Source organism: Burkholderia sp. Z1, from assembly GCF_014893795.1.
GTDB classification, from domain to species: domain Bacteria; phylum Pseudomonadota; class Gammaproteobacteria; order Burkholderiales; family Burkholderiaceae; genus Burkholderia; species Burkholderia theae.
This window is the reverse complement of sequence record NZ_JACFYL010000003.1, coordinates 1-56263: the sequence shown is the minus strand read 5'-3', so window position 1 is coordinate 56263 and position 56263 is coordinate 1. Positions and strand designations below refer to the sequence as shown.

Here is a 56263-nt window from a genome sequence, read left to right as displayed (position 1 = left end):
ACACTTCGCCCATGTTGAAGAAGATCGCGTCGGCGGCCGCCTGCGCGGCACGATCGAGATCGGGACAATCGGGCAGCACGATGTTCGGCGACTTGCCGCCGAGTTCGAGCCACACGCGTTTCAGGTTCGACTGCGCGGCACACGCCATGATCTGCTGTCCGGTGCGCGTCGACCCCGTGAACGCGAGGCAGTCGACATCGCGATGCAGCGCCAGCGCCCTGCCCGGCTCCGCGCCGCCCGGCACGACGTTGAACACGCCGGGCGGCATGCCGGCGTCGCACGCGAGCTGCGCGACGCGGATCGCGGTGAGCGGCGATTTCTCCGACGGCTTCAGCACCACACTGTTGCCGGCCGCGAGCGCTGGCGCGAACTTCCACGCGGCCATCAGCAGCGGAAAATTCCACGGCACGACCGCCGCGACGACGCCGATCGGCTCGCGCGTGACGAGCCCGACGAGATGATGGTCGGCCGGCACGACCTCGCCGCCGACCTTGTCGATCGCTTCCGCATACCAGTCGACGCAATGCGCGGCGGCCGGCACGTCGATCGCCGTCGTGTCGCCGATCGGCTTGCCGGTGTCGAGCGTCTCGAGCAGCGCGAGTTCGTCGAGATGCTCGCGCATCAGCGCGGCCCAGCGCTGCAGCACGGCCTTGCGGGCGCGCGAATTCATGCCGGCCCAGACCTGCGCGTCGAACGCGCGGCGCGCGGCCGCGACCGCCGCGTCGACATCGTCGTCGCCGCAATCGGCCACGTGCGCGAGCACGCAACCGTCGATCGGGCTCACGCACGCGAAGGTCGCGCCGGTGTGCGCGTGACGCGCTTCGCCGTCGATGAACACGCGCCCTTCGATCCGCAGTCCGGCCGCGCCGGCCTGCCAGTCTTCGAATGTCCGTTGATTCATTTGGAATCCTGTAAAAATCGGAGAATCACGATCCGGTGACCGGATCGATCGGCGTGAAGATGCCCGCGCGCGCCTCGATCGCCTCGCCCGCGGCGAGACACAGCGCTTCCTGGAAGCGTCCGGCGACGAGCTGCACGCCGGTCGGCACGCCGTCGCGGATGCCGGTCGGCACCGACAGCCCCGGCAGCCCGAGCAGCGCGGTCGCGAGCAGCGGCCCCTGCAGGTCGACGATCCGGCGCATCGCGTCGTCGCCGCGCAGGTCGACGTCGATCGGGAACGGCCGCGCGCACGACACAGGCATCAGCAGCAGCGGATAGCGTGCGAAGAACTGCTGCCAGTCGCGCAGCAGCGCGGTGCGCCGCGCGAGGCCGTTCATGTAGCCGGCAAGATCCAGCGGCGCCGCGAGATTGCGCTGGCTCGCGAACGCGGTGCGGATCGCCGCGTCGCCGTGCTCCATGATCACGTCGCCGAGCCCGCTGCGCGCTTCGTTGGTCACGAGGTCGACCCACAGCGCGCAGGCTTCGGCGATCCGCGGCGGTTCCGCTTCCTCGACGACACAGCCGGCGTCCTCGAGCCAGCGCGCGGCCTGCCGGATCGCGTCGGCCACCACCGGATCGGACGGCACGCCCGGCAGCGCCGGGCACACGGCGACGCGTGCGGGGAACGCGGCATCGCGCGCGGCCGGGGCGACCGGCATCCACCACGCGTCGCGCACGTCGCCGGCCGCCATCGCGTCGAGCGCGAGCCGCAAATCGCCGACCGTGCGCGCGAGCGGCCCCTGCACGGACGCGAGCTGCACCGCGAGCGTGCGGTCCTTCGACTGCGTCGGGTTGTATGCGGGGACGCGCCCGGTGCTCGGCCGCAGCCCGGCGACGCCGCACGCGTAGGCCGGGTAGCGGATCGAGCCGCCCAGGTCGTTGCCGTGCGCGATCGCACCGATGCCGGCAGCCACGGCCGCGGCAGCGCCGCCGCTGGAGCCGCCCGGCGTCAGCGACGCATCCCACGGATTCGACGTGCGGCCATGCAGTTCGTTGTCGGTGAACCAGCGATACGAAAACGCCGGCGCATTGCTGCGCCCGATCACGATCGCGCCGGCCTTGCGCAGGTTCGCGGTCACCGGGCTGTCCTCCTGCGCGATCAGGTCCGAAAACGCGCGCACGCCATTGGTCGTCGCGTGCCCGGCCGTGTCGACGTTGATCTTCACGGTCACCGGCACGCCGTGCAGCGGGCCGACCGGCGCGCCGCGCGCGATCGCCGCGTCGGCATCGGACGCCGCCTGCAACGCACTGTCCGCCATCACGTCGACGATCGCGTTGATGACGGGGTTCACCTGTTCAAGCCGCTGCAGGCAGCTGCGCGTGAGTTCCGTCGCCGACACGTCGCGACGCGCGACGCGTGCGGCCATCTCGGCCGCGCTCAGACGCCACAATTCCTGGGTCATGGTTTGCTCCTCGTTGATCTCGATGATTGGATTGACTCGGCCACGCACTACGTGCGCAACGGTCCGGCCTGCGGTGCGTGCGACGCATAGATCTTGCGGCACGTTTCAACGACTTCCCACGTGCCGCGAAACCCCGGCGGGATCACGAACCGGTCGCCGGCGCGCAGCACGCGCTCGCGGCCGTCCGCATCGCGCACGATCGCGACGCCGCTCAGCATCTCGCAATACTCCGACTCGTCGTACTCGATCGTCCAGCGGCCGGGCGTGCATTCCCAGATCCCGCAGCTGAACTGCCCGCAGGGGCTGATGTAGTGATGCGACAGCGTCTGCATCGGATTGCCGTCGAGCAGCAGCCCGCTCGGCACGCGACTTTGCGTGAGCTTCGCCGGCGCTCGCATCAGGTCGACGAGATGCGTGATGTTGGTCATGGTTGCCTCCAGGACATCAGTGGTTCGAAACGTTTCGGTGCCGCGCGGCCGGTGCGACCCGGCCCACGCGGATCAAAGCAGGTCCATCATCCGGTGCCACGTCATCGCGAGCGCCAGCATCGGCGTGCGCAGCGCGCGCCCGCCGGGGAAGTCGCGATGGCGAATCCGGCCGAACAGGTCGAAGCGCGCGGCCTGCGCATCGATCGCTTCCGCGATCAGCCGCCCCGCGAGGCCCGTCACGTTGACGCCGTGCCCCGAAAAACCCTGCGCGAAATACACGGTCGGGTCGAGCCGGCCGAAATGCGGCGCACGATTCATCGTCGCGTCGATCAGGCCGCCCCACGCGTAGTCGATCCGCACATCGTCAAGCTGCGGGAACGTCTTCAGCATGTCGCGCCGCATCGCGGCCGCGAGATCGCGCGGCGTGTGCGTCGAGCTGCTCGCCTTGCCGCCCCACAGCAGCCGGCGGTCGGCCGTCAACCGGAAATAATCGAGCGCCGACTTGCTGTCGCAGATCGCCGCATTGGCCGGCATCGTCTCGGCCGCGCGCGCGTCGCCGAGCGGTTCCGTCGCGATCAGGTACGTGGCCACCGGAATGATCTTGCGCGCGAGCGCCGGCGCCAGCCGCCCCAGGTACGCATTGCAGGCCAGCACGACGTAACGCGCGTCGACGTGCCCGCCCGCGCAGGTGACGCGGTGATGCTGCGCCGTTCGATCGAGCGCAAGCGCGGGCGTGTCCTCGTGGATCGTCACGCCGGCGTCGCGCGCCGCCCGCGCGAGACCGAGCGTGTAGTTCAGCGGATGCAGGTGGCCGCTGCCTTCGTAACGAAGGCCGCCGATGTACCGGTCCGATGCGACGAAGCGCGGCATGTCGGCGCGCTCGACGCATTCGTAGCCGCGATAGCCGAAGCGCTTCGCCGCGGTATCGCGCCACGCGCGCAGCGCATCGAGATGGCGCGGCTTGTTCGCGGCGGTCACGTAACCGAAGGTCAGGTCGCAATCGATGCCGTAGCGCTCGACCCGCTGCCTGACGATGTCGACCGATTCCAGCCCCATCGCCCACACGCGCCGCACGTCGTCTTCCGGCAGGTAGGCCGCGAACGTATCGACATCGCATGCGTACCCGGCGATCAGCTGGCCGCCGTTGCGGCCGCTCGCGCCCCAGCCGATCCGCGATGCCTCGACGAGCACGACCGAATGGCCGCGCTCGGCGAGATCGAGCGCCGCGGACAGGCCGGTGAGCCCGCCGCCGATCACGCAGACATCGGCGGTCACGGCCCCGTCGAGCGGCGGATGGCGCACCCGGTTGTTTACCGACGCTGCGTAGTACGACTGAACATGCTGCTGATTTTCGAACTTGAGCATAAGTAAGACTCGCGAACGGCGTCGCGTCAGAACGCGTAGATGAGTTGGGTCGCGAGCAGGTCGTTCGATTTCGTATACGACCCGTCGTGACGCAGGAAGACCTTGTTGCTCGCCCAGTCGTGCCGGTATTCGACCTTCACCGTCACTTGCTGGGTCGGGTAGAACAGCAGGTCGAACGCGGCGGCCTGCCGTGTCGCGCCCTTGCACTCGAAGCCGACGCCGCCGTTCGCCTTCGACATGGCGAGGCAGTCCGCGTCGATGCCGAAGCCGTTGTTCGGGTCCATCCCGTTGCCGTTCAGGCCGATCGACGACCCGCCGCCGCCGTTCTTGCGGTTCACGAGCAGGTCGTAGCGCAACGTCGCGCCCATGCGGCCGACCACCGGCGCGTTGAACTTGCGGTGCGCGAGCAGCGACAGCCCGAACCACTGCGCGAGCCCGCCGTTGAACGCGCCGTGCTGCTGCTGACCGTAGTCGAGTTCGGCGTTGTACTGCGCATCGGCGAGCGTGTAGGTTGCGTCGGCTTCGCCGAAGAAGAACGCGCCGTACGCGCTCGGCGCGTTGCCGCCCACGCCGTAGCGCACGTTGCCGGTGGCCGGGTCGATCGCGCTGACCAGCGTCTGGCGGCCGATGTTGATCGAGCCGCCGACGTCGAGCGCGCTGCCGCGCATGTAATCGACGCGCGCGGTGAAGGTCGGCACCTTGTTGCTCGTCGTGATCGGGTCGCCGAACGCGTTGACGCCGGTCTGCGTGACCGCGCCCGCGCTGCGGAACTGCTCGTTGCCGACGAAGAACTTCCACGCCCAGTGGCCGTCCGCGCTCTGGTAGTTGATCCCCGCGCCGATCGACGAGCCGGGATCGGAGAAGTCGTACAGCAGGTTGTGCGTGAGCGTGAGCATCTGGCTCGACTGCTGGTACTCGTAGCCGCCGAAGCCGAGCACGAGCCCGCCGACGAACGAGGTCGTGCCCGACAGCGGCACCGTGACGACCGCCGTATTCACGATGTCGAGCCCGCTCGCGCCGCTGCCCGTCATCATCGACAGGCCCGCGCCGCGGTTCGGCATCAGCGTGATTTCCGCGGACGGCGCGGTCGGGCCGACGCCGAACGTCTTCTTGATATCGAGGAACACGTCGCCGAACGTGCTGTTGTAATAGGTGTACGCGTTCTCATGGTTCGCGAACTGGAACGACGACGTGCCGGCGCCGCGGTTGACCACGTAGGTCGGGTCGAGGTAACCGGTCACCGACAGCCCCGCGATCGGGCCGGTGCGCGCGGCGTCGGTCAGCGAATCGACCTTCAGTTGCTGGTTCGCGACCTGCTGCCGGATCTCCGACACGTCGTCGTTGGACAGCACGGCCGGCGCCTGCCCGTAGCCGGGCGCGGACGGGTCGGCCGCCGTCGCGCCGGCCGCCACGTTCGACGACGCCGGTGCGGCCGGCGATTTCGCGGCGAGTTGCGCTTGCATCACGCTCATCTGCCTCTGCAGCACGGCAAGTTGCTGCTGCAGCGCCCTGATCTGGTCGGCGCTCGAATTGGCGGCGGCCAACCCCGGCAGCACACCGGCAATCAGCGCGCAGAGCATCTTCTTTTTCATGAAACGTCTCCTTGTCGTTCGTCACTTCGTGGGATGCGGTACGCGGTCGTGCAGCGGCGGCACGGCCGGTGGGCGCGCGGGCGGCATGGCGGGCGGTGAAGCGGGCGTGTCCGGCGCGGATGCCGCATGCCACGCACGCGCGTCGCGCGCCTGCCGCCGCTCGCGGGCCAGCATCGCGCGGTTCACGACGACGACGCCGATCGTCACGACCGTGATGAACACCGTTGCGAGCGCATTCATCTCCGGGTTCAGCCCGAGCCGCACGCGCGAGAACACGACGAGCGGCAGCGTCGTCGAACCGGGGCCCGACAGGAACGCGGACAGGATCACGTCGTCGATCGACACGGTGAACGCGAGCAGCCAGCCGGACACCAGCGCCTGCGCGATCAGCGGCAGCGTGATGACGAAGAACACCTTCCATGGCCGTGCGCCGAGGTCGAGCGCGGCTTCCTCGATCGAGCGATCGAGCTCCTTCACGCGTGACTGCACGATCACCGCGACGAACGACAGGCACAGCATCACGTGGCCGATCCAGATCGTCAGCCAGCCGCGGCCGGCCGGCCAGCCGAAGGTCTGCTGCATCGCGACGAACAGCAGCAGCAGCGAAATGCCCTGGATCACTTCGGGAATCACGAGCGGCGCGTTGATCATCGCCGCATAGAGTGTGAAGCCGCGAAAGCGTCCCATGCGGGCCAGCACGAAGCCGGCCCAGGTGCCGATCGCGACCGACGCGGTCGCCGTCAGCAGCGCGATCTTCAGCGACAGCCACGCGGCCGTAAGCAGTTCGTCGTCGTGCAGCAGCGCGCCGTACCACCTCAGCGAGAAACCCGACCACACCGTCACGAGCTTCGACGCGTTGAACGAATAGACGACCAGGCTCGCGATCGGCACGTACAGGAACAGGAAACCCGCGCCCAGCACGCACGCGGACAGGATGCGATTCGCGCGGGTCATGGCTGCGCCTCCTCTTCGGCCTGGCTGTAATGGAGCAGCGCCATCGGCACGAGCAGCAGCAGCACCATCGTCACCGTCACGGCGGACGCCATTGGCCAGTCCATGTTGTTGAAGAACTCGTCCCACATCACGCGGCCGAGCATCAGCGTGTTCGCGCCGCCGAGCAGTTCGGGGATCACGTATTCGCCGACCGCCGGGATGAACACGAGCAGGCTGCCCGCGACGATGCCGTTGCGCGACAGCGGCAGCGTGATGCGCCAGAACGCGGACCACGGCGTCGCGCCGAGATCGTTCGCGGCCTCGAGCAGCGTGAGGTCCATCTTCACGAGATGCGCGTACAGCGGCATCACCATGAACGGCAGGTACGAATAGACCATCCCGATGTAGACGCCCGCGTCGGTGTGATACAGCCGCAGCGGCGTCGCGATCACGCCGAGCGCCGCCAGCGCGTGATTCAGCAGCCCGTCGTCCTTCATGATCCCGACCCACGCATAGACGCGGATCAGGAACGACGTCCAGAACGGCAGCATCACGGCCATCATCAGCAGGTTGCGGCGGGCCGGCGCCGCCCGCGCGATGCAATACGCGATCGGGTAACCGGCCAGCAGGCACATCAGCGTCGACGCGGCGGCCATCTTCAGCGAGCTGACGTAGGTGTTCAGGTACAGGTCGTCCTGCAGCAGCAGCGCGTAATGCTTCAGCGACAGCACGACCTGCACCGTGCCGGCCTCCAGCCGTGCGAGCGCGGTGTACGGCGGAATGCCGAGCATCTGGTCGGCGAAGCTGATCTTCAGTACCAGCACGAACGGCAGCGCGAAGAAGATCACGAGCCACAGGAACGGCACGCCGATCGTCACGCTGCGGCCCGACGGCAGCCAGCGCGACAGCGACGACGGAGCGGAAACGGAAGGTCTCGTCATGGCGTCCTCACTGCGTCAGCACGACGCCGCTGGCCGGCGACCACGACACGAACACGTCGTCGTTCCAGGCCGGGGCCGTGTCGCTCATCAGGTGCGAGCTCGACAGGTTCGACACGACCGTCTTCCCGCTCGGCAGGCGCACGTGATACAGCGAATAGCTGCCCATGTACGCGATGTCGGTCACGACGCCGCGCGCCCAGTTGTGCTTCGAGCCCGGCTTCTCGCGCGACACGTGCACGCGTTCCGGGCGCACCGAGATGCCGACCGGCATCCCGAGCGGGCCCGTCACACCGTGGCTCACGTGCATGCGTGCTTCGAGGTCGTCGCTTTCGACGAAGATGTGATCGGGCTCGTCCTCGACGACGCGGCCCTCGAACAGGTTGGTCGAGCCGATGAATTCGGCCGAGAAGCGGCTGTTCGGAAACTCGTACACTTCGCCCGGCGCGCCGATCTGCACGATCTTGCCTTCGCTCATCACCGCGAGGCGGCTCGCCATCGTCATCGCCTCTTCCTGGTCGTGCGTGACCATCACGCAGGTCACGTCGACCTTGTCGATGATGTTCACGAGTTCGAGCTGGGTCTTCTGGCGGATCTTCTTGTCGAGCGCGGACATCGGCTCGTCGAGCAGCAGCAGCTTCGGGCGCTTGACCAGCGAGCGCGCCAGCGCGACGCGCTGCTGCTGGCCGCCGGACAGTTGATGCGGCTTGCGTTGCGCGTACTTGCTCATCTGCACGAGCGCAAGCGCGTCGGCCACGCGCTCCTTGATCTCGTTCCTCGGCGTGCCTTCCTGCTTCAGGCCGAACGCGACGTTCGATTCGACCGTCATGTGCGGGAACAGCGCATACGACTGGAACATCATGTTCACGGGCCGCTTGTACGGCGGCATCTGCACGAGGTCCTCGCCGTCGATCAGGATCTTGCCCGACGTAACCGTTTCGAGGCCTGCGAGCATGCGCAGCAACGTCGACTTGCCGCAACCCGAACTGCCGAGCAGCGCGAACAGTTCGTTCTTCGCGATCGTCAGGTTCACGTTGTCGACGGCCGTGCTGTCGCCGAATTTCTTCACGACGTTCTCGATGCGCACGAATGCGTCGTGGCGTGCGCCGGCCGCGGCCGGCGCGGCGGGGAGCGTATGGATCATCGTCGTCGCCCTCAACCGCCCGACTTCAGTTGCAGCCACAGACGGTTCTGCATCCGTGCGATATCGGCGCTTCTCGGCATCGCGAGCGACGCCTTCGCAATCGTGCTGTCGGACAGGTAGACGCTCGGGTCCTGCACGATCGCCGGCGTCACGAATGCGCGTGCGGCCTTGTTGGCGGTCGGATAGAAGATCTCGTTCGTGATCGCCGCGTTGGTCTTCGGCTCCTCGATGTAGTTGATCCACTTCAGCGCGGCTTCCGGGTGCGGCGCATCCTTCGGAATCGCCATCACGTCGAACCACAGCAGGCCGCCTTCCTTCGGATTCACGTAGCGGATCTCGTACGAACGTTTCGCGTCCAGCGTGCGCCGCCGCGCGATGCTGACGTCGCCCGACCAGCCGAGCACGACGCAGACATCGTTGTTCGCGAGATCGTCCGCATAACCGGCCGAGCTGAACTGCGTCACGTACGGGCGGATCTTCTTCAGCACGTCGTAGGCCGCCTGGTAGTCGGCCGGGTTCTTGCTCTCGGGATCCTTGCCCATGTACTGCAGCGCCGCCGCGAACGCGGCGTCCGGCGCATCGAGCAGCGAGATCCCGCAGCCCTTCAGCTTCGCCGCGTTCGCCGGGTCGAACAGCAACGCCCAGCTGTCGGTCGGCGCGTTGTCGCCGAGCCGCTTCCTGACCGCCTCGACGTTGTAGCCGATGCCCGTCGTGCCCCACGCCCACGGCACGCCGTACTGGTTGCCCGGGTCGGCCTTCGCGATCATCTTCATCAGCACCGGGTCGAGGTTCGCGAGATTCGGCAGCTTCGACTTGTCGAGCTTCTGGTACACGCCGGCCTGGATCTGCTGCGCGAGATAGTTCGACGTCGGCACGACGATGTCGTAACCCGAGCTGCCGGCGAGCAGCTTGGTCTGCAGCGTATCGTCGCTGTCGTAACTGTCGTAGCGGACCTTGATGCCCGACTGCTTCTCGAAGTTCGGCACCGTGTCCTTGGCGACGTACTCCGACCAGTTGTACACGTTCAGGTTGGTGTCGCCCGCCCGCGCGGACAGGCTGGCCGCGAGGGCAAGCCCGGCCGACGTGACGAGCGCGGCACGCAAGGCCGGGTGGCGACGGATACGGATACGCATGGGGAGTCTCCTTGTGATGGGGATCGGCCGTTGCGCCCGGTCCGGGTCCGGACTCGCGTCAACGCCGTCGAGCGGTGTTCAGCACAAGGGTCAATGTAGAGATCGCGGCGCGCACCGTCAGTCCCGAAAACCGGGACAAACGGCAACGCCGATCGGGGCCGGTTGGGTAGATTCCCGCGTAGGCAGTCGAAAATATTCGTGATACCTGTAGCGCCACCTGAAATCTTCGAAACACGACGCCATGAGCGCTGCGCTTCCCGCCCCCGATCTCTCGCTGAGCCACGTCGCGTTCGTGACCGAAACGCTGGGCGACATCGCGCAAACCGTCGGGACGCCGCAGTTCATGCGCGCCGTCTACGACACCCTCGTGCGCTACGTCGACTTCGACGCCGTGCATCTCGACTACGACCGCGGCCCGTCGTCGGGCCGGCGCAGCGTCGGCTGGATCGGCAGCTTCGGCCGCGAGCCCGAGCTGGTCGCGCAAGTGATGCGTCACTACTACCGCAGCTACGCGAGCGACGACGCGACGTACGCGGCGATCGAAACCGAAAGCGACGTGCAGTTGCTGCAGGTATCCGCGCAGCGCGTCGCGAGCGAGCTCCGGCATCTGTTCTTCGACGCCGGCGACATTCACGACGAATGCGTGATCGCGGGCGTGACGGGCGGCACGCGCTACTCGATCTCGATCGCGCGCTCGCGGCGGCTGCCGCCGTTTTCGCTGAAGGAACTGAGCCTGCTGAAGCAGCTGTCGCAGGTCGTGCTGCCGATGGCGTCCGCGCACAAGCGCCTGCTCGGCGCGATCTGCGCGGACGACGTGCCGCGCGACGAGCTCGATCTCGATCTCGTCGCGCAATGGCTGCCGGAATGGCAGGAACGGCTGACCGCGCGCGAAATGCACGTATGCGCGTCGTTCATCCAGGGCATGACGTCGGCCGCGATCGCGCAAGCGATGGGGCTCAAGACGTCCACCATCGACACGTACGCGAAGCGCGCATTCGCGAAGCTCGGCGTCGATTCGCGCCGTCAACTGATGACGCTCGTGCTGAAAAACGCGTCGCGGCGGCACGACGCATAGATTCCCCGCGCAGCGGCCGCCGACCGCCTGCTCGTTGCGTGCGCATCCATCTCCGCGCCGCCTCATAACGATCCGACAATTTATTGGTTCCCTCGACGATGCGCTGTCCGTATCGTTCACCGATTCGTCAGACCTATCGACCAACGGGGGAATCCAACAATGAAACGAATTCGGTCATTCGCACTGCTCGCGCTGCCGGCCGCGCTCTACGCCACCGGTGCGCATGCGCAGAGCAGCGTCACGCTGTACGGCATCGCCGACGCGGGCATCGCGTACGTGCACAACGCGCAGAACGCGAGCGGCGGCAACGCGTCGAGCCTCGTCAAGTTCAGCAGCGGCAACCTGTCGGGCAGCCGCTGGGGGCTGCGCGGCATCGAGGATCTCGGCAGCGGCCTGTCCGCGCTGTTCCAGCTCGAGAACGGCTTCAACATCGGCACCGGCGCGCTCGGTCAGGGCCAGCGCGAATTCGGCCGCAAGGCCGTCGTCGGCCTCGCGAGCAGCACGTACGGCACCGTGACGCTCGGCCGCCAGTACGATCCGGTCGTCGATCTCGTGCAGGGCCTCACGCAGGACAACTACTTCGGCGGCGTGTTCGCGACGCCCGGCGATCTCGACAACTACGACAACAGCCTGCGCGTCAGCAACTCGGTGAAATACACGAGCCCACTGATCTCGGGCTTCCAGTTCGCCGCGCTGTACGGCTTCGGCGGTGTCGCGGGCGCCACCGGCAACGGCCGCACCTACAGCGTCGGCGCGAGCTATGCGAACGGCCCGCTGTCGCTCGGCGCCGGCTTCTTCTACGCGAACGGCGGTTCGACAGTCGCGAATGGCGTGCGCACGTGGTCGAGCAGTTCGGACACGCTGTTCAACACCGTGATCAACCAGGGCTTCTCGAGCGCGAAGTCGATCCAGATCGTGCGCGTCGCCGGCCAGTACGTGGCCGGGCCGGCGACGTTCGGCCTCGCGTATTCGAACACGCAGTACGGCGCGGACACGCTGTCGGCGTTCAGCCAGAACGCGAAGTTCAACAACGGCTCGGCGTTCTTCAACTGGCAGTTCTCGCCGGCGCTGCGTGCGGGCGTCGGCTACAACTACACGTCGCTGACGGGCCCGGCTTCCGCGCACTACAACCAGGTCAACCTCGGCGCGGATTACGCACTGTCGAAGCGCACCGACCTGTACGCGCTGTTCGGCTATCAGAAGGCGAGCGGCAACACGCTCAACGCGAGCGGCGCGACCGTCAAGGCCGCCGCGTCGGTCGGCTCGTACGGCGTGAACTCCGGCACCGATACGCAGGAACTCGCGATCGTCGGGATTCGCCACAAGTTCTGATCGCGTCGTTGCGCGACGCAAGCCCGGCAGGCGCGCACCGCGGTGCGCGCCTGCGGCGTTTACACTGTCCGCATTCCCGTTCCACCCGACGCAAGGAGGCCGGCATGCTGACCGTATGGGGGCGCCGCAATTCGTTCAACGTCCAGAAGGTGATGTGGCTCGTCGACGAGCTCGCGCTCGAGCATCGTCATGTGCCGGCCGGCGGGCAGTTCGGCGAGCTCGACACGCCCGCCTTTCTCGCGATGAACCCGCACGGGCGGGTGCCCGTGATCGACGACAACGGCACGGTCGTCTGGGAATCGCACAGCATCCTGCGCTACCTCGCCGCGCGTGACGGACGCCCCGGCTTCTGGCGCGACGATCCCGCCGAACAGTCGCGCGCCGACCGCTGGATGGACTGGTCGCAAACCACGCTGCAGCCGGCGTTCCTGACCGGCGTGTTCTGGGGCTTCTACCGGACGCCGCCCGAGCGGCGCGACACGGCGCGCGTCGAGCAGAGCATCGCGCAGTGCGCGCGGCATTTCCAGACGCTCGATGCGGTGCTGGCCGGGCAGCCGTTTCTCGCAGGCGACGCGATCACGCTCGCCGACATCGCGGTCGGCACGCATCTGTATCGCTATTTCGAACTCGATATCGCGCGGCCGCACGTGCCGCATGTGGAAGCGTGGTACGAACGGCTGAAGGCGCGGCCCGCGTTCCGCACGCACGTGATGATTCCGTTCGACGACCTGCGCGGCCGGCTCGATTACTAGGTGCGTGCCGGCGGCCCCGTTCCCGAAGTTCGCCGTGACCGGCTGCGCCGCATGTGTCGCGCGTTATCTGATTGCCGGCCTTAATGCCGTCGCATTCCGCCGCCCCCGCTCATTCCACCGAACGGATGCGTGCCGCCGAACCCGTGACTCGCGCCAACCGGGAACGGACCATGATGAAAGCCTGCGCCCACCGGCGTGCCGAAGCGGCGATGCCCCATCGTATTGAAGTGATCGACGTGATCGAAGTGGTGGAAATGACGGAAACGATCGACGAACACGAAGCTCACGCCCGCGCCGATGAAAAGCGGCGGCCCCCAGTACCACGGGTCGGCATACGGATAGGCAGCAGCCGGATACCACAGCACGCTGCCGTCATCGCTTTGCACGATCTGCCACGTGCCATCGCTTTGCAGGCATGCACGCCCCACGATTTGCTGATCCGTGCCGTCGATGTTCGCCTGCGCGACCACCGCACGGCAGGTGGTGCCGTAGTCCGGCTGATCGTCATACATTTGCGCAAGGACGGACGCGGAAAAACCGAGACAGACGATCCCTATCCCGGCTCGAAACACGTTGCACATGATCGGCTCCTGCATGGTTGCCCCCGACCACTTGCTCCATGGCGTCGCTCGCGGCGCCTGGCGCATCGGATTGCTTGCGCAAGATTCATCGCGCGGCGTGAACGGCTCGCCGCTTCGTATCGGGTCTCCTGATGCTTAGACGATGCAGCACACCCGGTTATTCCCGGGGTCGGGGTGAGAATGACAACGGCTGGAACGCGCGGCAATCGCGGCCGAATCAGGCGTCCGATTCAGCGTCTGACGACGCGGTAGATGCCCGCCGCCGTGATCCCGAAGACCAGATGAGCCACCAGCGTGATCGCGCCGCGAACCGGCACGAACCAGGGGAAGATCGCGGTGAAGGCGTACAGGTTGACGCCGTACAGGACGAGCCCGAACACAGCGCCCGCGAGCAGCGCGGGCGCGAGCGACAGGCTGCGGATCACCTTCGCCAGCACGGCCGCATAGGCCAGCGACAGCGCAGCATGCACGAGTGTCGCGACACCCATCACCAGCGGGTCGAAACCGGTGGACGCGCCGAGCACGCGCCGCCCCATCACGATGGCTGCCGTGAGGCGCGCGTCGCGAAACAGGTTCCGAATCGCGTCATCGCCGACGATCGACCAGAGCAGCAATTCGATGACGGTCGATCCGACCGCCGCGCCAAACGCTGCCCACAGAATCGGGACCGGACTGTTTTGTTTCAATTGTCGTCCACCCTGGCGAGCAGCGGATGCATCGAAGCGGAGACCGTGCGCGACCGAGCGTTACGACGCCCGTTCGCAGTCCGACCAGTACGCGAAAGGATCGCGATGGTTGGGATAGTGCTCGTCGAGCCATTTCAGCAACGTCGCGCGCGCATTGTCCATGTCGGCTTTCAGCGATGACGTCGTCAGTTCGTGCACTTCGATCGATTTTTCGCGATCGATCACGAAGCAGTTCCAGTCGGGGCCGTCCAGATCCGGATCATCGGATGCCTTCGACGACTTGCCCCAGCCGAACCCCTTGCGTGCGTCGATGTAGTAACGCGGATGCACTTTCAGGTACGACATCTCGCCGCCCTGCAGGCTGCTCTCCGCGCGCAGCACGTCGTGTCCGTCGACGATCTGCGTGACTTCCGGAAGCCGGCGCGAGCGCCATCCGACAGGCAGCGTCGCCACGGCTCGAACGCTGTCGTACGTTCCCCACTCCAGGCCCCACGCTTCGGCCATGCGTTTCATGAACGCGTCCGCACCCGGATAGCCGCGCAACTGGATTCTCGTCGACAGCGTGCATTCAACGCGGCCGCGACCGCCGGGACCAACGGGCCCCTCGTCTTCCGACGCTTCGAACGGATTGCCCGGACGCGACGCGCTCTTTGCGTCCGCGGGCGCAATGCCCGAAAACAGTTGGTCCAGCGCCGCACGCGCTTTCGACGACTTGTTGTCTGGTCGGTTCATCGTTGACCTCCCTTGCATCCGAACGGCTGCATAAATTCTCGATTCTCGTTCATCTCTCCAACCTCACCGATTTCGGCGGCCGCATTGTCAGCGACCTTATAAAGACGTACACAAACTCCAGACGGCCCTTCGTGACAGGTCGCCACGACCGCGCCATCTAGCCCTCTTCCCGTAATGCCGCGCGCATGCGCTCCATCAACGCGAGCACCTCCGGCCGATTCTCCCCCTTCGCATGCACGAAGTGATACCGGAGCAACGAATCGACCTCATGACGGCTCACCCGGACGAGCGCGCTGCGCTTCAGATACGCATCCGCGAGCGGCGTCCGCGCCAGCGCCACGCCGAGCCCTGCTTCGGCTGCCGCCAGCACCAGGTTGTAATCCTCGAACCGGCGATCCTGCGCACGCGACTTGAACGGAATGCCCAGCGCCTCGAACCAGGTGCGCCATCCGGTCACGTCGGAATCGTGCAGGAGCGGCATATCGAGCAGCGCGGCATCGCCGTGCCGCCGCCGCTCCCTGGCCAGTTGCGCGGCGAGCCGCGGATGCGCGACCGGATAAAGCCGCTCCGGCATGAACGTGCTGGTTTCGAGCTGACGCCAGTTGCCGCGCCCGTACCGAACCGACAGATCCGCTTCGCCGCCGGCGATATCCACGTTGCGAAGATCGATATGGAGATCGATGCGCAACGCGGGCGCTTCGCTCTCGAGCGCGCCCTGCCGCTCGAACAGCCAGAGCTGCGCGAATGCCGGCACCACGCTCATCCGGACCAGTCGCGGCGTACGCGGCGAGCGCCACTGATCGGCCGCACTGTCGATGATCGCGAACGCCTGCTCGATCCGGCCGACGAAGCGCTGCCCGTCCGGCGTCAGGCGCACGCCGCGTGCATGACGTTCGAACAGCGCCATGCCCAGCCAGTTTTCGACCGCGGCCACCCGTCGGCTGATCGCACCGTGCGTCACGCCGGAAACATCGGCGGCCGCGAGAAACGACCCCTGACGCGCCACCGTGCAGACCGTCTCCAGGCTCGCCAGCGGCGGCCGCGGGCCCGACGTCGGCAAACCTGCGGGCAGCGCCTCCGCTACCCGACGCTCAAGCACCGGACCGTCAGCCCGCCGCGGAAACGAGCTGTGAGCCATATTCATATCCGGGTGTTGATCTGTGCGCTAGCTTAGCATCTTGCCACGTCGCACCATTGCCGCATGAATACTCTTTCCTCGGCTTCGTCGCGCGGCGTGCGTCAACCGCTGGTCGCGGCAGGCGCGGTGGCTTTCACGATCGTCTCGTGGGCTTCCGCATTCCCGTTCATCCGGATCGGCCTGCATGGGCTGGCCCCACTGCAACTCGCGGCGGCGCGCTTCGCGACCGCGGCCGTGCTCGTGATCGCATGGCTCGCGTGGCGGCGGCCTCCCGTGCCGGCGAAGCGCGACGCGTTGCGCTTCATCGCGTGCGGCTTTCTCGGCATCGCACTCTACAACGCGCTGCTCAATACCGGTGAGCAAACCGTGTCGCCCGGTGCAGCGAGTTTCATCGTGAACACGCTGCCGATCTTCACGGTGCTGCTGGCCGCCGTGTTTCTGCGCGAGCGCTTCAACCGGTGGGGATGGTTCGGTTCGCTGGTCAGCCTTGCCGGCATCGCGGTGATCGCGCACGGACAGCCGGGCGGCCTGGTGCTCGGCTCCGGGAGCACGCTGATACTCTGCGCGGCCCTGTGTTCGGCCAGCTATTTCGTGTTGCAGCGGCGGCTGATTCCCGTGTACGGCGCGCTGCCCTGCGCCGCCTACACGCTGCTGGCCGGCGCGCTGCTGCTCACACCGTGGTTGCCCGGCGCACTCGTGTCGCTCGGCGGCGCGTCGCGCGACACGACGCTGGCGGTCCTGGTGCTCGGCGTGTTTCCCGCCGCGCTCGGTTACGCGACCTGGACCTTCGCGCTCGGTTACTTCGGGGCGGCACGCGCCGCCAACTTCCTCTATCTGACGCCAGCGGTCGCGACGCTCTTGTCGATGGTGCTGACGGGCGAGCGCCCGGGCATCGAGACGGCGTGCGGCGGCCTGCTGGCGATTGCAGGCGTGATATTCGTCGCATTGCGCGGGCGTTCTTAGGATCGCGGTTGTTTCGGGCGGCCATGACGGCCCGACGATCCGGAAGCGGATTGGTCCATAAGCGCCCCGGTCTCTGCGAAACCGAACGAATTATGAGGGCTTTCGATCCACGCCAATTCGCAGGCGCTGCCGGACTTGACCGTTAGTTGCATCTAAGGGAGATCGCGCTCGATGAAGCTTTTCGATGAATCCGGGTGCGCAACCGCGAACGTCCAAACTGTGCAGACAAATCGACCGAACAGTTCCCGATTGACCGCACGTCAGTGTGCATGGATTCGCCCCGGCGACCGGCCGAATAATGGATGCGGACGTAAGGCCATCGACAGCGAACTGCAGCCTTCGGCTCGCTGCGGCGCACGATTTCGGGCCTCGGGAATCGTCGGAATTCGGGCGCTGACCCGCGCCGCGCCGGCCCCACTACGCAATTCGCCGCAGCGCGCAAAATCAGCTTCGGATATATTCATACGAATTGCGTGGCGTCAGGCGTGGGTCCGCCCACCCGCTCGCGCGGGCGGCCTGTCACACCGCCGGATGCCATGCAAGCGAAGCCCATGATGGGTATGGAGACTCGTCCGATCGCCCCGACCTCGCCGTCGGCCGGTCGAGACGTCAATAGAAAGATCATTCAAATCGGAGATGGCAGATGGAACGAAGCACTGTCGGCATGCGCTGCAAACCCCTGATCACCGTCGCACTGGCTGCCGCCGCGTTTGCGGCCGCATCGACCGCGATGGCCGACCAGGTCGTGAAGATCGGCAGCGTCGAACCGACGACGGGCGGCATCTCGCACCTCGGCAAGGACAACGAGAACGGCGCGCGCCTCGCGGTCGAGGAAATCAATGCGAAGGGGCTCACGATCGGCGGCAAGAAGATCACGCTGCAACTCGACGCGCAGGATGACGCGGCCGACCCGCGCCAGGCCACGCAGGTCGCGCAGAAACTCGTCGACGACAAGGTCGTCGCCGTCATCGGCCACCTGAACTCGGGCACGTCGATCCCGGCCTCGAAGATCTACAGCGATGCGGGCATCGTGCAGATTTCGCCGTCGGCCACGAACCCGACCTACACGCAGCAAGGCTTCAAGACGACCTACCGCGTGGTGGCAACCGACGCGCAGCAAGGCCCGGCGCTCGCGAGTTATGCGCAGGCGAAGGGCGTGAAGAGCGTGGCGGTGGTCGACGATTCGACCGCTTACGGCCAGGGCCTCGCGAACGAGTTCGAGAAGAAGGCGAAAGCACTCGGCCTGAAGGTGCTGTCGCACGACGCGACCAACGACAAGGCGGTCGACTTCCGCGCGATTCTGACGAAGATCAAGGGCGAGAACCCCGACGCGATCATGTACGGCGGCATGGACGCCACCGGCGGCCCGCTCGCGAAGCAGGCGAAGCAGCTCGGCCTGCGCGCGAAGATCCTGTCCGGCGACGGCGTGTGCACCGACTCGCTGGCCGAACTGGCCGGCCCGGCGGCCGACAACGTGCTGTGCTCGCAAGCCGGCGCGGCGCTCGAGAAGATGCCGGGCGGCGCGGCGTTCGTCGCGAAGTACGAGAAGCGCTTCAACCAGGGCATCAAGTTCGATGCGCCGTTCGCGTACGACGCGGTCTACATCGCGGTCGATGCGATGAAGCGCGCGAACTCGACCGATCCGGCCAAGATCCTCGCGGCGATGCCGGGGACGAAGTACGACGGCGTGATCGGCACGACGACCTTCGACTCGAAGGGCGACCTGACGCACGGGATCATCTCGATCTACGGCTACAAGAGCGGCAAGAAGACCTTCCTCGACCAGGTCAAGATGTAACCCGCCCTGGCGCCGGCACGACGGGAACGCCACCCGTCGGCGCCGGCGCCGCGCGGGCCGATTTCTGAATCACGGAGACGAAGCAACATGTGTGCAATGGCGTATACCGAATTTCAGCAGGAGTTGAGAAAGGCGCAGCTGACCGCACGAGAGTTCGCCCGGCTGATCCGGATGAACGAAAGCTCCATCACGAACTATTCCAGCAAGGGCACCGTCCCGTCCCACCTCGCGGTCATCGCGAAACTGATCGGCACGCTGGCCGCGCACGAGATCGACTTCCGGCGCGTGATCAAGCAGATGCGGATCGAGCCGAAACGGCCGCGCGGCGTCGGCGTGTTTCCCGCGGCCGACAAACCGCGCGCAAGGAAAACCGCGAAAGCCGACGCGTGAGCCGCGGCATGCGTCGAGTGCGGCACGGCTAGCCGCTCGACATTCGACGTCACCTCACGGGCACCGCGACACGCGCCGCCCGATCGTCACCCCGCCGCCCGCACGTGATCGAGCAGCGCCTGCAACGGATGGCGCAACTGCCGCGCGGACATGCGCTTCACCTGGCTGCGACATGAATACCCGGTCGCCAGCGCCTCGCCTTCCGCGTCCGGCGCAGCGACGTGCGCAGCCCACGATTGCGCATAGATCGTCTTCGACGTGTCCAGGTTGCGCGCCTCGTGCCCATAGGTGCCCGACATCCCGCAGCACCCGGTCGCCTGAACCTGCAAACGCAACCCGCGACGTGCGAACACCTGCGCCCATTGCTTGCCGCTGTCCGGCGCATTGGTCTTCTCGGTGCAGTGCGGCAGCAGCCGGTACGCACCGGACACGCTGGGCACGCCGTCCGCGCCCGCTTCCGGCAGCGCGTGCAGCAGCCATTCCTGCGGCAGCGCAACCGTCGGCACATCGCTGAGCCCCGTCACCTTCAGGTATTCCTGCCGATACGTGAGCGTCATCGCCGGATCGAGGCCGACCAGCGCGACGCCCGACCGCGCCAGCGCGGCCAGCTGCGTCGCGTTGCGAATCGCCGCCTTCTCGAATGCCTGAAGAAAGCCTTGCACATGCAGCGCCTTGCCGTTCGGCGCGAGCGGCGCGAGCCACACCTGAAAGCCCATGCGCGCCGCCAGCTCGATCAGCGTCGCCAGTTGCTCGGTATCGAAATAGCGCGTGAACGTGTCCTGCACGATGACGACGCTGCGCGCGCGCTGCGCCTCGTTCAGCGCCGCGAGCGCGTGCGGGTCGGCCGGCTTCACGCGCCATTGGCGCATCACGGCCGCGAGATCCAAGCGGCTCAGCAGCGGGCTGTCGACCATGCCGACCTGCCGCTCCAGCAGCGTGCGCACCCATCCCGCACGCATCAGCCCGTTGTACAGCGCGGGCACCCGCGCCATCCACGGCATCGTGAATTCGAGCGAGCCGATCAGGTAGTCGCGCAGCGGCCGCAGGTAGCGCTGGTGATACAGCTCGAGAAAACGCGACCGGAACTCGGGCACGTTGACCTTGACCGGGCACTGCCCGGCGCACGACTTGCACGCGAGGCACCCGGCCATCGCGTCATACACCTCGTGCGAGAAATCGGCGTCGCCGTTGCGCGCGGCGCGGCTGTTGCGCCAGCGGGCGGCAAGGCCGCTCAGGAATGGCTGCCGCGCACGCGCCGCCGCAACGACGTCGACGCCGGCCTGCCCTTGCAGGCGCAACCATTCGCGCATCAGCGACGCGCGCCCCTTCGGCGAATGCACGCGCTCGCGCGTCGCCTTCCACGACGGGCACATCGCGTCGTCCGGATCGAAGTTGTAGCACGCGCCGTTGCCGTTGCAGTGCATCGCGGTGCCGTAGCTCTGCCACACACGCTCGTCGATCTGCCGGTCGTGATCGCCGCGCGTCGGCACTTCGTCGATCTTCAGCAGCCGCATCGCGGGTTCCGGCGGCGTCGCGATCTTGCCCGGGTTGAACTGGTTATGCGGATCGAACGCGGCCTTCAGTTGCTGCAGCGACGGATACAGCTCGCCGAAAAAAGCCGGCGCATATTCGGAGCGCACGCCCTTGCCGTGCTCGCCCCACAGCAAACCGCCGTGACGCTGCGTGAGTTCGGCCACCGCATCCGACACGGGCCGCACCAGCGCGGCCTGCCGCGGATCCTTCATGTCGAGCGCCGGGCGCACATGCAGCACGCCCGCGTCAACGTGGCCGAACATCCCGTACTGCAGCCCGTGGCCGTCGAGCAGCGCGCGGAATTCCGCGATGTACGCGGCGAGGTTCTCGGGCGGCACCGCGGTATCCTCGACGAACGGCTGCGGACGCGCCTCGCCCTGCCCGTTGCCGAGCAGGCCGACCGCGCGCTTGCGCATCGCATACACGCGCTTCACCGCATCGTCGCCGGCCGCGAGCGTATGGCCCAGGCGCTCCACGCTCGTATCGGTGCGCAGATGGTCGACGAACGCACGCACGCGCGCATCGACGTCTTCCGCATCGTCGCCGCTGAACTCGATCAGGTTGATGCCGAGCGTCGGCCGCCGGTCGTCCTGAGGAAAATACTCGGCCACGCTGCTCCACACGAAGTCCTTCATCGCCAGCATCAGCACCTTCGAGTCGACCGTCTCGATCGACAGCGGCTTGTGCTCGATCAGCGCGCGCGCGTCGCGCAGCGCGTCCATGAAGCCGGCGTAGCGCACGTTGACCAGCACCGAAACCTTCGGGATCAGCAGCACGTTGAGCTTCGCCTCGACGACGAAACCGAGCGAGCCTTCGGCGCCGCACAGCACGCTGTTCAGGTTGAAGCGGCCGTCGGGTTCGCGCAGGTGCGCGAGGTCATAACCGGTCAGGCAGCGGTTGAGCTTCGGAAACTTCGCTTCGATCAGCGCAGCCTTGTCGTCGCTGATGCGCCGCGCGGTGCGGTAGACCTTGCCGATGCGGTCCTGCCGCGCACACCGGCGCTCCAGCTCGTCGTTCGCGAGCGCGTCGCTGTGCAACTGCTCGCCGCCCATCAGCACGAAATCCAGCTCGAGCACGTGGTCGCGCGTCTTGCCGTACGTGCAGCTGCCCTGCCCGCTCGCGTCGGTGTTGATCATCCCGCCGACGGTCGCGCGGTTCGACGTCGACAGCTCCGGCGCGAAAAACAGCCCGTACGGCTTCAGCGCGGCATTGAGCTGATCCTTGACGACGCCCGCCTGCACGCGCACCCAGCGCCGCTCGACGTCGATTTCGAGAATCCGGTTCATGTTGCGCGACAGGTCGACCACCACGCCGTCGGTCAGCGACTGCCCGTTGGTGCCCGTGCCGCCGCCACGCGCGGCGACTTTGACGTCGCGATGCGCGGGCTCGGCGAGCAGCGTGGCCAGCAGCCGGACGTCGTCCGCATGCGCGGGACAGATCACCGCTTGCGGCAGACGCTGATAGATCGAGTTGTCGGTGGACTGGACCGTCCGGTTCGCATGGTCCGCGTGGATTTCCCCGGCGAATCCGGCGGCCTGCAGCGCGGCGAGAAAGTCACGGTACGCGTTCGCGGGCGGGCTGGCGGGACGGGGCAACGGGGCGATCGACATGGGGTAAAAGCGGGGCAAAGGCGCAACGTGGGTGGAACCGGTGTGCTTGCCTGCGCCAAAACATGAGTTTTGAGCAAGTTTCCACGCGACCGGGAATTCCAGTATCTTTGGAATCTCCGCGAGAAACAAACGAATTCTCGCCCGGCGAATATTGCATAAAACTCATGAATTACCGTCGCCTCACACCGTCCATGTCGCTGCTGCTCGTGTTCGAGGCAGCCGCGCGACACGAAAGCTACACGCGCGCGGCCGAGGAGCTGTCGCTGAGCCAGAGCGCGATCAGCCGGCAGGTCCAGACGCTCGAGGATCAGCTCGGCGTGCCGCTGTTCCGGCGCGAAGGGCGCTCCGTGAAGCTGACGGAAGTCGGGCGCCGCTATTTCGCCGAGCTGAGCGGCGCGCTCGGGCGCATCCGCGGCGCGACCTTGCAGGCGATGTCCCATCAGGCGGGCGCCGGCACGCTGCGGCTCGCGACGTTGCCGACGTTCGGCTCGAAATGGCTGCTGCCGCACCTGCACGACTTCTACGCCGCGCATCCGGGCGTGACCGTGCACCTTCATTCGCGGATCGGCGGCATCGATTTCCTCAACGACGACCTCGACGCGGCCATTACCGTCGGCGCGGGCGACTGGCCCGGCCTGCATGCGCATCGGCTGTACAACGAGTTCCTGATCGCGATCGCGAGCCCCGAGGCGGGCAGCCGCAAGGCCGGCACACGCACGCCGGCGTGGGCTGCGAAGCAGACGCTGCTCGGCGTGACGAGCAACCAGCAGGCGTGGGCCGAATGGTTCTCGCACTATCGGCTCGACCATCGCCAGATGCGCATCGGCCCGAGCTTCGAGCTGACGTCGCACCTGATTCAGGCGGTGCGCGCCGGAATGGGAATCGGGCTGGTGCCGAAGGTGCTGGTGGAGGACGAACTGAGCCGCCACGAGCTCGTGTCGATCGGCGACGCGATTACCAGCCAGCGCAGCTATTACCTCGTCTACCCGCCGGGGAACGAAACGCTGCCGTCGCTCGTCGCGTTCCGCGAATGGCTGCTGAAGTCGTGCTGAAGCGCCGCCGGCAGCGTGCCGGTCAGGTCCGCCATTCGCCGAGAATCTGCTCGGCGAGGTAGTCGCACGGCGGCCGCGCGGACTGCGCGCTGCGCGCAAGCACGACCTCGAGCTCGCCCAGCGGCGGCAGCCCATGGCTCTCCGAAAGCTGGACGAGGTGTTCCGGAACGCAGCAGCGCGCCAGCGGCGCGACCGCGAGCCCGGCCTCGACCATGCTGAGCAGCCCGAGGTAGCTCGGGCTTTCGTACGACATCCGGAACGGAATGTGCTGCCGGTTCAGCGCCTTGATCGCGTGATCGCGCGCCATGCTGCCGCCGTGCGTGAAGAACGCCACCGGCAGCGGCCGCTCCTCCCACACGTTCCGTTTCGGCGACCCGGTCCAGACGATCGGCTCCATCCGGATCAGCTCGCCGGTCACGCCCTTGATCCGCGTGAGACACGCGAGGTCGACCGTGTTGTCCTTCAGCATCGGCACGAGCGCGCTGCTCGGCTGGCCGATCACGCGCACTTCCACGCGCGGATGCATCGCGGCGAATTTGCCGAGCACCTGCGGCAGCAGCGACGAAATGTAGTCGTCGGGCACGCCGATCGTCACGCGGCCGCGGATCTCCGGGCGCACGACCGATGCCCACGCCTCGTCGCGCATCGCCAGCATCCGGCGGCCGTATTCGGCGAGCATCCTGCCGTCGTCGGTGGCCGTCACGTTGCGCGTGTCGCGGATGAAGAGCGGCTTGCCGAGCGCGTCTTCCAGCGCCTTGATCTGCATGCTCACCGCCGACGGCGACCGGTGCACGGCCTGCGCGCCCTGCGCGAACGATCCGGATTCCGCCACGGCCACCACCATCGCCAGCACATCGAGGTCGAGCTTCTTCATCGCATTCAGAAAATCTGATCAATCGATTCAGTTTATCCCGTTTTACTGTTCTCCTCCACGGTCGGACAATCCATCCCGTCAGCACTCGTTGCAGGAAGCGGAAAACATGCATACGTCCGGATCGATCTACGGATTTCTCGTCATTGGCGGCATGCTCGCGGTCACGCCGGGGCCGAACATGGTCTACGTGATGTCGCGCTCGATCGCGCAAGGACGCACGGCCGGGCTGATCTCGCTGGCCGGCGTGATGCTCGGTTACCTGTTCTACATGTTCGGCGCGGCGTTCGGCATCACGACGCTGTTCATGAGCGTGCCCTATGCGGGCAGCATACTGGGCGCGGTAGGAGCGGTTTATCTGCTGTATCTGGCATGGCAGGCGGTCAGGCCCGGCGGCCGCTCGCCGTTCGAGGTGCAGGCACTGCCGAACGAACAGCCGCTGCGCCTGCTCGCGATGGGTGCGACGACCAGCGTGCTGAACCCGAAGCTCGCGATGCTGTTCGTGTCGCTGCTGCCGCAGTTCATCGACTACCGGAGCGGCAGCGTGTTCGGCCAGTCGCTGTTTCTCGGTTCGCTGCTGATCGCCGCGTTCATGTCCGCAAACGGGCTGGTGGCGATCTGTTCGAGCAGCATCGCGAAGTTCCTGCACGGGCGCCCGACGCTGCTGCTCGCGCAGCGCTGGGCGATGGGTCTCATCCTCGGCAGCCTCGGCGTGCAGATGGTGGTCGATGCATCGAAACTGGCGGGCGTGGCGTGAGTATCGCGCGGGCGCGGCGCGGGCCGACGAAATCGCGCGCCGCGCATCGGCCCGCATCCATCACGCCGCCACCGCCTGCCGTTGCGCCTCGAGTTCGCGCACGAGCGGCAACACACGCTGGCCGAAGTACTCGACCTCCTCGATGAAATGCAGGAACCCCGCGAGCACGAGATCGACGCCGATCGCCTTCAGCGCGACGATCCGTTCGGCAATCTGCTGCGGCGTGCCGATCAGGTTCGTGCGGAAGCCGTCGTTGTATTGCACGAGATCCTCGAACGTCGATTTCGCCCAGTTGCCCTCGCGCTCCGGCGACGCGCTGCCGGCCTGTTTCACCGCATCGCCGAACGCATGCACGGCCTCGACGTGCGCGTGCCGGATGATGTCGTCGAGCACGGCACGCGCCTCTTCCTCGGTGTCGCGTGCAATCACGAACGCGTTGACGCCGATCCGCACGCGGTGGTTGTTCGTGGCGGCCTTCGCGCGGATGTCGTCGATCTGCGCCTTCAGGTTCTCCGGCGTATTGCCGTTCGTGAAATACCAGTCCGACACGCTCGCCGCGTTGTCGCGCGCCGCGCGCGAACTGCCACCCTGGAAGATCTCCGGATGCGGTTTCTGCACCGGCTTCGGGCTCAGCGTGTAGTCGTTGAAGCGGTAGAAGTCGCCCTTGAACGTGAAGTTGTCCTGCGTCCAGATGCCCTTCAGCGCCTGGATGAATTCCTTCGAGCGCCGATAGCGCTCGTCGTGCTCGAGCCACGGCTCGCCGATCGCGGTGAACTCGCCCTTGAACCAGCCGCTCACGACGTTGATCGCGATGCGCCCGTTCGAAATATGGTCGATCGTCGCGAGCTGCTTCGCGACCACGGCCGGATGCCACGGCCCCGGCAGGATCGCGGCCAGCACCTTGAGCTTCGTCGTCGCGTGCAGCAGCGCCTGGCTGAACGACACCGACTCGTGCTGGTATTCGGCGCCGTAGCCGGCCGTGAAGCGGATCTGGCTCAGCGCGTAGTCGAAGCCGGCCGCTTCGGCCGTGCGCGCGAGCTGCTGGTTGTATTCGAGGCTCCAGTCGGTGCGCTGCTCGATCGTGCTGACGACGAGGCCGCCGCTGACGTTCGGCACCCAGTAGGCGAATTTGACGCCGTCGGCGGAAGGGTCGGTAAGGCTCATGAAGGTGTCCTGGTCGGGAGGGGAAACGGAAGCGACCTACGCGGCCGCGGCGGAAAGCGCATGCGGGCGCAGTTGCGGCACCGCGCGCTCGACGGCAAGCGCGATGCGCGCGCGCAGCGCCGGGTTCGTGATCTCATATCGATCGAAATCGCTTTCGGACGCGTACACGCCGATCGGCAGCGTGCGTGCCTGGAAGAAGCTGAACAGCGGCCGCAGCTGATGGTCGATCACGAGCGCATGACGCTCGCTGCCGCCGGTGGCGGCAAGCAGCACGGGCACGTCGACGAGTGCGTCGTGACGCACGAGGTCGAACAGGTGCTTGAACAGGCCCGTGTACGACGCGCGATACACCGGGCTCGCGACGACCAGCGCATCGGCCGTCTCGATCGCGCGGATCAGCGCTTCGAGATCGGCCGGGACCTGCGCGCGCGTCAGCGCGCCGGCCAGCCGGCCGCCGATCTCGCCGAGTTCGATCAGTCGTGTATCGATCGGCAGCGCGGCGCCGAGCGCCGCGACGATCGCGCCAGTCAGCGCCAGCGTGCGTGACGGCCGTTGCAGGCCGCCCGATATTGCGACCACGTTGAGGGTGTTGCTCATCCGATGCGTTTCCGTTGTCGAGCCGTGTATCGATGCGGCGATACCGCTTCGGGTGAGCAAGGAGCGTGCCATTCACACGCGTGTGTGTCGGGACAATCATCTGCATCACGAAATTTCACGCGATCGCCCAACCGACAACGCATTCGCCCAAATGCGCGATCGTGGTTAGCGTTCCGACGCACGTGTCACATCGATATTTCATGGCGTGATGAACCAGGCGAAGCAGTCTCGCTTGCGCGCTGCTGCTCAGGCAGCAGCGTGCCGTGCGTCATCACGTCGAATACGCTGCATAGACGGCATGACCCTCTCGCTCTCCCGCACCGTTGCACGCTGCGCGGCAATCGCACTTTGGTTATCAGAAATCGATACTTTCAGCGCGCAGCGAAACGGTGAACACTCTGCTGACCACGCAGCAGCCGGACCACGGCACCCGTCGACACGGGATCGCTTCCCTCGGCCATCCAACGGTTCACCGCCATGACATCCCATTCCGCATCGCCGCGCCCGCTCAACCTTCGCGTCGTCACCGCGCCCCGTGGCGCACACGTGTTGACGTTGCCCGCGCGTCAGGCACCGATCCGCGCCCGTGCGCAGGTATTCGTCGATCCGCGTTCGGTCGCGCTGCTCGAACGGATTCGCCTCGTCGCGCCGAGCGACGCGAACGTGCTGATCGTCGGCGAGACGGGCACCGGCAAGGAGCTGATCGCACGCCACGTGCACAGCCTCAGCCACCGCGACAGCGAGCCGTTCGTCGCCGTGAACTGCGGCGCGTTCTCCGAAACGCTGGTCGAGAGCGAGCTGTTCGGCCACGAGAAAGGCGCGTTTACAGGCGCGTTCAGCGCGAAGCCGGGCTGGTTCGAAGCCGCCAACGGCGGCACGCTGTTTCTCGACGAGATCGGCGACCTGCCGCTGTCGATGCAGGTCAAGCTGCTGCGCGTGCTGCAGGAGCGCGAGGTCGTGCGGCTCGGTTCGCGCACGGGCATACCGATCGACGTGCGCGTCGTCGCCGCTACCAACGTCGACCTGCAGCAGGCGGTCGCGACCGGGCATTTCCGCGGCGACCTGTTCTACCGGCTCAACGTCGTGCAGCTCGCGGTGCCGACGCTGCGCGAGCGGCCGGGCGACATCCTGCCGCTCGCGCGCCACTTCTTCGACGACTATCGCAGCCGCCTCGGCTACGGGCCGCGCAACATCGATCCGCGCGCCGAGCGACGGCTCGAGGCGCACAGCTGGCCCGGCAATATCCGCGAACTGGAGAACGTGATCCATCATGCGTTGCTCGTGAGCCGCCACGAGTCGCTGCAGGACACCGACCTGCACATTTCGTCGCCGTGCGTGCCGGCGGCCGGGCCACGTGCGCCGGATTTGTCCGACGGTGCGCAGGACGCGCTCGAACGCGCGCTGCGCGACCTGTTCGACGACGGGCACGGCAACCTGTTCGAACGCATCGAGGACACCGTGATGCGCGTCGCGTTCGAGTTCAGCCACCGCAACCAGATCCAGGCCGCACGGCTGCTCGGCATCAGCCGCAATGTGCTGCGCGCGCGGCTGATCCGCGCGAAGGAGATCGCGGCGACGAAGTAGCCGCATCCGGCGCGGGCCGCCGCGCCGGCACCGCACGATCGCGCCCGCGATCCGTGCAACGACGACCCGACCTGATGTATCGTGGCGCGAAGTGCAGGCCCGACCGCGCCCCGTTCACCCGTCAGGAATCGTCGCCATGAAAAAGCTTGTGAACCGCCCGTCCGATGTCGTGCGAGAAATGCTGGAAGGCATCGCACGACAATCGCCGCATCTTGCGATCCTCGGCGACGAGCACGTGCTCGTCCGCCAGCCGCTGCCCGAGCCCGCGCAGCGGCCCGTCGCGATCCTCTCCGGCGGCGGCAGCGGCCACGAGCCCGCGCACGGCGGTTACGTCGGCGAAGGGATGCTGAGCGCGGCCGTCTGCGGCGAAGTGTTCACGTCGCCGTCCACCGACGCCGTGCTCGCCGCGATCCGCGCGAGCGCCGGCCCGAACGGCGCGCTGCTGATCGTGAAGAACTACACGGGCGACCGGCTCAATTTCGGGCTCGCCGCCGAACTCGCGCGGGCGGAAGGTATTCCGGTCGAGACCGTGATCGTCGCCGACGACGTATCGCTGCGCGGCCGCGTCGAGCGCGGCCAGCGGCGCGGGATCGCCGGCACCGTGCTGATCCACAAGCTCGCCGGCGCGGCCGCCGCGCGCGGGTTGCCGCTCTCCCGCGTCGCTGCGATCGCACGCGACGCGGCGGCCGAGCTCGGCACGATGGGCGTCGCGCTCGACGGCTGCACGATCCCGGGCGCCGACAAATCAGGCTTCACCCTCGCCGACGACGAGATCGAACTCGGCCTCGGCATCCATGGCGAAAAAGGCGTCGAACGCCGCACGCCGCTGCCCGCCGACGCGCTGGTCGACACGCTGCTGTCGAGCATCGCCGCCGATCTCGTGCTCGACAGCGGCGAACGCGTCGCGCTGTTCGTCAACGGCCTCGGCGCGACGCCGGACATGGAACTCGCGATCGTGCTGCGTACCGCGTACGACAACCTGAGCCGGCGCGGCATCGTCGTCGCGCGCGCGTGGGCCGGCACGTTCCTGTCGGCGCTGAACATGCCCGGCTGCTCGATTTCGGTGCTGCGGCTGAACGACGAACGTGCGGCGCTACTCGACGCGCCGACGCAGGCGCGCGCATGGCCGGGCGGCGGCGCCGTGAATACGCGGATCCGCGTGGCCGCGGCCGATTCGCACGACGCGCCGCTGCCGCCGCTCGATGCGACCGGCCGCGCCTGGGCCGCGCGACTGCAGCCTGCGCTGCACGCGGTCGCGCAGACCTTGATCGACCACGAACAGACGCTGACCGACCTCGATGCGGCGGCCGGCGACGGCGACCTCGGCGCGAGCATGCTGCGCGCCGCGCAGGCGATCCTCGAATTGCCGGAAACCGCGTACGGCACGCCGGCCGGTGCGCTCGCGGCACTCGGCGCCGCGTTGCGCCGTGCGATTGCAGGCAGTTCGGGGCCGTTCTATGCGACCGCGCTGCTGCGCGCATCACGCCGGCTGGCCGATATCGCCGAGCCGTCGGCGCGCGACTGGGCCGCGGCGTTCCGCGGCGCGGTGGACTCGATCAGCGAACTGGGTGGCGCACACGCGGGCGACCGGACGATGCTCGATGCGCTGGTGCCGGCCGCCGATGCGTTCGACCGTGCGCTCGACCACGATCGCGATCCCGCAAGCGCATGGGCGGCGGCAGTGGAAGCCGCCGAACTGGGGGCACAGGAAACCGCGCGCATGACGCCGCGCGCGGGGCGCGCGAGTTATCTCGGCGAGCGTGCGATCGGCACGCCGGATGGTGGTGCCGTGGCGGTGTCGTACTGGTTGCGCGCGTTGCAGCCGCACGTGCGGTAAGCAGCGGCGCGGGCGATGCGGGCCGGCCAGGCCGCCCGCATCAATCAGCCTGCCGTGCGCGTGGCCGTCCGACCCGGCAACAGCGCGGCGGCAACCGCGGCCGCGCCGAAACTCGCGAGCCAGCACCAGTAGCCGATCGCATCGAGATGCACCGGTTCGACGTCCCCGGCTTCGTTGACGAGGATCTGATGCTGCGTCAGGAAGCTCATCCCGAACAGCAGTGCCAGCACCGCGAGCACGATCGCCTGCGTGCGATACCGCTTCACCGTCAGCCACCACGCCGCAAGCACGAGCGGATTCGCGAGCCACGCGTAGATGCCGGCGAGCACGCCCATCCAGCCCGTCAGCAGCACCTGCCAGCCGTCGGCCCACGGATGCGGTTGCGGCGCGCCCGTGCGGAACGGTGCGGTGAACATCGCGACCAGATAGAGCAGCACGCTGATCGCCAGCAACGACGTGGCCGCGCGGCCCATCGGCGGGCGGCCCGATTCAGGAGCCGACGTCGTCGTGTTCATGACGCGTCACGCGTTGCGTTCAAACGCCCTCGACCAGCACCGCGCGATAGCGTGAGCCCTTGAAGCGGTGCTGGACGACGGCCTGGTATTCGGGGCCGTGGTACCACGCGTGCGCAGCTTCCTTCGACGGAAACTCGACGATCACGACACCCTCCGGCCCTTCGCCTTCCAGCGTTTCCTGCGGGCCATAGGCGGCGAGCACCTTGACCGGATGACCAGCAAGTGTCGCGCCGACCTTGCTCTGGTAGAGATCGAGTTCTTGCTGGTCCTGCGTGCTTTCTCGCGTAAAGACGATGTAGGTTGCCAAGATACGTACCTCTTGTGCGATGGGTGGGAGATCGGACGCACGCTGCCGTTCCGCCGGCTGCATGTGCCGTCCCGGGCGTGGCGGTGTGCCGCGCGCCGGTCGTGACGATTATAGGTGCCCTCCGGCGATTGCGCCGGCCGCCTATCCGCGCAGGATGCGCTGCGCCTTCAGGATCACCGGCGCGTCGACCATCTTCCCGTCGAGCGCGACCGCCGCGCCGCCGCTCGCGTCGACGGCTTCGAGCACGCGACGCGCCCACACCCGCTCCGCATCGGTCCATGCATACGCGCGATGCACCGCATCGAGCTGCTTCGGATGAATGCACAGCTTGCCGCCGAAGCCGAAGCGCCGCGCGTAGCGCGCATGCCGCTCGATCGCGTCGGCATCGTCGATGACTGTCGACACGCCGTCGACCGGCGGTGCGATACCGGCGAGCCGCGAAGCCAGCACGATCCGCGAGCGAAACGCGTTCAACTCTTCCCCGTCGCCGTCGATCCCGAGGTCGACCTGAAAATCGAGCGTGCCGAAGGCCACGCGCACGACCCGCGGCGACGTACAGACTTCATCGAGCCCGGCAATGCCGGCCGCCGTCTCGACGATCGGCAGCAGTTCGAGCGCGCGATGCGCGTGCGCAAGCACCGCATCGATCTGCACGCGCGCGTCGCACTTCGGCAGCATCACGCCGGCCGCGCCCGGATGCGCGGCGATCGCCGCGACGTCATCGGCGAACCAGGCGGTGTCGGCCGCATTCACGCGCACCCACACGGGCCGCGTGGCATCGAGATGCGCGACGACCGCATCGCGCGCCGCCGGCTTGCCGTCCGGCGGCACCGCATCCTCGAGATCGACGATCACCGCGTCGGCGCCGGCCGCACGCGCCTTCTCGAAGCGCTCCGGGCGATTGCCGGGAACGAACAGCCACGAACGGGCGGATGCGGCCGTCATGCCGAACCCTCCGGAAACAGCGTGCCGAGCGCGTCGCGCGACGCAACCTGCCACGCGTCGGCCACGAGCCGCTCGACCTCGCCGGCCGATGCGGCGCCCGAGAACGCGGCGAGCGTGCGCACCTTCCGCGCGATCTCGTCGCGCGACAGCGTATTGCCGGGATCGCCCTTCGGCTCGTCGACACGGCCCGCGAACGTGCGGCCGTCGCGCGTCGTCACCGTCACCTTGCCGATCCAGCGCGCCGGATACGCGCGATCGACCTCATCGTCGAACGCCATCGACACGCGATCACGAAACGCAGTGACATGCGCGGCAGCGTACTCGCGCTCGAATTCGTCGACACCGGCGTGCCCGTGCCACGCGGCCAGCGCGAGCACGGTGCCCATGTTGAACTTCGCTTGATGCACGGTGCTCGGCACCGTGACCGCGCCGAGCACGTCGATCGCCCCCTGGTGCACGTGCGTGACGACCGCTTCGATGTCGATCGCGGCGAGCCGCTCGCGCGCCATCACCGCGAGCAGCGCATCGGCGGCCGGATGCGTGTGGCGGCACGACGCGTGATACTTGAACGACGTTTCCGCCGTCGCCCAGCGTTCGCCGAGCCGGTCGGTCAGCCGCGCGGGGTCGGCATCGGTCGACATCCCGGCCGCCATCCCCTGCACGCCTTCGAGAATCCGCGTCGCGCCGCGAAACCCGTCGTGCGCGAGTTCGGCCGCCATCAGCCCGTTCGCGGCGGCCATCGCCGTATGGAGCTGCTTCGAATCGGCCGCGTCGCGCAGGAATTCCCACAGCCCGCTCGCCTGCGTGCCGGCCGATCCGAACGCGTCGAGCATCCGTTCTGGCGACAACCCGAGCAGCCGCCCGGCCGTCGCGGCCGCCGCCACCGTGCCTGCGGTGCCGGTCGTATGGAACACCTTGTAGTGCGAACGCCCGAGAAACTCGCCGACGCGGATGCCGACTTCATACCCGGCAACCGCCGCCTCGATGAATGCGCGCCCGCTCGCGCCGCGTGCCTGCGCAAGCGCGAGCGCCACCGGAAACACGACGGTCGCCGGATGGAACACCGAACCGTTGTGCACGTCGTCCTGCTCGGCGAAATGCGACGCCGCGCCGTTCATCATCGCCGCGAAATACGGCGTCGCACGCGTGCGGTCGATCAGCACGTCGGCCGTGCCGGGCCCGCCCGGCGAGCCGCCCGCGCGGCGCGCGAACGCGGCGATCGTCTCGACCGGGCGCGCGCCCTTGCCGGCCAGCGCGGAGCCGAGCCAGTCGACATAGAGATTGATCGTGCGCGTGACGACGTCGGCCGGAATCGCGTCGAAGCGCAGTTGCGACGCGAAGGTCGCGAGCGTGAGGCCGGGAGCGGCCAATGTATTCGTCATCATGGGTCGTCGAAGCGAAATCAGATCGTGCCGTTCGCGCGCAGCGCATCGATATGTGCGCGGTCGTAGCCGAGTTCGGCGAGGATCGCGTCGGTGTGCTGGCCGAGCGCCGGCACCGCGTCCATCCGCGGCTCGACACCGTCGGGCAGCCCGGGCGGCAGCAGCGCGGGCATCGGGCCGGCCGCCGTGTCGACACTGCGCCAGCGTTCGCGTGCCTTCAGTTGCGGGTGCTGCCACACATCGTCGAGCGTGTTCATCTGCGCGTTCGCGATGCCGGCCGCATCGAGCCGCTGCATCACGTCCGCGGCCGTCAGCGTCGAGAATGCGTCGACGATCAGCGCATGCACCGCATCGCGCGCCGCATGGCGTTTCGAATTCGCGTTGAAGCGCGGATCGTCGGCGAGCGCGGGCTGGCGCAGCACCTGTTCGCAGAACAGCTTCCATTCGCGTTCGTTCTGCAGCCCGAGCATCACGGTCTTGCCGTCGCCGGCCGGGAACGGGCCGTACGGGCAGATCGTCGCGTGCGACGCGCCCGACGGCGCGGGCGGGCTCTGCCCGTCGATCGCGTAGTAAAGCGGGTAGCCCATCCACTCGACCATGCTCTCCAGCATCGACACGTCGATCCGGCATCCTTCGCCGGTGCGGCCGCGCATCAGCAGCGCGCTCAGGATGTTCGTGTATGCATACATGCCGGCCGCGATGTCCGCGATCGAGCAGCCGGCCTTCGCCGGTTGCCCGGGCGTGCCCGTGATCGACAGGAACCCGGCTTCGCTCTGGATCAGCAGGTCGTAGGCCTTGCGGTCGCGATACGGACCGTCGTCGCCGTAGCCCGAGATGTCGCACACGATCAGGCGCGGATGCGTGTCCTTCAGCGCGTCGTAACCGAGGCCGAGGCGTTCGGCCGCGCCGGGCGCGAGATTCTGCACGAGCACGTCGGCATCCGCGAGCAGCGCATTCAGCACGGCGGCCGCGTCGGGCTGCTTGACGTCGAGCGTCAGGCTCTCCTTCGAGCGGTTCACCCAGACGAAATGCGACGACAATCCATGTGCGCGTTCGTCGTAGCCGCGCGCGAAGTCGCCGCTGCCGGGCCGTTCGATCTTGATCACGCGCGCGCCGAGATCGGCGAGCTGGCGCGTGCAGAACGGCGCCGCGATCGCATGTTCGAGCGTGATCACCTTGATGCCGTCGAGGGGTCTCATCGTCGGCCTCCGTCAGAACGAGCGCGGCAGGTCGAGGATATGCTCCGCGACGTAGGCCAGGATCAGGTTGGTCGAGATCGGCGCGACCTGGTACAGCCGCGTCTCGCGGAACTTGCGCTCGACGTCGTATTCGCACGCGAAACCGAAACCGCCATGAAACTGCAGGCACGCATTCGCGGCTTCCCACGACGCGTCGGCCGCGAGCAGCTTCGCCATGTTCGCCTGCGCGCCGCACGGTTCGTGCGTATCGAACCGGCGCGCGGCGTCGAAGCGCATCAGGCTCGCGGCCTCGACGTTCACGAACGCGCGCGCGATCGGAAACTGCACGCCCTGGTTCTGCCCGATCGGGCGGCCGAACACGACACGCTCCTTCACGTACTGCGACACCTTGTCGATGAACCAGTAGCCGTCGCCGACGCATTCGGCCGCGATCAGCGTGCGCTCCGCGTTCAATCCATCGAGGATGTACCGGAAGCCCTGCCCTTCCTCGCCGATCAGGTTCTCGGCGGGAATCTCGAGGTTGTCGAAGAACAGCTCGTTGGTCTCGTGATTGACCATGTTCGGAATCGGCTGCACCGTCAGCCCGCGGCCGATGGCCTCGCGCAGATCGACGACGAAGATCGACATCCCTTCCGATTTCTTCTTCACGTCGGCGAGCGGCGTCGTGCGCGCAAGCAGGATCATCAGGTCCGAATGCTGCACGCGCGAGATCCACACCTTCTGCCCGTTGATCACGTAACGATCGCCGCGTTTCTCGGCGGTCGTCTTGATCTTCGTCGTGTCGGTGCCGGTGGTCGGCTCGGTCACGCCCATCGACTGCAGGCGCAGTTCGCCGCTCGCGATCTTCGGCAGGTATGCGCGCTTCTGTTCAGCCGAGCCGTGGCGCAGCAGCGTGCCCATGTTGTACATCTGCCCGTGGCACGCGCCGGAGTTGCCGCCCGAACGGTTGATCTCCTCCATGATGATCGATGCCTCGGTGAGCCCGAGGCCCGAGCCGCCGTATTCCTGCGGAATCAGCGCGGCGAGCCAGCCGGCCTTCGTCAGTGCGTCGACGAACGCGTCCGGGTAATCGCGCGCTTCGTCGATCTTGCGGAAATACTCGCCGGGAAACTGGCTGCACAGGTCGCGCACTGCTTCGCGGATGTCCTGGTATTGATCTTGTTGCGTCGTCTGCATGGTCCGTCGTCGAAGAATGGAAAGGAACGCGAGGCGTGTGTCACGCAAGGGTCGCGGTGGCCTGCATCGTCAGCCAGCCGTCGCGATCCTTCGCCCAGAGCTCGATCGTGCCGCCGTCGTCCGACGGCTTGCCGCACAGCGTGAACGGCTGCCCGTCGAAGGTCGGGCGCACCGCGCGAAACGCGAAGCTCGCGAGTGTCGCGTCGGGCCGTTCGCGGTGCACAAGATCGACCAGCAGCGTCGCGATCAGCGGGCCGTGCACGACGAGCCCTGGATAACCCTCCTCCTGCGTCACGTAGCTGCGGTCGTAATGAATGCGGTGACCGTTGAACGTCAGCGCCGAATAGCGGAACAGCATCACCGCGTCGGCAGTGACGGTGCGCGTCCACGTCTCGCCCGTGGGCGCCGCGACCGGCTTCGGCGCCGGTGTGCCCGGCTGCGGCGCATCGCGATAGACGATGTCGTGCTCCTCCTCGACGCACAGCGCGCCGTCACACTCGATCCGGTGCTGCACCGTCACGAACACGAGCCGGCCGCTGCGGCCCGTCTTGTCCTCGATATTCGCGATCGTCGATTCGCGCGTCGCGCGCCGCCCCGCGCGCAGCGGCGCATGGAACGTCAGCCGGCCGCCGGCCCACATGCGGCGCGGCAGCGGCACGGGCGGCAGGAAGCCGCCGCGCTTCGGGTGGCCGTCGGGGCCGACTTCGGCCAGCGGCGCGACGGGCAGGAAGTAGAGCCAGTGCCACATCGGCGGCACGACGTCGCCGGGCGATGGGCGGTCGAGCGTGGCGGCCAGCGCGTTCAGCGGGAACGCGGTGATGTCGTCGCCGAGCGTTTCGGTCTTGCCGAGCCACGCGTCGAGCGACGCGGCGGCGGTGGGTTGCGAGGATGAGGTCGACACGTGCGGAGTCTCCGGTGCGCTTGCAATGTCCCCAATATGCACGCCGCGCGCCGTTTCGCGAAGTCGGCTTTCCCGAACCGGGGCTTCGAATTTGCTTAACTGGCACGCGCTGCCCGGCCGGACGGATCTCGTCTGACCATTCAATATAGTCGCCGCGCCGGCCGCGCGCGGTTCGCACACGCCAACCTTACAGTTTGACCATCGCCGGCACGCCGCCTAAATTGCTTCAGACGGGCCGGCCGCGCCGCGTGCGACGTGTCATCCGGGTGACAAAAACCGATAGTTTGCTATCGAATTGTTTTGCCCCTATCATCTCGCCCATGACCAATCTGCACGACCTCCGCCTCGCCGTCAGCAGCCTGCTCGTGCTGTCCGCGCGCAAGTGGCGCCGCACCAGTGACGGCGTGCTGAACGCGTACAACGTGTCCGAAGCCTGCGCGACGCCTCTCCTGATCGCCGGCCGCCTCGGCGAAGGCGTGCGGCAAGGCGCGCTCGCCGAACACGTCGGCATCGAAGGGCCGTCGCTCGTGCGCCTGCTCGACCAGCTGTGCGCGGCCGGCCTGGCGCGCCGCGACGAGGATCCACACGACCGCCGCGCGAAAACGATCTCGCTGACGGCCGCCGGCCGCGCGGTCACCGCGAAGATGGAGGAAGACCTGCGCACGCTGCGCGCGCAGGTGCTCAAGGGCGTCTCGCGCGCCGATCTCGAAGCGACGCTGCGCGTACTCGACGCGTTCAACGCGTCCGAATCGCACGCGCCCGCGGCGGGCGCGCCCCACACGGGTCACACTGCGTCATGACTTACCCGAGCATTCGCGACTGGCTGTTCTCGGGCAAGACGTTTGCCGCGTCCATGCTGGCGCTGTACCTCGGCCTGTATTTCCAGCTGCCGCGCCCGTACTGGGCGATGGCGAGCGTCTACATCGTGTCGAACCCGTTCGTCGGCGCGACGCGCTCGAAGGCGCTGTATCGCGCGCTCGGCACCGCGCTCGGCGCGGCCGCGGCGATCCTGTTCGTGCCGCCGTTCGTCGAGACGCCGCTGCTGTTCGCCATCATCGTCGCAACCTGGTGCGGCACGCTGCTCTATCTCGCGATCTCCGACCGCACCGCGCGCAGCTACGTGTTCATGCTCGCCGGCTATACGATGCCGCTGGTCGCGCTGCCGACCGTGACCGATCCGTCCACGATCTTCGACGTCGCGATCGCGCGCACCGAGGAAATCGTGCTCGGCATCGTGTGCGCGAGCGTGGTCGGCAGCGCCATCTTCCCGAACCGGCTCGCGCCGATGCTGATCGAACGCACCGACGCGTGGTTCAAGGACGCCGCGTTCTACGGCCGCGAAACGCTGTCCGGGCAGATCGCCGGCAAGGCGCTGTCCGCGTGCCGGCAGCGCCTCGCTGCGACCATCACCGGCCTCGAATTCCTGCTGAGCCAGCTGGGCTACGACCATGCGCATCCGCGCATCCTCGCGCGCGCGCAGGCGCTCGCGGGCCGGATGCAGCTGTTCCTGCCGCTGATGTCGTCGCTCGCCGATCCGCTGATCGCGCTGATGCGCGACCTGCACGTGCGCCCGCCCGCGCTCGACGCGCTGCTGGCGGACGCCGCGAAGTGGTTCGATGCGCCGCTGCCGGCCGTGAAATCCGGCACCGAAGGCGACATGGCCCACGATCCGGTCGCGGACAACCTGCGCGAACGCATTGCCGCGCTGCAGCCGCCCGACAGCGCGCTGGCGAGCTGGGACGGCGCGCTGCTGTCGAATGCGCTGTGGCGGCTGCGCCAGGTGATCGACATCTGGCAGGACTGCCGCTCGCTGCGCGCGCTGATCGCGAACGAGTCGGGCATCTGGCAGCCGCGCTACCGGCACTGGCGGCTCGGCGGCACCGAGCGCTTCTTCGATCGCGGGATGATGCTGTTCTCGACGCTGACCGTCATGCTCGCGATCGTGTTCGCGTGCTGGCTGTGGATCTCGTCCGGCTGGCACGACGGCGCGGCTGCCGTCACGCTCGTGGCCGTATCGTGCAGCTTCTTCGCCGCGCTCGACGAACCGGCGCCGCTGGTGTTCAAGTTCTTCCTCGCGACGACCGCGAGCGTCGTGTTCGCGGGCCTGTACCTGTTCGTCGTGCTGCCGCACGTGCACGATTTCGCGATGCTCGTGCTGATGTTCGCGGGCCCGTTCATCCTGATCGGCACGCTGCTGCCGCGCCCGCAGTTCAACATGGTGACGATGCTCGTCGCGGTGAACACGGCCACCTTCATCAGCATCCAGAGCGCGTACGAGGCCGACTTCTTCGTGTTCCTGAACAGCAACCTTGCAGGCGTCGCCGGGCTGCTGTTCGCCTATGTGTGGACCCGTGCGACGCGGCCGTTCGGCGCGGAACTCGCGGTGCGGCGCCTGCTGCGCTCGGGCTGGGAGGACGTCGCGCGCTCCGCGTCGACGCAGCCGCTCGACGACCAGCGCAACCACGCATCGCGGATGCTCGACCGCGTCACGCAGTTGCTGCCGCGCCTCGGTGCGTCCGACGACCACCGCCACCCGTCGATCGAAAGCTTCCGCGACCTGCGTATCGCACTCAACGCGCTCGACCTGCGCCGCTCACGCCGCCGGCTGTCGGGCGACGTGCCCGACGCGATCGACCGCGTGCTGGCCGGCGTGACCGACCACTACGCACGCTGCGCGGCCGCGAACGCGCGCCAGCCCGCGCCGCCGGCGCTGCTCGCGACGATCGACGACGCGCTGCACCGCGTGGCCGGCCGCACCCTGCCGCGCGCCGCGCCGGCCGACGACGGCACGACGCCCGCGGCACCGGCCACGCCCGCGACGCACCGCCGGCTGCGCGACACGCTGCACGCGCTCGTCGGCCTGCGCCTGTCGCTGTATCCGGCCTCGGCCGGGCAAGCGCCGCAGGCGCCGGACGGAGCACGCGCATGACCCGGCTTCCCAACCTGTCTTTCCGACCGCGACCATGATCGGCGAAATCGACATCTTCGGCGTGTTCGTGCCGGCTCCGCTCGTGCTGATGCTGATCGCGTACCTGATCAACATCGTCGTGCGCGCGCTGCTCGAACGCGTCGGCTTCTACCGCCTCGTCTGGCACCGTTCGATCTTCGACCTCGGCATCTATGTGTTCGTGCTTGCCGCCGTCGTGATCGTTTCCCACCATCTCGTGGCTACCTAACGTGAAAAAAACCTGGCTCTCGGCAGGGCAAATCCTGCTCACCCTGATCGTCGTCGTCGTGGCCGGCCTCGTGCTGTGGCGGATCATCAACTACTACATGTTCTCGCCGTGGACGCGCGACGGGCACGTGCGCGCCGACGTGATCCAGGTCGCGCCGGACGTATCGGGTCTCATCACGTCGGTACAGGTCGACGACAACCAGGAGGTCAAGCGCGGCCAGGTGCTGTTCGTGATCGACCAGGCCCGCTACACGCTCGCGGAACGGCTCGCCGAAGCGACACTCGCGCAGCGCCGTGCGACGCTCGCACAGGCGAAGCGCGAATACACGCGCAACCTGCAGCTCGGCAACCTGGTCGCGAGCGAACAGGTCGAGGAAAGCCGCACGCGCGTCGAACAGGGCGAGGCCGCCGTCGCCGATGCGCAGGTGTCGCTCGACACCGCGAAGCTGAACCTGCAGCGCACGACGATCGTGAGTCCCGTAGACGGCTACCTGAACGACCGTGCGCCGCGCGTCGGCGAATACGTGCCGGCCGGCCGCGCGGTGCTGTCGGTCGTCGACCGCAACTCGTTCCGCGTCGACGGCTACTTCGAGGAAACCAAGCTGCGCGGCATCCACATCGGCCAGCCCGTCGACATCATCGTGATGGGCGAGCCGCATACGCTGCGCGGCCATGTGCAGAGCATCGTCGCCGCGATCGAGGATCGCGACCGCACGCAGGGCGCGAACCTGCTGCCGAACGTGAACCCGGCGTTCAGCTGGGTGCGGCTCGCGCAGCGCGTGCCGGTGCGCGTCGTGCTCGACGAAGTGCCCGACGATTTCCGGATGATCGCGGGCCGCACCGCGACCGTCTCGATGCGCGCATCCGACACGCGCCGCAACGACAAAGCGAAGCCGGCTGCCGGCTCCAGCGCACCGTCGGCGGCCACGCCGGTCGCGACGGCTTCCGGGATGGCCGCCAGCGCGGCGGGAGCATCGCAATGAATCGGCACGGTCTGCGCCTCGCGGCGGCGCTCGCGCCGCTTGCGCTCGCACTCGGCGCGTGCAAATCCGTCGGCCCCGATTACGCGCTGCCGCAGCAGGCGTACGTGAATGCACCGCTCGCGAACCATGCGCTCGACGACGCGAACGGCACGCTCGTATCGCGCGACGCCGTGCCCGGCAACTGGTGGCAACTGTACGACGACCCCGTGCTCGACGAACTCGTGCGCGGCGCGCTGAAGTCGAACACCGACCTGCGCGTCGCCGCAGCCAACCTCGCGCGCTCGCGCGCGGCGCTGGAAGTCGCGAACCAGCAAGGCGGGTTCTCGGGCGGGGCGGATGCGGCCGTGCAGCGCGCGCAGGAATCGGCCGAGCAATACCTGCTCGAAAACAAGCTGCCGGTCGTCAACGAGGGCGCGGTCGGCATCAACGTGTCGTACGAGATCGACCTGTTCGGCAAGCTGCGGCGCGGCGTCGAAGCCGCACGCGCGGACAGCGAGGCCGTCCAGGCGGCCGGCGACCTGGCGCGTATCACGGTCGTCGCCGACGTCGTGCGCGCGTACGTCGAATCGTGCTCGGCCGGCGACGAACTCGCGATCGCGAAACAGTCGCTCGCGCTGCAGAAGCAGCGCGTCGCGCTGTCGCAGCGGCTGCGCGATGCCGGGCGCGGCAACCAGACCGACGTGACACGCGGCGTGACGCAAGTGCGCACGCTCGCCGCCGACATCCCGCGCTTCGAAGGCCGCCGCAAGGTCGCGCAGTACCAGCTCGCCGCGCTGCTCGCGCGCTCGCCGGCCGACTTGCCGAAGGCCGTCGCCGAATGCGAACGCCTGCCGAAGCTGCGCCAGCCGATTCCGATCGGCGACGGCGCCGCGCTGCTGCGCCGCCGCCCCGACGTGCGCGAAGCCGAGCGGCAGCTCGCCGCCGCGACCGCACGGATCGGCGTCGCCACCGCCGCGCTGTACCCGTCGGTCAGCATCGGCGCGTCGGCCGGCTCGGTCGGCGTCGCCGCCGACCTGTTCTCGTCGACCACGAATCGCTGGTCGTTCGGACCGCTGATCAGCTGGTCGTTCCCCGTCAACGGCCAGCGCGCTCGCGTGCGCGAAGCCGAAGCGGCGACGGGCGGAGCGCTCGCGCACTTCGACGGCGTCGTGCTGAACGCGCTGCGCGAAACGCAGTCGAGCCTCGCGACCTATGCCGCTGACGTGCAGCGCACCGACGCGTTGCGCACGGCCTACGACTCGGCGCGCAATTCCGCCGACGAAACGCACCGCCTTTATGCGGCCGGCCGCGAATCGTTCATCTCCGATCTCGACGCGACACGCACACTGACGAGCGTGCAGGCGCAGGTCGCCGCAGCCGAAGGGCAAGTCGCGGCCGATCAGGTGCGGCTGTTCCTCGCGCTTGGTGGCGGATGGGACAGCGACCACACGGCGACCGCGCAGGGCGGGCCCGACACCGCGCACGCCGCTTCGGCACCCGCGGCGAACGAGTAATACCCCGGGCGCCATAGACTTCGGTATATAGCACCAGCGTCGCAAAACGCCTTGTATAAAGGGGTTTTCGTGATTCGCACCATAGCATCCGGAGAGCGACGGACGCCCGCATTGGCGGTAAACTCGCCGATGCATTCCATTCATCTTTCGCTGCCGGTCCGGCAGCGACATCCACTCCGGAGATCCATCATGCGAACCAGCGCCCGCAACCATTTCGCCGGCCAGGTCGGTGCCGTCAAGCCCGGTGCCGTCAACGACGAAATCACGCTTCGCACGCAGGACGGCCTCGACATCGTCGCCGTGATCACCCACGGCAGCGCGGCTTCGCTGGGCCTCGCGGCCGGCACGAAGGCGTTCGCGCTCGTCAAGGCGTCGTCGGTCATCGTGATGGTCGACGTCGACAGCAGCAAGGTCTCGGCCCGCAACTGCGTCGCGGGCACCGTATCGTCGGTCGTGAAGGGCGCGGTCAATTCGGAAGTCGTGGTCAAGGCCGCGGGCGGCGCCGAGATCGTCGCGATCGTCACCAACGACAGCGTCGATCGTCTCGGCCTCGCGAGCGGTACGGCCGCGTCCGCGATCTTCAAGGCATCGAGCGTGATCGTCGGCGTCGAGTGATCGCGTGACGATCGCGATGGCGATCCGTTTTGCGCCGCGTATGCGCGCGGATCGCGCGGCCCGGCTGTCCTGCGGGTGCGCACGATGACGACCGAACCCGATCGCGCGAAACCGTCCTCGCATGACCAGGCGTTGCCGTCGCTGCTGCACGCGGCGGCCAACGCCGACACCCCCGACGCACGCCTGTTCGGCGCCCTCGTTGCGGCACGTGCGTGCCGCAACGAACTCGCGCTGCTCGGCCTGTCTCACGCACAACTGGCCAGCCTGCTTGCCCGCCAGTTTCCGCGCCTGCCTTCCGCCGATGCCGTCGCACTCGTGTCGACGGTCGCGATGGCATTGCTGCCCTCCACCCACGCGGCATTCGTTGCGACGCTGCACACGCGGCTGATGGACGACGCGAATCCCGCCGCCTGCCGCGACGACGCGGACTGTCTCGCGTCGATCATCGCGCATGCGTGCCTGCGTCCCGACCATCTGTGGCGCGACCTCGGGCTCGACGGGCGTGACGCGGTATCGGCGATGCTCGATCGCTTTTTCCCCACGCTCGCCGCGCGCAACGTCGCTCACCTGCGCTGGAAGAAATTCCTCGCACAGGAAGTGGCCGCATCGCTCGGCGTGCCACCGGGGCCCGCACCCGGATGCCCCGGCTGCGAGGATTTCGGGTACTGCTTCCCGCAAGCGCGATAGCCGTCGCGGTAGCCTGCGCGGCCCATTCGTTTCAACCGGGGAAACCGCGTTGATCGACATCGCGAGCATCAACCCGCCGTCGCGCGATGTCGAAGTCACGTCCCGCGTCTACGAAAAACCGGGGTTCGCCGAAACCTGACGCGACGACGGCTGGATGATCCTCAAGCGCGGCGACCTGTTGCTGGAATTCTTTCCGCACCCCGAACCCGATCCGGCGACGAGCGGTTCAGTTGCTGCTTGCGGCTCGCGGATGTCGGCGCGTTCTTCGACGACGTGCTCACGGCCGGCATTCCGGAGCAAGCAAGCGGCTGGCCGCGCGCGCACCGGCCGACACGCGAAGCCTGAGGCGGCACGATCGGCGCACTGATCGACTCGGACGGTTCGCTGATCCGGTTGACCCAGACGGAAGACCAGGCTCGCACCCGCTGTCGTAGCCGCGATCGAGCGGCGCTGGAAATGGGCGGGCGCGCGATTCGACGCAGGTCCCATAAACGGTCACCTTGCGATGCGCATCGCATGCGATGTGGCCGCCCGCCGTTCATCGCGCAGTCAATGTCGATGCCGGTGATGAATGTCCGGAAAATGCGCATGGCTGTGCGTGATCGGCAGATGCACATGCGGATGCGTGTGCGGTTCGTCACCGTCGTACGCGAAGTCGTGCGTATGCTGGTGGTGTTCGTCGTGCCGATGCCGGTGCGTGTGCTCGAGCCGCTCGTGCGCATGCGTGTGTTCGTGCCGCTCGCGCACGTGCAGCCAGATGCCGAGCGCCATCAGCGCGGCGGCGATCCAGAACGTCGCCGGCGGCAGCGCGGGCCAGATCAGCAGCGACAGCACGACGCCGAACAGCGGCGCGATCGAGAAATACGCGCCGGTACGTGCACTGCCGAGATGACGCAACGCGACGACGAACAGCACGAGGCTGATCCCGTAGCCGCCGAGCCCCGTCAGCATCGCGGCCGCCGTGACCGGTACGGTGGGCAGCGTCGCCCCGGTCGCCAGTGCGATGCCGATGTTCACGGGTCCGGCGATCAGCCCTTTCACGCACGCGATAACCATCGCGTCGTTCGCGGCGACCTTGCGGGTCAGGTTGTTGTCGATCGCCCAGCACAGGCATGCACCGACGATCAGCAGCGCGCCGACCGGCACGCCGGCCTGGCCCGGCGTCCACGACAGCAACGTGCCGCCGGCGACGATCGCGACCATCCCGAGGAACACTTGCGAGTCCACGTTCTCGCGAAACACGACCCACGCGATGACGGCCGTCAGCACGCCTTCGAGATTGAGCAGCAACGCGCTCGTCGCCGCCGGCGTGCTCGACAGCCCGAGCATCAGCAACGCCGGGCCGGCCACGCCGCCTGCTACGATCGCGCCGGCCAGCCACGGCAGGTCGGCGCGCTGCAGCGGCGCGGCGGCCGCGGCCGGCGCGCGACGGTTGTGCAGCCCACGCAGCAGGATCCCGATGCCGAGCCCGACACCGCTGCCGAGATAGAACAGGCCGGCGACCATGAACGGCGACATCGAGCCGATCAGCGCCTTGGCGAGCGGCGTCGCGGCACCGAACAGCGCGGCAGCGGTGAGTGCGACGAGAATCGCGGAAAGTCTCGGGTTCATGATCCGGTTTGAATTGGCGTTGAAAAACGATGGACGTGGCTTCGGGTCGTATAGGGTCGGCGCGAGCGCCCTGTACCTTTCTAAATGCAAGCTGCATCGCACTGGCCGACTTGCACTCAGCCTGACGATCCCGGCGAGATTATCGCGCGTCATCGTGACACGATGGCCGGACGACCTCGTTCACGTGCCAATCGACGATCTCGATATCAATATTTTAGGAAACCGAATTATTTGATTGAGGCGTTACTGCATTCAGGCATGCTTGTTATTCATGCGCGCACAGGAACGTCGATGCATCGTGCAGGCGGCACACGTTGACGGGCCTGTTTCGTCCGGTCGCGTTGTCTGTCTGATGCGGGATGGATGCGTGCCGGCAGTCGAGCGCCGGAGAGGCAGTCCTGACCCGCCTCGAGCGAGGCAGGTCAGTCTGTCGTGTCATGCGCCGCATGCGGCATGCATGCGGGTGAGCGCCATGCAGTCGCACGGCGGCGCGGCATGTGTTACTCGTTTCCGGCCGTTTGCTGCTCGACCTGCGGTGCGGCGTGGGTCTGCGCTTCCGCGTTCGCCGGTTGCGGCGCGACGGCGGCGGTGTCGGTTTGCGCTTCCGTGTTCGCAGGTTGCAGTGCGACGGCGGCGGCCGCGGAGTCCGTCTGCGCTTCCGCCGGTTGCGGCGCGGCAGCGGCTTCGGCCTGCTGCTCGGCCTTCGGCGGCTGCTGCGCGCCCTTGGCCGATTGCGCCGCACCCTTGCCGGGGCGGCGTGCCTTCAGCCGGCGCGCACGCGCTGCGTCGTCATGCGTCACCCGCCCTGCTTCGTTGCCTTGCAGATCGACCCGCACCGCGTCTTCAACGAGGCAGGACCAGTAGCGGTTGCCACGGCACCACGTCGACATCGCTTCGCGCAGTTCGGCTTCGTTGAGACCCACCGACTGTGCCTCGCGTGCGAGGTCGTCCCAGATACCGACCTTGAGCGGCACTTTGGGGGCCGGATTCTTCGGGAACGCGCGCGGAAACTTCCGCTGCAGTTTGCCGATCGCGACGATGACCGGATCGACCGGCGCCGACGGCTTCGCCGCAGCGGGTTTCGCGCGATGCGACGCTTTCGCGCCGGCACCCGGTTTGGCGCCGCGGGGCGGCTGGTCGCCACCGGACTTCGGCTTCGCGCCGGCGTCCGTCGGCGCTGCCGGCCGCTTCGCGTTGCGATCCTGCTTGGCCTTCGCTGCGAGCTGCGCCCGCAATTCGGCAAGTTGTTCAAAACCCATAAATTCAATCCACCAGGAATATAAGGTGTGGTTCGTGCGGCCATTCCGCGCGGCGCAACCGCTTCGCCGCCATGCATGCGCCCCGTCCGCCTCCGATGCGGAACACTGCGGGGCCGCATCGCGCACGCCACTCTGTTTTCAGGCACCCGGCCACGATGCCGGACAAGGCAGGAGTGGAAGTATACCGTTACGCGCGGCAGCCGGCTGACTCGCCGGTCTGCAATTGCCCGATCCGGGGGCCCGGAAATGCGTCCGCGCGGTCGTGTTGCGCATTATATGGATACGCTCCCGGATGTCACGTCGCTCACCGCCGTCATCGAAAATCGGGCCAGTCTCGTGCGACATGATCTGTCCGGCTTCGGCGCTTGCCGACACCCGCCATGCGGCATTCCGCCCGACAAAGGCGGAGACGATCGCGTCGCCCGAGTGCGGTGACGAACACGCCAACGATCCCGGTTCGCGAGCGACGCACCGCATGCGGCGATGGATAGGCGCAACGCCTCTGCGACACGCCCGTACGCCCATCGATTACACCGGCACCCGTACCCGATTCGTTGCGCTCGCATCGATCGCGTGGCGGACGAGGATGCCGGAAAATGCGTAGTATGGCCGGATCAACGTCGTCGGCAGCATACCTCGGCCCGTCTCGCTGCGCACCCCGGTCAGCTGGCGGCATCCCGCTTGCCTGCGAAAAGAACCGGTTATACGAAACGGAGCGGATTCATGGTTCCCCAACACGGCATCCTCCACGACGGCATCACGCGCGAGGAGATTCACCATCGACAGATCGACATGCGCGGCTATCGACGCAGCGACGGCTTGTTCGAAGTGACGGCCTGTCTCGCGGATCGCAAGACAAGCGATTTCACGCCGCCGGGCGGCACGCGCACGGTCGCGGCACTGTCGCCGATCCACGACCTTGGCGTGACGCTGGTCTTCGACGTCGACATGGTCGTCCGCGCCGTATCCACCTTCATCAAGTCGCACCCGTATGCGCAGTGCCCGGGCGGCGGCGACTCGCTGCAGGCGCTCGTCGGGCTGACCATCGGTGCCGGCTGGAACAGCGAGATCCGCAAGCGCCTGCCGTCCTGCGATACGTGCACCCACCTGAAGGAATTGCTCGGCCCGGTCGCCACCACGGCCTATCAGACGATGGTCGGCATCCGGCCGTCATCGCTCGACTACCGCGACAGCGAAGGTAAGCCGCTCAAGATCGACAGTTGCCATGCGTATGGCGCATCGCGCGATCTCGTGAAGCGTCTTTGGCCCGAATACCATCGGCCTTCGGCGCCGGCACAAGACAGCTAGGGACTCGGCATTCGGCCGGTCCGGTGCCTGCAGGAACGTGTGAGTTACGTGCACAAACGGCCGCAGCCCTCGTCTCGCGTCGACCGGTTGCGGCCGACGCCACGCCGGACGTCAAAACACGCCCAGCGCGAGTCCCGCGGCAAGACCCGCACCGAGTTCGGCGCAGCGCGCGAGATCATCAGTATCGATCGTCTTCGGTGCGAGGATGCGCTCCGGCGTCTGCGCGTGCGTACAGACGATCAGCCCGGGCGCCACGTTCTTCAGCCGCCATCCGGTCGCGATCCGGTCGATCTGCCGCAACGCGTTCTGTCCGTCGCTACCCGCGCAGATCATGGCCGCATATGGGCGGCCGTTCACACGATCGAGCGCCGCGTAATAACAGCGATCGAAGAAGTCCTTCATCAGCCCGGACATCGCCGCGAGATTCTCGGGCGTCGCAAACAGGTAGGCATCGGCGGCCAGCACATCGTCGGCGCTCGTCGCGTCCGCTCGCTGCAGCCTGACGTCGACGCCGGGTTGCTCGCGCGCCGCGCCGGCAGCCGCTTCGGCCATCTGCTGCGTGCCTCCGGTCATCGTGTGATAGACGATCAACAGCGTCTTCATTCGTAGTCGCTCGGGTTCGGCTTCAGGTACGGCGACGGCAGCCGGTATCTGCTGGATGGCTATTCGTCACGTGTCGAGGCGGTTCTGCGTTCACTTGTGCGGATCGGCTGGTTGGCACGCACGTCGGCTCGTCGGCGCGAAGCACGCATCGATCGTACGCATGGCTCCGGCTTCGATTCGCGCATGATCTTCCGGGGTGTACGGTCAGCCTGGCATGGCGCGTGATACGTCGCCGTCGTCCGACCGCGCGTAGTACGCGAGAAACATGTCGGCAGCGGAGTGCGCAACTTTCTGCTGCTCCGGCGCCGTGAGCGGCGGCTGGCCCATCGTTATCTGCGGCCAGAATGCGAATGCCTTCACGACGCCATGCAGCTGATGCGCGGCGAACACCGGATCGGTGATCGACAGGCGGCCGGCGGCCGCGGCCGCCCGCAACCAGACCGTCACGTCTTCCTCGCGCTCGCCGAGACGCTCGACCATGTCGCGCGCACGTTCCGGCGAATGAATGGCCGCCCCGATCGCGACGCGCGCGAGTGCGAGAAATGACTCGTCGCTCATCAGGCGCAATTTGCGGTCCAGCAGCGCAAGCAGTTGTTCGCGCAGCGGCACATCGGGGAGATAGGTCGGCGAACTGCCGGTCCGGGTCGCATCCCACAACTTGTGCAGGATCGCGGCGAACAACGTTTCCTTGCCCGGAAAGTGGTTGTAGACCGTGCGCTTCGACACGTCCGCGCGCGCGGCGATGCGATCCATGCTGGTCGCGTCGTAGCCGGCCGCGAGAAATTCCTCGATGGCCGCATCGACAATGGCCGCGCGCTTTCGATCGGTCAGTCGCTGAGGGGGAGTGCTGGTATCCATACGGAAATTTTACACCGGGCAGTTTACTTATCCTAAAAATAAACTACACTGTTTAGTGTACTTTATTCTCCGGACGAACCGACATGGCATCGCCTCTCGTTTTGATTCACCGCATTCTGGGTTTTGCGGCCGCCAGGCGCGGCCGCGCGCTGTCCGGCGGGTCGCCGCAGCACAATGGCGAGCGCTTCAGCAATGTCGCGCCGCGTCCGGTCGAAGGGTTCGGCAAGACGCTCGGGATCGCCTGGAACATGCTGGTCAACAAGCCGCGCAATACCGTGCCGGCAGGCGCGCTGCCCGTCGATTCGCTGACCCGCGCGGAACTCGACGCGGCCCCCGATCGCAGCCTGTACCGGCTCGGCCATTCGACGCTGCTGCTCAAACTGCGCGGCGAATTCTGGCTGACCGATCCCGTGTTCGCCGAACGCGCATCGCCGTTTCGGCGCGTCGGCCCGAAGCGCTTCCATGCGCCGCCGATCGCGCTTGAAGATCTTCCGCCGCTGCGCGGCGTGATCCTGTCGCACGATCACTACGATCACCTCGACCGCGATACGGTGCTCGCACTCGCGGCCACCACCGACGTGTTCGTGACAACGCTGGGCGTCGGCGATCGCCTGATCGAATGGGGTATCGACGCGACGAAGGTCCGTCAGCTCGACTGGTGGCAAAGTGTCGACGTGGCCGGCCTGACGCTGACCGCGACACCCGCGCAACACTTCTCCGGGCGCAGCCTGTTCGACGGCAACAGCACGCTGTGGGCGTCGTGGGTCATCGTCGACGACGACCTGCGCGTGTTCTTCAGCGGCGACACCGGCTACTTCGACGGGTTCCGGACGATCGGCGAGCGCCTCGGGCCGTTCGACGTGACGCTGATCGAAACGGGCGCATACGATCCGCAATGGCCGTATGTACACATGCAGCCGGAAGAAACCGTGCAGGCACACATCGATTTGCGCGGACGCTGGCTGATCCCGATTCACAACGGCACATTCGATCTCGCGATGCATCGCTGGCAGGAGCCGTTCGAGCGCGTCACGGCGCTGTCGATCGTCCGCGGCGTCGAGCTGTCGACGCCCAGGATGGGCGAGCGGCTCAATCTCGACGCACCGCACCGCGGCGAGCGCTGGTGGCGCACGGTAGACGAGCGTGCGACGACGCCGGCAACGAAACCGCGCCGCTGGCAACTCTGCGCGTCGCAGGCGACGAAGTAACAGGTTCACCGTTCGTGGCGCACGCCTTCCGGGAGCGCGGCAATGCCGCGATTCCGGAAGAGACGCGACCGGGGCACCTGCACGTCGGCGGCGTGCCTGAAGACACGATCCCCTGAATAGAGAAGTCATGCATCCGGCACCCGTCCGATACACACCCAGCCAACGAGACGACGGCGTCGCCATCGACGCAAGCAACCAGGCAGACCCCAGGTCGACCAGCCGCGAGAACGATCTGCGGCACACGCTCGCCGAGCGCGTCGCGAAATGGACCGAAGGCGTCGACTACCTCACCACTGCCATTCCGAACCTGAGCTTCCATCGAAGGGAAGCACCGACGCAGCCGATGGACTGCATGGTCGAGCCGAGCTTCGGTCTCGTCGTTCAGGGCGCGAAGCGGATGATTCAGAGCGGCGATGCCTATATCTACGACGCCAATCGCTTCCTGATCACGTCGCTCGATTTGCCGGGTTCGACGCAGGTCATCGAGGCCAGCCGCGAAAAGCCGTATCTCGGGCTCGGCCTCAAGCTGGATTTTCGCGTGATGGCCGAACTGATGGCGCAGGTCGCGCCAGATCACGACGAGGCCCCCGCAGGCCGCGGCCTCGTCGTCGGCGACATGACCGAACCGCTGTACGACGCGCTGAACCGATTGCTGGCATTGCTGGACGACCCGAACGCCATTGCCGTGCTCGGACCGTACGTCGAGCGGGAAATCTACTACCGGCTGCTGACGAGCGACCAGGGTACCCGCCTGCGTCAGATCGCGTCCGCCGGCAGCCAGGGCAACCGTGTGTCGCGCGCGATCCGGTGGTTGCGAACCCACTACGACGAGTCGCTGCGAGTCGATGATCTTGCCGCGCAGGTTCAGATGAGCAGTTCGACCTTTCATCACCACTTCCGCCAGCTCACCGGCATGAGTCCGCTGCAGTATCAAAAATGGATACGGCTCAATGAGGCGCGTCGGTTGATGCTGTCGGAGCGGCTCGACGCCGCGTCAGCGTCGTTCAGGGTCGGGTATGCGAGCCCGACCCAGTTCAATCGCGAATACAGCCGGTTGTTCGGCAATTCACCGCGGCGAGATATCGATAGCCTGCGCGGCAGGACGGACGTCGTTCTGTCGATCGCGGCAACTTATTGATCGCGGAACCGGAGCAGGGCGTTGTCACGTGACAACTCGCGTTGAAAATTGGCTCTCCGCGTCGGAGGGAAGACTCGACCGGGTGTCGTGATGTACTGAAGCTGCGGCAAATCGATTGCCCTTCGGGGCCGAGCCGACAATGGTACGTATTAAAAACCACGAATTACGTATCAAAACAGACGATTCATGCCGCTTTCGTTTCGTGCGGCGGCTGCAACACTCGAGAAAGCCATGCGCCCCCATTTCCCGGGGTAATCTCATTCATTTTGCGTGAAACAACATGAAGAATATGGCGCAAGTCATTGCCAGACAAGGATTTCCAAGAATACCCCATTTCTCGAAAATGTTTCACGATCCGACCTGCTTGTGATGGCACGCCTCCGTCAGCGCATGCATTTGTGCCCCAATCGGGACCCGCACGCGTGAGACGCCACGGATAGATACCAAACTGCGCTGATTCAGTGCGGGATCAGCATGACAAACCACACCCCTCCCCTGCTGAACGGTAGGCGACGAAACCGGGTGGTAGCATCCCTACTAAATGGGGACATATCAATCGCACCTACGATGGGTTCGCCTGGATGCAGTTCGGCAAACGGCAGGGGTATTCATCTGGCACGGGGGTGCGAGTTGGCCGCGATAGGGTATTCAGACCGACAGATCGATTAATGTCTCGCGACCTCTTCGACATGGACGCGTCCACGACGACAAGTCGAGTACCTCATACCGATTCGCCACTCGAGTTGCCGGGTATAACGCCCCTGTTGTCACGTGACAACCCACCAACGGATCGGCCCGGCAAACGCAGCTTGGCGGCAACCTATTGCCGAAAAATCCCTCCCAAATTTAGTGCCTCCCTTTGGCATCCTTTGTTTATGCAGATCGCAACGTGCTCTGAGAAGCCTAACGACGACGCCATTGATCAGCACTCTGGGGCATTTGTCACGTGACAACTCACCCCGGTGCCAAGCGATTGGAGGGGGTCAAGGGCTGTAGGACGTTGAAACGAAGTCGCTGCAATCGAAACCGCGATCGGATCAAGAACTCCCTGGCAACGTACGACACCAATAAGGATCGCTTTCTGGTGACTTGTCACGTGACAACTGCATATCTCGACGATACCCACGAAACCAATCGATCGACGTCGCACCACTTTTGCCAGCGACAAAGACTTAGTCAGGCGACCAGTCTCTCCGATTCAACTTCGTCACCCACGTAAAAAAACACCGAGTTCTCTTCCTGACTTTGTGCAATCGTCACGAACGCAATCCGCATTTTTATTTTTACTCGGTTACTAATTGCGAACGATTCGTTAGCCATTTGGCCCACTTGTCACGTGACAACCACATCGGCTACCAAGACATACGCCGAGTCGAACGCTTTTCTGGACATTTAGACAATAACTGCATATATTACGCAAAACTCCTTGGAGGAATTAAATGGCTTTCAAGATCGCCGTCAGTAATCAAAAAGGTGGGACTGGAAAGACAACCATCTCCGTCAATATCGCGGCTGCGTTCGAGGCCGGCGGCAACAAGGTCGCCTTGATCGATGCCGACCCTCAAGGCACTTCCGTCCGATGGGTCACGAGCGGCGAGAACACACTGCCGATGACGGTTCTTTCGCTGGCCCCTGCCGGCCGCGGTATCGGTGGCGAGATCAAGAAGCAGGACGCGAACTTCGACGTGATCGTCGTCGACTGTCCCGGCAACCTCGAAGATCCCCGCATCGCATCCGTCCTTGAAGTTGCAGACTTCTGCCTCGTGCCGCTGTCGCCGTCGCCGGCCGACCTGTACAGCACGGTTGCGATGATTCGCATGATCGAGTCGATGCGCGCCGTTCGTAACCCAAGTCTTTCTTCCGCATTGATGCTGAATAGTGTCAATGGAAAAACTAAAATGCGTGAAGAAATTTTAAAAATTCTAAGGGCTGAAGAAATAGGGGAGCATCTGCTCGACAGCCAGATCGCGCAACGCGAGGTCTACCGTCAGACGTTCGCACTCGGCACCACGATCCATCATCACAATCGATACCTGAAGGGCCTGAAAGAAGCCCGCGCGGAAATCGAAAGGCTGGTCACGGAAATGGCCCAATACATCGCGTCGACGCGCGCTACCGGAGCCGCCGCCCATGGCTAAGGACACATCGAAAGAGAAGAAACCGACCGGCAACCTGCATCTCGCGGCCGGTCTGTTGCGCGGACTCGCGCAGGAAAACGCGGCACTCGAAACGCGGCTGCCCGAACCGGCAGCCGCGCCGAATCTCGCCGGCGAAGCGGCACCGGTCGTCGCCACCGCCACGGCCGCCCCCGCCGGCACGCAGGATCTCGGCGCGCCGCAGAAAGTGCTGGTCAAGGACTGCATCCCGAACCCGTTCAACCCGCGCGTGTTCTACTCGGAGTCGAGCCTGCACGAGCTCGCACTGACGTTGAAGCGGGAAGGGCAGATCGAGCCGATCAAGGTCACGCGGCTCCCGGAGTTTCCCGGCAAGCTCGTCGTGATCGACGGGCAACGCCGGCTGCGCGCGACGAGCATCAACGGCGACGAAACCATCAACGCCACGTTCCGCACGGACCACACGCCCGAGCAGCTCTATACGATCGCGTATCGGGCGAACCACGACCACGAACGCCAGACGATCTTCGACGATGCGGTCGCGTGGAAGCGCCTGCTCGACGAGAAGGTCTTTTCCGACCAGAACACGCTGGCGGAGAAGATCGGCAAGGACAAGGCATCGATCAGCAAGACGCTGTCGCTCAACGCGCTACCCAATACGCTCCTGGAACGGATGGCCAGCGCGAACGACGTGGTCGGCCTGCAGGCGGCGTACTTCCTGAAGCTGATCTTCGAGCGGCTCGGCGAACCGACGGCCGACCGGCTGCTTACCGCCGTGATCGACCGGAAGAAATCGGTCCGCGATCTCGAGAATTTCCTGCGTGCGCAAAGCGACGGCAACAAGAAAGCAGGACGCACGCGCTACAGCGTTCGTCACGACTTCGCGCTCGAATCGCGCGCGGTCGGCCAGTTGAAGACCTACCCGGACGGGCGTCTGGATCTGCAGTTGAAGGGCGTCGATGCGTCCCACCAGGAAGCGCTCGCCGACAAGCTCAAGACCGTCATCGACGCGTACGTCGCCGAGCTGGCGGCGGACACGCCAAAGTAACGCGCCAAAAGCAGAAGGCCTCGCATTCGCGTTGCGCCGCGAAGCCGGACGTTCAAGTCCGGCGCACGACGCACACCCGGCTGCGAGGCCTTGTTCAGTTGCCGGCGAGACTGCTTTTGAGCAGGAATTCCAGCAGGTCGTCCGAGGTCGGTTCGCCCCAGGTATCCAGCGCCAGCCAGCGGAAGAAGCTCGTCTGCGCGAGCTTGCTCGCCTTCTTCTTCGGCGACAGCGTCAGGTCCTTCGAGCCCGCCACCGTCTCGTTGTAACGCTCGATCAGCTTGGTCTGGTCGTCGATCTCCAGCTCGCGGAAATACGCACCGGCTTCCTCGACCTTCGCCGCCAGATACTTGTCGCGAATCTGCTCCTGCTTGCTCTGCGAGGATTCCTTCGCCGGCGCGGCCGCCTCGGTGCCCTGCCCGTCGGCCAGCGTATAGCCGTGCGTCAGCGCCTTGCGGAAATACGCGGCCACGTTGTCGACCGGCGCCGCATTCTTCTTCGTAGTCCGATTGAGCGTATAGGCGATCGCCGCCTTGATGCGCTGCACACCGTATTGCGTGATCAGCCGGCGCGCTTCCGAACGCGGAATGCCGAACTTGGCGACCTCCTCGACCAGCGCTTCGTTCTTGACATCGCCATCCTCGACCGTATCGGCACTCTGCTTGCGCGTCACCTTGAACTGAACGGCTTCCACGCTACGGCCGGACTTGTGTTCGATCAGCTCGAGCGTGTGATCCGATACTTCGTTCACCTCCTGAATACACGGCACCAGGACCTTGCTCTTGAACAGCTTGTATTCCTTGTACGACTGCGACGCCTTGTCCTGGCCGAGAATCAGGTCGCGGAATTTCGGCAGCGGGATCTTCGCGGTGATGCCGATCCCTTCGTAGCGCACCGTGTTCTCCCACAGCGCGAGCGAGTGCGACCGCCGGAACTCGCGGGCGATTCGCATATCGATCAGCGCGTAGATTTCGGGGTTGAGCAGTTCGCTGCGAATCTGGTCGGAGAAGCTGTACTTCAGCACCGATTGCTCGAGCTCCGCGCCCGCAAGCAGGCCCGACGCTTTCCAGACGGTCGAACGGTCCGCAGCCAGGTAGTCCCAGTTGACGACCGTACTGATCAGCGAGTTGACCGTGTCCTTCACGTACTTCGTGTTGTTGCTGTTCAACCCGCTCTCGTGCGAAAGCGACGCGATCGAGATCGAGAAGCTCGTCCGGCCCGGCTCGAACGCCTCCTGCCGAAGCGCGTTCTTGATCAGCGAGCTGAACATCTTGCGCTGCTGCAGACCGATCTTGCCCGACTTGGGCGCGATATGAATCGCCTGGACCGCCTTGCGCAGCAAGTCGGGAGGCTCTGGTGTCTGAAACAGCGAAACCTGTTTGTCGGAGCCTTTGCTTGCGGGCTTGCGCGGCAT

51 protein-coding genes and 1 pseudogene (1 of these 52 cut by a window edge) are annotated in these 56263 nt (G+C 66.7%); 23 read left to right on the top strand and 29 right to left on the bottom strand.

Features of this window, described 5'->3' with window-relative positions; translation table 11 throughout:
• The 9 genes from H3H55_RS32705 to H3H55_RS32665 all read right to left on the bottom strand — a co-directional run.
• Positions 1 to 901, bottom strand: partial view of an aldehyde dehydrogenase gene (locus H3H55_RS32705; protein ID WP_193102358.1) — the 5' portion only. The gene continues 590 nt to the left of window position 1, outside the view; 901 of the gene's 1491 nt are visible here — the first part of the coding sequence; its start codon is at positions 899 to 901; the stop codon falls past the left edge of the window.
• A gap of 25 nt (positions 902 to 926) precedes the next feature.
• Positions 927 to 2342, bottom strand: a complete 1416-nt coding sequence (locus tag H3H55_RS32700) for an amidase family protein (RefSeq protein ID WP_193102356.1) — start codon at positions 2340 to 2342, stop codon at positions 927 to 929.
• A 47-nt stretch (positions 2343 to 2389) separates the two neighbouring features.
• Entirely contained in the window at positions 2390 to 2770 is a 381-nt protein-coding gene (locus H3H55_RS32695) for a cupin domain-containing protein (protein WP_053077683.1), read from the bottom strand.
• Positions 2771 to 2842: 72 nt separating this feature from the next.
• Positions 2843 to 4135: an NAD(P)/FAD-dependent oxidoreductase gene (locus H3H55_RS32690; RefSeq protein ID WP_193102354.1), complete on the bottom strand. Its 1293-nt coding sequence runs from the start codon at positions 4133 to 4135 to the stop codon at positions 2843 to 2845.
• A 26-nt stretch (positions 4136 to 4161) separates the two neighbouring features.
• Entirely contained in the window at positions 4162 to 5727 is a 1566-nt protein-coding gene (locus H3H55_RS32685) for a DUF3138 family protein (protein WP_193102352.1), read from the bottom strand.
• A 21-nt stretch (positions 5728 to 5748) separates the two neighbouring features.
• A complete protein-coding gene (locus H3H55_RS32680) occupies positions 5749 to 6681 on the bottom strand; it encodes an ABC transporter permease subunit (RefSeq protein ID WP_193102350.1) in 933 nt (310 codons plus the stop codon).
• A complete protein-coding gene (locus H3H55_RS32675; RefSeq protein WP_193102348.1) occupies positions 6678 to 7601 on the bottom strand; it encodes an ABC transporter permease subunit in 924 nt (307 codons plus the stop codon). Before H3H55_RS32675 ends, H3H55_RS32680 begins: the two co-directional genes overlap by 4 nt.
• A 7-nt stretch (positions 7602 to 7608) precedes the next feature.
• Entirely contained in the window at positions 7609 to 8742 is a 1134-nt protein-coding gene (locus H3H55_RS32670) for a polyamine ABC transporter ATP-binding protein (protein ID WP_193102346.1), read from the bottom strand.
• Positions 8743 to 8753: 11 nt separating this feature from the next.
• Positions 8754 to 9875, bottom strand: a complete 1122-nt coding sequence (locus H3H55_RS32665; RefSeq protein WP_129517605.1) for a polyamine ABC transporter substrate-binding protein — start codon at positions 9873 to 9875, stop codon at positions 8754 to 8756.
• A gap of 241 nt (positions 9876 to 10116) precedes the next feature.
• On the opposite strand from H3H55_RS32665, the gene H3H55_RS32660 reads away from it, so the two are divergent.
• From H3H55_RS32660 to H3H55_RS32650, 3 genes are all read left to right on the top strand, one after another.
• Positions 10117 to 10950, top strand: a complete 834-nt coding sequence (locus H3H55_RS32660; RefSeq protein WP_193102344.1) for a helix-turn-helix transcriptional regulator — start codon at positions 10117 to 10119, stop codon at positions 10948 to 10950.
• Between the two features lie 159 nt (positions 10951 to 11109).
• Complete coding sequence (locus H3H55_RS32655) at positions 11110 to 12282, top strand: porin (RefSeq protein ID WP_193102342.1); 1173 nt, start codon at positions 11110 to 11112, stop codon at positions 12280 to 12282.
• 104 nt (positions 12283 to 12386) lie between these two features.
• Positions 12387 to 13034 carry a glutathione S-transferase family protein gene (locus H3H55_RS32650; protein WP_193102339.1) on the top strand — a complete coding sequence of 216 codons (648 nt, stop codon included), beginning with the start codon at positions 12387 to 12389 and terminating at the stop codon, positions 13032 to 13034.
• A gap of 80 nt (positions 13035 to 13114) precedes the next feature.
• On the opposite strand, the gene H3H55_RS32645 is transcribed toward H3H55_RS32650, so the two are convergent.
• From H3H55_RS32645 to H3H55_RS32630, 4 genes are all read right to left on the bottom strand, one after another.
• On the bottom strand, positions 13115 to 13615 hold the full coding sequence (locus H3H55_RS32645; protein ID WP_193103082.1) for a hypothetical protein: 501 nt from the start codon (positions 13613 to 13615) through the stop codon (positions 13115 to 13117).
• A gap of 230 nt (positions 13616 to 13845) precedes the next feature.
• Positions 13846 to 14301, bottom strand: coding sequence for a sodium:proline symporter (locus tag H3H55_RS32640; RefSeq protein WP_193102337.1), 456 nt, complete (start codon positions 14299 to 14301; stop codon positions 13846 to 13848).
• Between the two features lie 60 nt (positions 14302 to 14361).
• Complete coding sequence (locus tag H3H55_RS32635; protein ID WP_129517599.1) at positions 14362 to 15033, bottom strand: nitroreductase; 672 nt, start codon at positions 15031 to 15033, stop codon at positions 14362 to 14364.
• Between the two features lie 157 nt (positions 15034 to 15190).
• Positions 15191 to 16177, bottom strand: coding sequence for a LysR substrate-binding domain-containing protein (locus H3H55_RS32630; protein WP_193102334.1), 987 nt, complete (start codon positions 16175 to 16177; stop codon positions 15191 to 15193).
• Positions 16178 to 16234: 57 nt separating this feature from the next.
• Here H3H55_RS32630 and H3H55_RS32625 point away from each other — a divergent pair, with 57 nt between their 5' ends.
• From H3H55_RS32625 to H3H55_RS32615, 3 genes are all read left to right on the top strand, one after another.
• A complete protein-coding gene (locus tag H3H55_RS32625; protein ID WP_193102332.1) occupies positions 16235 to 17134 on the top strand; it encodes a DMT family transporter in 900 nt (299 codons plus the stop codon).
• Between the two features lie 643 nt (positions 17135 to 17777).
• On the top strand, positions 17778 to 18932 hold the full coding sequence (locus H3H55_RS32620; protein WP_048242521.1) for a branched-chain amino acid ABC transporter substrate-binding protein: 1155 nt from the start codon (positions 17778 to 17780) through the stop codon (positions 18930 to 18932).
• Positions 18933 to 19019: 87 nt separating this feature from the next.
• A complete protein-coding gene (locus H3H55_RS32615; RefSeq protein WP_048242522.1) occupies positions 19020 to 19322 on the top strand; it encodes a hypothetical protein in 303 nt (100 codons plus the stop codon).
• Positions 19323 to 19408: 86 nt separating this feature from the next.
• Here H3H55_RS32615 and H3H55_RS32610 read toward each other — a convergent pair whose 3' ends face one another.
• Positions 19409 to 22465, bottom strand: a complete 3057-nt coding sequence (locus tag H3H55_RS32610) for an FAD-binding and (Fe-S)-binding domain-containing protein (protein ID WP_193102330.1) — start codon at positions 22463 to 22465, stop codon at positions 19409 to 19411.
• A gap of 164 nt (positions 22466 to 22629) precedes the next feature.
• On the opposite strand from H3H55_RS32610, the gene H3H55_RS32605 reads away from it, so the two are divergent.
• The gene (locus H3H55_RS32605; RefSeq protein ID WP_193102328.1) at positions 22630 to 23517 is read left to right on the top strand and encodes a LysR substrate-binding domain-containing protein; all 888 of its coding nucleotides are present in this window, start codon (positions 22630 to 22632) and stop codon (positions 23515 to 23517) included.
• Between the two features lie 22 nt (positions 23518 to 23539).
• Here the strand turns inward: H3H55_RS32605 and H3H55_RS32600 are convergent, their stop codons facing one another.
• Positions 23540 to 24391, bottom strand: coding sequence for a LysR substrate-binding domain-containing protein (locus tag H3H55_RS32600; protein WP_129517594.1), 852 nt, complete (start codon positions 24389 to 24391; stop codon positions 23540 to 23542).
• Between the two features lie 106 nt (positions 24392 to 24497).
• Here H3H55_RS32600 and H3H55_RS32595 point away from each other — a divergent pair, with 106 nt between their 5' ends.
• A complete protein-coding gene (locus tag H3H55_RS32595) occupies positions 24498 to 25145 on the top strand; it encodes a LysE family translocator (RefSeq protein ID WP_129517593.1) in 648 nt (215 codons plus the stop codon).
• A gap of 60 nt (positions 25146 to 25205) precedes the next feature.
• Here the strand turns inward: H3H55_RS32595 and sfnG are convergent, their stop codons facing one another.
• On the bottom strand, positions 25206 to 26309 hold the full coding sequence (sfnG, locus tag H3H55_RS32590) for a dimethylsulfone monooxygenase SfnG (RefSeq protein WP_193102326.1): 1104 nt from the start codon (positions 26307 to 26309) through the stop codon (positions 25206 to 25208).
• 36 nt (positions 26310 to 26345) lie between these two features.
• Positions 26346 to 26906, bottom strand: a complete 561-nt coding sequence (gene msuE, locus H3H55_RS32585; protein ID WP_193102324.1) for an FMN reductase — start codon at positions 26904 to 26906, stop codon at positions 26346 to 26348.
• Between the two features lie 477 nt (positions 26907 to 27383).
• Here msuE and H3H55_RS32580 point away from each other — a divergent pair, with 477 nt between their 5' ends.
• Positions 27384 to 28490, top strand: a complete 1107-nt coding sequence (locus H3H55_RS32580) for a sigma-54 interaction domain-containing protein (RefSeq protein ID WP_193102322.1) — start codon at positions 27384 to 27386, stop codon at positions 28488 to 28490.
• A 136-nt stretch (positions 28491 to 28626) separates the two neighbouring features.
• On the top strand, positions 28627 to 30327 hold the full coding sequence (locus H3H55_RS32575; RefSeq protein WP_193102320.1) for a dihydroxyacetone kinase family protein: 1701 nt from the start codon (positions 28627 to 28629) through the stop codon (positions 30325 to 30327).
• A 44-nt stretch (positions 30328 to 30371) separates the two neighbouring features.
• Here H3H55_RS32575 and H3H55_RS32570 read toward each other — a convergent pair whose 3' ends face one another.
• From H3H55_RS32570 to H3H55_RS32540, 7 genes are all read right to left on the bottom strand, one after another.
• A complete protein-coding gene (locus H3H55_RS32570; RefSeq protein WP_193102318.1) occupies positions 30372 to 30842 on the bottom strand; it encodes a hypothetical protein in 471 nt (156 codons plus the stop codon).
• Positions 30843 to 30861: 19 nt separating this feature from the next.
• Complete coding sequence (locus H3H55_RS32565) at positions 30862 to 31149, bottom strand: DUF1330 domain-containing protein (RefSeq protein ID WP_129517587.1); 288 nt, start codon at positions 31147 to 31149, stop codon at positions 30862 to 30864.
• Between the two features lie 141 nt (positions 31150 to 31290).
• On the bottom strand, positions 31291 to 32094 hold the full coding sequence (locus H3H55_RS32560) for an HpcH/HpaI aldolase/citrate lyase family protein (RefSeq protein WP_193102316.1): 804 nt from the start codon (positions 32092 to 32094) through the stop codon (positions 31291 to 31293).
• Positions 32091 to 33476 carry an MmgE/PrpD family protein gene (locus H3H55_RS32555; protein WP_226800657.1) on the bottom strand — a complete coding sequence of 462 codons (1386 nt, stop codon included), beginning with the start codon at positions 33474 to 33476 and terminating at the stop codon, positions 32091 to 32093. The genes H3H55_RS32560 and H3H55_RS32555 overlap by 4 nt, the downstream gene beginning before the upstream one ends.
• Positions 33477 to 33496: 20 nt before the next feature.
• Complete coding sequence (locus tag H3H55_RS32550) at positions 33497 to 34675, bottom strand: CaiB/BaiF CoA transferase family protein (protein WP_193102312.1); 1179 nt, start codon at positions 34673 to 34675, stop codon at positions 33497 to 33499.
• A 12-nt stretch (positions 34676 to 34687) separates the two neighbouring features.
• A complete protein-coding gene (locus H3H55_RS32545) occupies positions 34688 to 35851 on the bottom strand; it encodes an acyl-CoA dehydrogenase family protein (protein ID WP_193102310.1) in 1164 nt (387 codons plus the stop codon).
• A gap of 40 nt (positions 35852 to 35891) precedes the next feature.
• Positions 35892 to 36752, bottom strand: coding sequence for a MaoC family dehydratase N-terminal domain-containing protein (locus tag H3H55_RS32540; RefSeq protein WP_193102308.1), 861 nt, complete (start codon positions 36750 to 36752; stop codon positions 35892 to 35894).
• 320 nt (positions 36753 to 37072) lie between these two features.
• Between H3H55_RS32540 and H3H55_RS32535 the strand changes: the two genes are divergently transcribed.
• From H3H55_RS32535 to H3H55_RS32500, 8 genes and pseudogenes are all read left to right on the top strand, one after another.
• The gene (locus H3H55_RS32535) at positions 37073 to 37552 is read left to right on the top strand and encodes a MarR family winged helix-turn-helix transcriptional regulator (RefSeq protein WP_193102307.1); all 480 of its coding nucleotides are present in this window, start codon (positions 37073 to 37075) and stop codon (positions 37550 to 37552) included.
• Positions 37549 to 39681: an FUSC family protein gene (locus H3H55_RS32530; protein WP_193102306.1), complete on the top strand. Its 2133-nt coding sequence runs from the start codon at positions 37549 to 37551 to the stop codon at positions 39679 to 39681. The genes H3H55_RS32535 and H3H55_RS32530 overlap by 4 nt, the downstream gene beginning before the upstream one ends.
• A gap of 34 nt (positions 39682 to 39715) precedes the next feature.
• Positions 39716 to 39928 carry a DUF1656 domain-containing protein gene (locus H3H55_RS32525; RefSeq protein ID WP_193102305.1) on the top strand — a complete coding sequence of 71 codons (213 nt, stop codon included), beginning with the start codon at positions 39716 to 39718 and terminating at the stop codon, positions 39926 to 39928.
• Between the two features lies 1 nt (position 39929).
• Positions 39930 to 40910, top strand: coding sequence for an efflux RND transporter periplasmic adaptor subunit (locus H3H55_RS32520; protein ID WP_193102304.1), 981 nt, complete (start codon positions 39930 to 39932; stop codon positions 40908 to 40910).
• Positions 40907 to 42403 (top strand): efflux transporter outer membrane subunit, encoded by a 1497-nt coding sequence (locus tag H3H55_RS32515; protein ID WP_193102303.1) that lies wholly within the window; start codon positions 40907 to 40909, stop codon positions 42401 to 42403. The genes H3H55_RS32520 and H3H55_RS32515 overlap by 4 nt, the downstream gene beginning before the upstream one ends.
• 189 nt (positions 42404 to 42592) lie before the next feature.
• Positions 42593 to 43018, top strand: a complete 426-nt coding sequence (locus H3H55_RS32510) for a TOBE domain-containing protein (protein ID WP_193102302.1) — start codon at positions 42593 to 42595, stop codon at positions 43016 to 43018.
• A gap of 84 nt (positions 43019 to 43102) precedes the next feature.
• The gene (locus tag H3H55_RS32505; RefSeq protein ID WP_193102301.1) at positions 43103 to 43705 is read left to right on the top strand and encodes a nitrogen fixation protein NifQ; all 603 of its coding nucleotides are present in this window, start codon (positions 43103 to 43105) and stop codon (positions 43703 to 43705) included.
• Between the two features lie 49 nt (positions 43706 to 43754).
• A pseudogene (locus H3H55_RS32500) lies at positions 43755 to 44113 on the top strand (bleomycin resistance protein); the annotation flags it as partial.
• Positions 44114 to 44254: 141 nt separating this feature from the next.
• Here the strand turns inward: H3H55_RS32500 and H3H55_RS32495 are convergent.
• Together H3H55_RS32495 and H3H55_RS32490 are read right to left on the bottom strand one after the other, a co-directional pair.
• Positions 44255 to 45316 (bottom strand): DMT family transporter, encoded by a 1062-nt coding sequence (locus H3H55_RS32495; RefSeq protein ID WP_193102300.1) that lies wholly within the window; start codon positions 45314 to 45316, stop codon positions 44255 to 44257.
• A gap of 500 nt (positions 45317 to 45816) precedes the next feature.
• Entirely contained in the window at positions 45817 to 46575 is a 759-nt protein-coding gene (locus tag H3H55_RS32490; protein ID WP_193102299.1) for a ProQ/FinO family protein, read from the bottom strand.
• Positions 46576 to 47298: 723 nt separating this feature from the next.
• On the opposite strand from H3H55_RS32490, the gene H3H55_RS32485 reads away from it, so the two are divergent.
• The gene (locus H3H55_RS32485; protein ID WP_193102298.1) at positions 47299 to 47883 is read left to right on the top strand and encodes a DUF2889 domain-containing protein; all 585 of its coding nucleotides are present in this window, start codon (positions 47299 to 47301) and stop codon (positions 47881 to 47883) included.
• A 111-nt stretch (positions 47884 to 47994) separates the two neighbouring features.
• Here the strand turns inward: H3H55_RS32485 and H3H55_RS32480 are convergent, their stop codons facing one another.
• A complete protein-coding gene (locus tag H3H55_RS32480) occupies positions 47995 to 48486 on the bottom strand; it encodes a flavodoxin family protein (RefSeq protein WP_129517573.1) in 492 nt (163 codons plus the stop codon).
• 204 nt (positions 48487 to 48690) lie between these two features.
• Positions 48691 to 49344: a TetR/AcrR family transcriptional regulator gene (locus tag H3H55_RS32475; RefSeq protein WP_193102297.1), complete on the bottom strand. Its 654-nt coding sequence runs from the start codon at positions 49342 to 49344 to the stop codon at positions 48691 to 48693.
• Between the two features lie 83 nt (positions 49345 to 49427).
• Between H3H55_RS32475 and H3H55_RS32470 the strand changes: the two genes are divergently transcribed.
• From H3H55_RS32470 to H3H55_RS32455, 4 genes are all read left to right on the top strand, one after another.
• Positions 49428 to 50552, top strand: coding sequence for an MBL fold metallo-hydrolase (locus H3H55_RS32470; RefSeq protein ID WP_193102296.1), 1125 nt, complete (start codon positions 49428 to 49430; stop codon positions 50550 to 50552).
• A 127-nt stretch (positions 50553 to 50679) separates the two neighbouring features.
• Positions 50680 to 51690: an AraC family transcriptional regulator gene (locus tag H3H55_RS32465; RefSeq protein ID WP_193102293.1), complete on the top strand. Its 1011-nt coding sequence runs from the start codon at positions 50680 to 50682 to the stop codon at positions 51688 to 51690.
• Between the two features lie 1439 nt (positions 51691 to 53129).
• Positions 53130 to 53828, top strand: coding sequence for a ParA family protein (locus H3H55_RS32460; protein WP_129517569.1), 699 nt, complete (start codon positions 53130 to 53132; stop codon positions 53826 to 53828).
• Positions 53821 to 54852 carry a ParB/RepB/Spo0J family partition protein gene (locus tag H3H55_RS32455; protein WP_193102291.1) on the top strand — a complete coding sequence of 344 codons (1032 nt, stop codon included), beginning with the start codon at positions 53821 to 53823 and terminating at the stop codon, positions 54850 to 54852. The genes H3H55_RS32460 and H3H55_RS32455 overlap by 8 nt, the downstream gene beginning before the upstream one ends.
• Positions 54853 to 54946: 94 nt before the next feature.
• Here H3H55_RS32455 and H3H55_RS32450 read toward each other — a convergent pair whose 3' ends face one another.
• Positions 54947 to 56263, bottom strand: coding sequence for a replication initiation protein (locus H3H55_RS32450; RefSeq protein WP_129517567.1), 1317 nt, complete (start codon positions 56261 to 56263; stop codon positions 54947 to 54949).

What these genes read in the sequence shown, in the direction of transcription:
- H3H55_RS32700 (WP_193102356.1), bottom strand. Translation starts at nt 2,342, where the DNA reads ATGACCCAGGAATTGTGGCGTCTGAGCGCGGCCGAGATGGCCGCACGC.
- H3H55_RS32695 (WP_053077683.1), bottom strand. Translation starts at nt 2,770, where the DNA reads ATGACCAACATCACGCATCTCGTCGACCTGATGCGAGCGCCGGCGAAG.
- H3H55_RS32690 (WP_193102354.1), bottom strand. Translation starts at nt 4,135, where the DNA reads ATGCTCAAGTTCGAAAATCAGCAGCATGTTCAGTCGTACTACGCAGCG.
- H3H55_RS32685 (WP_193102352.1), bottom strand. Translation starts at nt 5,727, where the DNA reads ATGAAAAAGAAGATGCTCTGCGCGCTGATTGCCGGTGTGCTGCCGGGG.
- H3H55_RS32680 (WP_193102350.1), bottom strand. Translation starts at nt 6,681, where the DNA reads ATGACCCGCGCGAATCGCATCCTGTCCGCGTGCGTGCTGGGCGCGGGT.
- H3H55_RS32675 (WP_193102348.1), bottom strand. Translation starts at nt 7,601, where the DNA reads ATGACGAGACCTTCCGTTTCCGCTCCGTCGTCGCTGTCGCGCTGGCTG.
- H3H55_RS32670 (WP_193102346.1), bottom strand. Translation starts at nt 8,742, where the DNA reads ATGATCCATACGCTCCCCGCCGCGCCGGCCGCGGCCGGCGCACGCCAC.
- H3H55_RS32665 (WP_129517605.1), bottom strand. Translation starts at nt 9,875, where the DNA reads ATGCGTATCCGTATCCGTCGCCACCCGGCCTTGCGTGCCGCGCTCGTC.
- H3H55_RS32660 (WP_193102344.1), top strand. Translation starts at nt 10,117, where the DNA reads ATGAGCGCTGCGCTTCCCGCCCCCGATCTCTCGCTGAGCCACGTCGCG.
- H3H55_RS32655 (WP_193102342.1), top strand. Translation starts at nt 11,110, where the DNA reads ATGAAACGAATTCGGTCATTCGCACTGCTCGCGCTGCCGGCCGCGCTC.
- H3H55_RS32650 (WP_193102339.1), top strand. Translation starts at nt 12,387, where the DNA reads ATGCTGACCGTATGGGGGCGCCGCAATTCGTTCAACGTCCAGAAGGTG.
- H3H55_RS32645 (WP_193103082.1), bottom strand. Translation starts at nt 13,615, where the DNA reads ATGTGCAACGTGTTTCGAGCCGGGATAGGGATCGTCTGTCTCGGTTTT.
- H3H55_RS32635 (WP_129517599.1), bottom strand. Translation starts at nt 15,033, where the DNA reads ATGAACCGACCAGACAACAAGTCGTCGAAAGCGCGTGCGGCGCTGGAC.
- H3H55_RS32630 (WP_193102334.1), bottom strand. Translation starts at nt 16,177, where the DNA reads ATGAATATGGCTCACAGCTCGTTTCCGCGGCGGGCTGACGGTCCGGTG.
- H3H55_RS32625 (WP_193102332.1), top strand. Translation starts at nt 16,235, where the DNA reads ATGAATACTCTTTCCTCGGCTTCGTCGCGCGGCGTGCGTCAACCGCTG.
- H3H55_RS32620 (WP_048242521.1), top strand. Translation starts at nt 17,778, where the DNA reads ATGGAACGAAGCACTGTCGGCATGCGCTGCAAACCCCTGATCACCGTC.
- H3H55_RS32615 (WP_048242522.1), top strand. Translation starts at nt 19,020, where the DNA reads ATGTGTGCAATGGCGTATACCGAATTTCAGCAGGAGTTGAGAAAGGCG.
- H3H55_RS32610 (WP_193102330.1), bottom strand. Translation starts at nt 22,465, where the DNA reads ATGTCGATCGCCCCGTTGCCCCGTCCCGCCAGCCCGCCCGCGAACGCG.
- H3H55_RS32605 (WP_193102328.1), top strand. Translation starts at nt 22,630, where the DNA reads ATGAATTACCGTCGCCTCACACCGTCCATGTCGCTGCTGCTCGTGTTC.
- H3H55_RS32600 (WP_129517594.1), bottom strand. Translation starts at nt 24,391, where the DNA reads ATGAAGAAGCTCGACCTCGATGTGCTGGCGATGGTGGTGGCCGTGGCG.
- H3H55_RS32595 (WP_129517593.1), top strand. Translation starts at nt 24,498, where the DNA reads ATGCATACGTCCGGATCGATCTACGGATTTCTCGTCATTGGCGGCATG.
- sfnG (WP_193102326.1), bottom strand. Translation starts at nt 26,309, where the DNA reads ATGAGCCTTACCGACCCTTCCGCCGACGGCGTCAAATTCGCCTACTGG.
- msuE (WP_193102324.1), bottom strand. Translation starts at nt 26,906, where the DNA reads ATGAGCAACACCCTCAACGTGGTCGCAATATCGGGCGGCCTGCAACGG.
- H3H55_RS32580 (WP_193102322.1), top strand. Translation starts at nt 27,384, where the DNA reads ATGACATCCCATTCCGCATCGCCGCGCCCGCTCAACCTTCGCGTCGTC.
- H3H55_RS32575 (WP_193102320.1), top strand. Translation starts at nt 28,627, where the DNA reads ATGAAAAAGCTTGTGAACCGCCCGTCCGATGTCGTGCGAGAAATGCTG.
- H3H55_RS32570 (WP_193102318.1), bottom strand. Translation starts at nt 30,842, where the DNA reads ATGAACACGACGACGTCGGCTCCTGAATCGGGCCGCCCGCCGATGGGC.
- H3H55_RS32560 (WP_193102316.1), bottom strand. Translation starts at nt 32,094, where the DNA reads ATGACGGCCGCATCCGCCCGTTCGTGGCTGTTCGTTCCCGGCAATCGC.
- H3H55_RS32555 (WP_226800657.1), bottom strand. Translation starts at nt 33,476, where the DNA reads ATGACGAATACATTGGCCGCTCCCGGCCTCACGCTCGCGACCTTCGCG.
- H3H55_RS32550 (WP_193102312.1), bottom strand. Translation starts at nt 34,675, where the DNA reads ATGAGACCCCTCGACGGCATCAAGGTGATCACGCTCGAACATGCGATC.
- H3H55_RS32545 (WP_193102310.1), bottom strand. Translation starts at nt 35,851, where the DNA reads ATGCAGACGACGCAACAAGATCAATACCAGGACATCCGCGAAGCAGTG.
- H3H55_RS32535 (WP_193102307.1), top strand. Translation starts at nt 37,073, where the DNA reads ATGACCAATCTGCACGACCTCCGCCTCGCCGTCAGCAGCCTGCTCGTG.
- H3H55_RS32530 (WP_193102306.1), top strand. Translation starts at nt 37,549, where the DNA reads ATGACTTACCCGAGCATTCGCGACTGGCTGTTCTCGGGCAAGACGTTT.
- H3H55_RS32525 (WP_193102305.1), top strand. Translation starts at nt 39,716, where the DNA reads ATGATCGGCGAAATCGACATCTTCGGCGTGTTCGTGCCGGCTCCGCTC.
- H3H55_RS32515 (WP_193102303.1), top strand. Translation starts at nt 40,907, where the DNA reads ATGAATCGGCACGGTCTGCGCCTCGCGGCGGCGCTCGCGCCGCTTGCG.
- H3H55_RS32510 (WP_193102302.1), top strand. Translation starts at nt 42,593, where the DNA reads ATGCGAACCAGCGCCCGCAACCATTTCGCCGGCCAGGTCGGTGCCGTC.
- H3H55_RS32505 (WP_193102301.1), top strand. Translation starts at nt 43,103, where the DNA reads ATGACGACCGAACCCGATCGCGCGAAACCGTCCTCGCATGACCAGGCG.
- H3H55_RS32495 (WP_193102300.1), bottom strand. Translation starts at nt 45,316, where the DNA reads ATGAACCCGAGACTTTCCGCGATTCTCGTCGCACTCACCGCTGCCGCG.
- H3H55_RS32490 (WP_193102299.1), bottom strand. Translation starts at nt 46,575, where the DNA reads ATGGGTTTTGAACAACTTGCCGAATTGCGGGCGCAGCTCGCAGCGAAG.
- H3H55_RS32485 (WP_193102298.1), top strand. Translation starts at nt 47,299, where the DNA reads ATGGTTCCCCAACACGGCATCCTCCACGACGGCATCACGCGCGAGGAG.
- H3H55_RS32480 (WP_129517573.1), bottom strand. Translation starts at nt 48,486, where the DNA reads ATGAAGACGCTGTTGATCGTCTATCACACGATGACCGGAGGCACGCAG.
- H3H55_RS32475 (WP_193102297.1), bottom strand. Translation starts at nt 49,344, where the DNA reads ATGGATACCAGCACTCCCCCTCAGCGACTGACCGATCGAAAGCGCGCG.
- H3H55_RS32470 (WP_193102296.1), top strand. Translation starts at nt 49,428, where the DNA reads ATGGCATCGCCTCTCGTTTTGATTCACCGCATTCTGGGTTTTGCGGCC.
- H3H55_RS32465 (WP_193102293.1), top strand. Translation starts at nt 50,680, where the DNA reads ATGCATCCGGCACCCGTCCGATACACACCCAGCCAACGAGACGACGGC.
- H3H55_RS32460 (WP_129517569.1), top strand. Translation starts at nt 53,130, where the DNA reads ATGGCTTTCAAGATCGCCGTCAGTAATCAAAAAGGTGGGACTGGAAAG.
- H3H55_RS32455 (WP_193102291.1), top strand. Translation starts at nt 53,821, where the DNA reads ATGGCTAAGGACACATCGAAAGAGAAGAAACCGACCGGCAACCTGCAT.
- H3H55_RS32450 (WP_129517567.1), bottom strand. Translation starts at nt 56,263, where the DNA reads ATGCCGCGCAAGCCCGCAAGCAAAGGCTCCGACAAACAGGTTTCGCTG.